Genomic DNA, 57,671 nt, shown 5'->3' on the forward strand with positions numbered 1-57,671 from the left:
GGCCTCCGATGATCAGGGCGTGTCTGACGACGCAGCCTCGGCGGGAGAACTTAGCGAATGAATCTTGCCGAAATCGCGATGAAATATCGCACCGTGGTTTTCACGTTCGTCGCCATGTTGACGGCTTGGGGAACCTACACCTTCACCACGATGCCGCGTCGCGAAGATCCGGCTTTTACGATCCGAACCTGTGTCGTATCGACCAGTTGGCCGGGAACCCCGGCAATCAAGGTCGAAGAACTGGTGACGGACAAGATCGAAGACGAACTCGATTCGATCGAAGAAGTCGACTATCTGAAATCCGAGACCACCACGGGCCAGTCGGTCATCTATGTGAACTTGGAGGACAATGTTCCGCCCAGCCAGGTCCAACAGGTGTGGGACAAGGTTCGCGCGCGAATCGACAAAACGCCCATGCCGGACGAAAATGTGCGGCCGATCGTTAACGACGAATTTGGTGATACGTCGATCATGGTGTTGGGCGTCTACCAAACACCATTAGAAGGCGAAGATTCGGTCGATGAACAGAACCGATACAGCAGTCGAGAATTGGAAGTTTATGCCGACAGGGTTCGCGACGCCCTGCGGGTGTTGCCCGGTGTCGCCAAGGTTGAAAAGTACGGTGTCCAAAACGAAGCGATCTACATCGAAACCGATCTTGGCACATGGTCGCAATTGGAACTGACCAGCAGCCAACTGAAACGTTTGGTCGCCGACCGAAACATCGTCCTGCCAGGCGGCGACTTCAGCACACCCGACGGGAAATTCAACGTCAAACCCAGTGGCGAATTCGATGCGATGAGCGAAATCGAATCGGTCAGCGTCGCGGGAGTCAAAAGTGGGGACTCCTACAACCGGGTCAGCATTACTGATATTGGATTGACCGTCCGGCGCGATGCAGTCGACCCGCCGCAAGTGATTTGCCGTTTCACTGAACCACGCGGCACGTTCCCCGCTGTGATGGTGGGCATGACGATGAAGTCGGGCGAAAATATCGTTCAGATTTGCGACGCTGCCACGGAACGTATCAACCGTCTGATCAACGTCGATCAGGCGCTTCCACGCGACATCACGGTTCGTCCGATTTCGAAGTTGTCCGACAACGTGACCAAGAAGATCAACGAGGTGATCGTCAACGTCGTCGAAGCGATCATCATCGTGGTGATTGTGGTGTTTCTGTTTGTGGGCCTGCGAACATCGATGGTGATGGCTGCAAACATTCCCTTTGTTGTGCTCGGGTCGATCGCCCTGATCCGTTTGTTCGGAGTCGAACTGGAACAGATTTCGTTGGCGTCAATCATCATTGCATTGGGACTGCTGGTCGATAACGCAGTCCAGGTTTGCGATCAGACCCGTGTCAACATCCTTAGCGGGATGACACCTCGGGACGCGGCCGTTCAGGGAGCAAAGTCGTTGGCGATGCCGATGTTGGTGGGGACACTGACAACCGTCGCAGCGTTTTTGCCGATGTTGATCGCATTGACCGGTGGCGGTGCGGAATATGTGTACAGTTTGCCTGTGACGCTGTCGACGACGTTGTTGTTGAGCTGGTTTTATGCAATGACCGTCTGTGTCCTGCTATCAGCGATCTTTATCCGGGCCCCCAAGAATCCGCTGCTGCCAAATGCACCGCTGCCGTGGCTGAACTATCAAGCCGATCGATACTTTTCGGCCTGGATGGCAAAGCGACGACGAAACAAAGACGGTAACCAACAAGGTCAAGCCGTTCAGGACAGCGATACGGCGGGCGAATCGTTGAAGGTTGCGACTGCCGAATCGCCCACGGGCGGCAATGTGTTTCTGGCTATCTATGGGTTGACGGCCCGGATCGCGCTGAAATTTAAATGGATCACCGTGCTGACATCGGTCGTGATGCTAGTGGCCACGTTGCAGTTGCCGGTTAGCAGCGAGTTTTTTCCGGTGGATCGACGAGATCAGTTCTACGTTCAGGTGACGTTGCCCGAAACGTCTACGGTCGAGCAAACGAATCTAGTCGTTGCACAGGCCGAACAAATCTTAAAGAAGCTGAGTCCGTTCACTGACAGCGAAGGCAACGCCATCGAGCGGTTGCGAGCGATGCGCAGCATGACGGCCCAGGGCGGTGCACGCTGGTCGCTAGGCGTTAATCCACCCGCACCGGAAACGAATACGGCAGAGATTCTGATTCGGACGACCGCGGGTGAACTGACCGAAGGAATGATCACCGATTTTCGGGATGCGGTGGAAGCGGGCAACCCCGAACTGGGGATCGAGCCGATTGCCGGTGCCCGAATCACAACGAAGCGAATTCAGATGGGGCCGCCTGCGAACCCCGTTGAAATTCGTGTTTCCGGTGAGGGATTTGCGGACATCCCCGAACTGCGTCGGATCGTTGAAGAGATCAAGCAGATGCTGCGGGATGATCCCGATACTTGGGACGTGGCGGATTCATGGGGCGTCGATGGGTTTCAGTTGAACGTCGACGTGGACGAAGAAAAGGCCAGTCTGTCGGGTGTCACCAGCGCCAATGTTGCCGACACCCTGAACGCCTATTTCACGGGTCTTCAATTGACGACGTTCCGCGAAGGCGACCACTTGGTGCCCGTCTATTTTCGTCTGCGACCGGAAGATCGCGAAGACCTTTCAGGGATCGATAATGCCTTTGTGGAAGGGACCAACGGCAAGCTGCCGCTCGGGTCCATCGCCAAAGTGGTTCAAACTTGGCAGCCCGGCAAGATCGAGCGTCGTGACCAGAATCGAACCGTCGAGGTATCGTCGGAAGTTCGCGATGGTGCGTCCGGGAATGATGTGGTCCAACGCATCTTTAACTCCGACCAGATGAAGGATCTTCGAAAGCGACTGCCGGTCGGATACAAAGTCGAAATCGGCGGTGCCTTAGAAGAAAGTCAGGATGCAGGGGTACAGATGATGACGTCGTTCCTGATTTCGATCCTGTTGATCGTGCTAATCCTGGTCATCCAGTACAACGGTTGGTCCAAGACATTGGTGATTTTGACGACGCTGCCATTGGCGATGATCGGAGCCTGGTTTGGGCTCTGGCTGACGGACAATCCCTTAGGATTTATGCCCCAACTTGGATTGCTGTCGCTGTTCGGAATCGTGTTGAACACCGGAATCATTTTCATGGAGTTCGCGGATATCTTGATCGCAGAGAAGCGAGACGAACTGCAACGCAACCATCAATCCGATGGGCCTATCGTCGGACTTTCGAAGGTCGAATTTCGCGAGTGTTTGATTGCCGCAGGGAAACAGCGAATGCTGCCGATCTTTTTGACCACGGCAACGACAATCGGCGGGTTGTTGCCGTTGGCTTTGACCGGTGGGCCGCTGTGGATTGGCATGGCGTGGTTGATGATCTTTGGGTTGATCGTGGCCACCCTGTTGACGCTCTACATCGTTCCCGCACTCTATGCCATCATCGTCGAGACGTTCGGAATCCGTCCGGTGCCGGCAGTGGATGGTGATGACGTCAGTGGCCCGGTGATCGCGGACGGCGGAGCAGCAGCGGTATGAACTGGACAGCTGAATTGGCATGAGTAAGTCGAATAGAAGCCGAATAGATCCAGACGAATCGCAAGCCGACGCGGATGCCAATTCAGGTGGTGTCAAACAGGTTTGGCTGTTCGTATGTCTTAGCGGAATCTTTTTGGTGTACCCCCACCTATCGTTGGCGGGTATCGATCAGGTCATGCTGAACATCTTTTTTTCAGGATCGATCCTGTTGTCGCTGCTGATGAAAAATTCGCTGTCGCGTCTGGTGCGATTGGCATATTTGGCCATCGGTTCAGCTGCGATCGTTTCGACTTGGTTGGCGCTAGCCGGGCTGAGCGTCGATTTGGCGATGTCCGTTCTGTACAGTCTGTTCTTTGGAAGCAGCGTGCTGCTGCACTTCCATCGGCTGCTGACAGAGAAAGAGGTTGATGCTGATACGCTGCTAGGTGCTGCGTCCAGTTACATCTTGTTGGGGCTGTTTTTCGCCGCCGTTTTCGCGGTGGTTGTGATTGCTGATCCCGACGCGTTCTCGCTGCAGCAAAGCGATGCCAATCCGGTATACCGGCTGATCTACTTTAGTTTCACCACCCTGACGACTGTCGGCTACGGAGACATCACTCCGAGATCCGAGGTCGCACAGATGCTGGCTGTCTACGAATCGATCATCGGCCAACTGTACTTGGCTGGCGTGGTGGGAGTGTTAGTTGGAACTCTGGTGTCCAACAAGCAGTCCAAAAATTCAGGTCACTGAAATCGAACGCTTCCTTGGCGGCGGGACTTGACCGTCCAGCGGGGAAGGCTTTCACGCAAAACCCGCTTCGGTTCCGAGAGGCTCGGCTCTGCCCGACGGCAGAGTAAAAACAGAGGTCCACTGCATCGTGGATCCGCGCCGATTCTAGCTCAACTAGTCAACGCATCGGAAACAATTTGTTTCGCTTCGGTTTGAATCCGTTCAAGGTGTTCGGGGCCTTGGAAGCTTTCTGCATAGATTTTGTAGATATCTTCGGTTCCCGATGGTCTTGCTGCGAACCAGCCATTTTGGGTGACCACTTTCAGCCCGCCAATGGCTGCGTTGTTTCCGGGTGCGTTGGTGAGGCGGGACTCGATCGGGTCGCCCGCCAGTTCGGTCGACCGCACTGATTCGGGGCTCAGCGCCTTCAATGCATTTTTCTGTTCGGGGGTGGCCGGGGCATCAATTCGGGCATACACCGGGTTACCGAATTTTTCCACGAGCGCTTGGTAGTGCTGTCCAGGATCCATTCCCGTCTTGGCCAGAATTTCAGCTGCCAACAGGTCCAAGATGATCCCGTCCTTGTCCGTGGTCCAAGTGGTGCCATCCTTCCGCAAGAAAGAGGCCCCCGCGCTCTCTTCGCCGCCAAATCCTAGCGATCCGTCCGATAGTCCGTCGACGAACCACTTGAAACCAACTGGCACTTCGCAAAGCGTGCGACCGAGACTTTCAGCAACGCGGTCGATCATGGAACTGGAAACCAATGTCTTGCCAACCGCGACGTCTTTGTTCCAGCCGGATCGATTTTGGAACAGGTAATCAATGGCGACAGCCAGGTAGTGATTCGGATTCATCAGTCCCACCGACTTGGTCACGATGCCGTGACGGTCGTAGTCCGGATCATTGCCGAACGCGATGTCAAAGCGGTCCTTCAGGTCGATCAAGCCAGCCATCGCGTAGGGTGACGAACAATCCATTCGAACTTTGCCGTCCCGGTCTACACGCATGAACGCAAAGGTGGGATCGACGCGTCGGTTGACGATTTCGATGTCCAGTCCGTATCGCTTTGCGATCGGTTCCCAATAGGCGATGCCGGCACCGCCCATCGGATCGACTCCGATTTTTAGTTCTGCTTTGCGAATCGCGTCCATGTCGACGACGTTCTGCAGGTCGTCCACATACGGCGTGATGTAGTCATGTTTTTGGACGAACTGTGACGCCATCGCAGACGCTAGCCCGATTCGTTGGACGTCCGCCAACTGATTGCGAAGAATCTCGTTGGCGCGGTCTTGGATCACGGTGGTGGTTTCCGAATCGGCGGGACCACCGTTGGTCGCGTTGTACTTGAATCCACCGTCCGATGGTGGATTGTGCGACGGCGTGATGACCACACCGTCGGCAAGGTCACTGCTGCGACCGCGGTTGTGCCCCAGAATCGCGTGCGAGATGACGGGAGTCGGCGTGTAGCCGCGGTCGGCATCGATCATCGTGGTGACACCGTTGGCCGCAAACACCTCAATTGCGGACACAAAGGCTGGCTCGGACAACGCATGGGTATCCATGCCCAGGAACAATGGTCCAGTGATTCCCTGGGCCTTGCGGTATTCGCAGATCGCATGGGAGATTGCCAGGATGTGATCTTCGTTGAATCGGCCGGTCGTCGAAGTGCCGCGATGTCCCGAAGTTCCAAATTCGACCGATTGCGCGGGATTCGTCGGATCAGGCTTCAGTGAGTAGTAAGACGAGATTAGCCGAGGAATGTTTTCCAGAAGTTCAATGGGAACCGGTTGTCCAGCAAATTGATTCAGCGTCATGATCTTGTCTTATTTTCTTGGTCAAAATGTGTTTCTATCGTTGGCCCGATGCTAGTCAGCGGCGCGGAATCATCCTGCGTTGCCTGCAAGAACCAAACGCCGCGCAGTCCAACGGGCGAGCCATGGAATGGATTGTATCGTCAATCCGTTCGCTGTTGGACCGATAGAACCGCCAATAGATTCCCCCACTCAGGGACGCGGCAGCCGGGACGCGGCACCCAGACGCACTGCACCCATACGCAAGGCAGGTTTCGCTGTTAGTCGACCAGCAAGCGTTGACTGCGATGGCTGAATGGACACCGGCGATGAACGCGAAAGGAGCCACACGGGGCCGAGAATCAAATCTGCACTGCCGCCGGGACGCTCGAAGACCACCACGTGTTGTGGGACCGCGCATCCATCGTCGCCCGTGTGATCAATCGAATTCTTCGTCACTGATCACGGTTGGTTCCTGCGACGCAGTCACCCGAACTGCTTTGCGTCGACTCGGTGTGGAGTCGACTTGTTGATTTTGCAAAGGATCGGAATCCTTTGTCGCTCAGACTGGCGCGGTCGTGTCGGACGCGAATCACCGTTGGCGTTACTGCAGTCGGTCCACACCGGCGGCAAAGACGTGGTCAACTAAATCCGATCGAAGCGGATTTTGGTCCCGGTGGCGGCGTTGTCCACCTTGATCGCGTTCGCGGTCGTTTGGACGCTGGTCATCATCTTCGGTGGTCTCTGCGATGCTGGGGAAATGGATGTTGCGTAGATGCACATCGCCACTCGTGATGGCCACTTCTTGGACCGTCGTGGTTGGGCCATCCTCGGTATCCGAGATCAAGTGGATCTCGTATTGGCCGGTACGCAGACCATCTTGCACGTCGAAGCTGTAACGGCCTTCGGAATCGGTCGTTGTTTCTGCGATGATTTCTCCGTCGCTGACCAGCTGGACCACTTGATCGGGAATACCGACCGGATCGCGTCCGCGGTCACGGTCCCCTTTGGTTTTCGAATCGCTGGCTGTACCAACGCCCGACCTTGCCGTGATCGACGTCACTGCATCGGTCGCGACGGGGTTGGCCGTTACAACGCCTGCTGTCACAACGCCAGAAATCGACGAATCGAAAAAGAAGACGTCCTTTTGTAGATTGGTCAGATCGGTGTTCCGCTGGACGATATCGGCCAAACTGGTTTGTTCGATCTGTCGGAGATCGGATCCCGAGAACGCGTTCTGGTACCAGAATCGATCAGCATCACGAAGTCGTTCGAATTGGTCTGCGATGATCGTCTGGAACGTCTCACCAACGCTTGACTCGTCGGCGTGATCTTCGACCAGTCCGCCGACCCACAGGTCGATGTCATCAACCGTTCCGTACAATTGTTCTAGTTTCGTCTGCATTTGGGGATCAGACGTCATGTCGGCGAAGCTTTCGACCGGATCCAGGCCATAGGCGACCCGCGTCGTGTTGTAGTCCGCCAACCCGTGGTCTCGCCCGCGTTGGATGTTCAAGCTGACCAGGTCGAACCCGCCAGAACCAGGCGCACCAAACAGAAAGTTGCGGACGCTATCGACCACTTCGATGTCTAGTTCGGACGATGGATCGGACGCCAGATATTTGATGATCGAATCGATCCCGTTTTCGGCGACGGCTTCTGGATTGCTAAACGCATAGCTAAGCGGAATTTCATCCGCAATCTCGTTGCCATCGTTATCCAAGAATTCAACATCGTCACCCAACAGGCTATGCCCAAAGCGGAACGCGGCCGTCGAAAACTCATTCGCAATCGTAGGGTCGACGGTCGAATCGTACCCCTCGTAACGGCTGATCGTATCTTCGCCCAAGAACGCTGGCAGCCACTCGTTGTACGTGATGGCCTGAATCTCGGCGACCACGATTGCTCTGGCCTGCTGATAGATTTCTTCGTCGGTGAATGTCGAATCCGAGGCTGCGATTTCTTCGGCCAACCGGTTGTGTTCACGGACGAACAGGGTCTGGATAGCGGTCAGTTCGATATTTTCGTTCGCGCGAACATCGCCCGCAGCGAACAGTTCATTGTCCGGGAAGATGCCTGCATCGTTGTCCATCGAAAGCGTACCGTCGGGGAACGTTTCCGCATTGTTGTAGGGAAATAGGTCGCCGTCGCTGGTCTTTAGCTGCCCGCCGGATAGGGTTCGAAGCGCCGTTGCTGTGGCGTCATCGGATCCGTAGACGGCCGACCCATCCAGCCACGTCGTGATCGTATTGATCTGTTCTCGCGGTGTTTCGGTTCCGGTTTCGGTATCGTAGGCAGACCGGGTTAGCGAAATGGTTTGGGTTCCGGTTCCCAACGGATCAAAGTAGGAATCGCCCGTGGGCACTTCGATGTCAAACGATTCGCCGCCCGACGGAGTACGGGTGATGTCATGGTCGATGAACTGGCCCCAGACGTAAACAAACGCTGACATGTCGCGATCGCTGATGGTGCCGTCATCGGTTGCAAGCACGTTACTGATTTCACGGGCACTCGGTCGATCAGCGCCGGCGGGTTCCGAAATGCCATCGGCATAATCGTTTTCGGCGACGCGCAGCAGTTGCGTGTCGGCGGTGCCAAGTTCGGGAATCTGGAGGTTGTTGTCGCTGCCATCGATCGACCGATATTCAACCGAAAGATCATCGGTCGGATTCTCTGGGGTGGGACTCTGTGTCGGTGACCCTGCCCTGCCCCGTTCACGACTCAATCGGTTGATGATCATCAAGGCGTCCAGCGCGCTATCGCGGCCATCGTTGTTGACGTCGGTCATCCGCCCCGAATCGCGTTGTTGCCGACCGCCTCCGTCAACGACATCGCTGGCCGATTGCCGGTTCATCTGATTGATGACCGTCAACGCGTCCATGGCGGAAACGATCCCGTCTTCGTTCACGTCCTCGGGGATTTGTTCGTTGTGGAAGATGTTCGCGGCTAGCAATTGCCGTGCTTCCAAGGTTTCCGTCCGTAGCCGCCGTCGTGTTTTGCTGCGTGTTCGTTGTTGGTTTGACGGCGTTGCCTTGCGTTTGCCCGATGGATGACGGCCATTCCTGCGGTTCGCCCAGAAGAGTGCCATGGTTTTGCCTGCGGTAGAAAAGAGTGAGAGGAGAGATGCCACCGAGCGCGGCAGGATGACTCTGCCAAACTCGGGATCCACTCTTACAGGCAACAAACGTATCGTGAATGTCACGGTTGGACTCGCAGAAAGTCCAAATCAACCATCGTGAACCGAGGTTCCAGACCGTCTGGCGACGCTGACGCAGACAGCCAGGAGTCGTTCGATTGGTTCGACGTTTTGATGTTGTCGGCAGGCTGGTTTTGTTGCTGGGGATGGTCTGGGGATTCGATAACCGGGGCTATCGCCCAGCGGCTCATTTTGGAAATTGGAAACTGGGGGGCTAACCGATCATTGCTGCTTATCAGCTTGGGTGACTGGTTTGGGGGCACCGGCGGCGTTGGCTTTGGTGTATTCCATTTCAAAGACTTTGAACATCGCGTCGCCCGCTTGCATGTGCATCGTGACGGTATGAGTGCCGTCGTCGCGATACTTGGTGGCAAGGACGTGTTTGGATGGATTTCCATCGGGGCCCGGCGCCGTTCCTTCGTAAGTGATCGTCTTGCTTTCGCTGTCATAGGTGCCGATCAGGTCCATCTTCGTGGCACCCATCGAATCGATCCATGTCCCGACGTACTTCTTTGCATCTGCGTCGTAGCTGTACATGCCATGCCCCTGGAAGTTCAGCCCCATCAAGTTGGCTTGAAAGTTCGAAAGCATCCAGAAGCCACCCAGCATGCGGTTGGTTTCTCTGCCCGTCGATATGGTTGGTTCCCCACCCCCTTCCCAAGTCTTGATCTGGACATCCCAGCTACCGATGTCCGCCTTGAAGACATCGAATTCGGGTCCAGGTTGCGGGAGCTGAGGGGCTTGGCCGGATGACGAACTCGTGATGCAAAACGCGATCGCCAACAGGACCGTCATTGAGATTCTATTTTTCATTGGATGGCTTCCGGAAATGGTGATTCAATCAGGGGGATGTACGGAACCGATGGGATGCCCCAATGGGGTGCGATCCCGGATTCTGGCACATATCGTATCATGGGCGACATCGACGACGCACTGCGAACTTCGATATTGCGACCCGGATCACTCAGGATGCCTGTCCATGAATCACATCATCAAGCGAGCGTGCCTGCTGGTTCGCGTCTTTTTTTTCGCCGTCGCATCGGCGACCGCTGCGATTGCCTTCGCCGCGGAAACGCAGCCTTCGAGCGGTGTTGGTCAGCTGGGGCAGGCGACATCCTGGGTCTCGGTTCCCGGTTCGCCAGACCTGTTCTTTCAGGCCCAGCGATCCCGTGACGGCCGGTTAATACTAACGCCCAACGAAGCTTTTTTTCCAAAGCTAGGGCTTTCGGCAACCGGCATCGGAACGGTGCCGGACCAGAACAACCTCAATGGCAGCAAAACTTTCGCCACGATCCAAGGTTGGGATGCCGGCGATGTTGCCGAGTGGGGGCTGCTGCTTGCGAAGCCGGGAACGGTATCAGTGCAAGTCTTTTTGTCGTCTCAAGATTCGAAAGATCGATTCCGCATGAGTCTTGCTGGGACGGAACAGACGCTGAAACCAAACGGCTCGTTCGGCGAACCAGTGTCAGCGGAAACGATGACGTTTACCGTTCCCAAAGCCGGCCAACACGTTCTTCGATTGGCATGTGACAAGGGATCGGCGGGCAGTCGTCTGCACTGGATCGACGTTTCCGGTGACGCCGTGGTCGGCGGGGCGGTGCTGCGGAAGCGATGGCGACCGGCAGCGGCGCACACCAAATTCTCCAGTTCGCAGATCGACAGACCGGTGCGGATGTGGGTGATGGAGATGGATGCCGTCCCGGGGGAACTTGGTTTCTATGCGCCGATCACGACGCCGTTCGGGTACTACGGACCAACTTGGCAGGCCGATGGTACCGTCAACACAAGTTTCAATTTTTCGTTGTGGTCATTCAAGCGTGGCCAGCCGCAGCCTGCGGTCCAGCAGCTGTCTCATCTGCTTGCGATCGGTAATCGTCACGCAACTTTTGGTGGCTTTGATCACGAAGGCACCGGCGTCAAAATTCGCGATTGGGAACCCCTGGCCGGTCGCCAGGGCCAGCGGCAGGTGTTTGCGCTAAGAGTCCAGCCGGGCGATCGCTACGATACGTACTTCAGCTACTTTTATCAGGCGGACACCCAGCGTTGGCGTCTGTTCGGTGTCGGCAACAAGTTCAACGCTGGCAAGCCGATCGATTCGCTTGTCGTTGGCAGTTTCGTTGAGGTTCCTGGGCCGCCTCACGTTCAACGGACCGGACCCTACCAGCGAGTGATGCGTTACCGCGGATGGGTGATGGATCAGGCCGGTAACTGGCATCCGCTGGATCGAATGTCAAACGGCAATGCGGATCGCAAGACCGGCCTGACGCATACTGATCGTGGCTTGACGGATGACGGTTGGTTTTATCTTCAAACGGGCGGATGGACGTATCGCAAAGCGGCAACCGATCGGTACGTTCAAGTTGACCAGCAGCCCCAACGCCAGATGCCAAGCTACCTCAGCAACGAAGATGTCGCCTATCTGAAAGGCGTGCCGTCCACGATCACCGCGACCATCGTTGAGCGCGTGGCCCATCACTTGCGAGGGACTTTTCGTGTTCGCAACGTTGGTAAGAATGCGTCGGTCAGGATGTTTTGGGGGCCAACGGAAGGGCTGACCTTCGCTGATCGCTGGCAGAACGAAACGTTGCTGACATCGCCGCGCGAAGGTGACAACACGTTTGTCATTGATGCGGTTGATGGAGAGGAAACCGTTCGCGTTCGCATGTTACTTACCAACGACGAAGGTCAGTTCTGGACTACCCAAACGATTGCCGCCGCACCGAATCGCAACTGAGCCCGCGATTGGCAATCCAGTCCATGTCTTCGGTAGTGGGACTAGCCAGATTTCCTTATCGATGGGGGGATTTCGGTGAATCGCACGATGGACTTAGTCTGTGCCGTTGATCTTCAAGTCCGAAAAGACGGCGTGCGTATTGACGACACGCAAACCCACTGTGCCGGATGCGTAGGTGTCGTCGGTGACCGATAGGCAATGACGCCCGTTGTGGGCGACGGTGATCTGGTCACCGATCATCTGGACACGAAGGTTCTGGTGCTTCGCGACATCGATGGGCGATCTCGCTCGAGCGATTTCGGTCCATGAGGTTCCGTTGGTCTTTCCAACCACGACCAAACCGGTCGCTGGAATGATGCCCGCAAAGTAGCCTCGCTGTGCATCGAACCCGACGGACGGGCCAGTACATCGAAACAGGATTCCAGCATCGCGTGCATCCGCGTTGCCATTGAAATCGATGGTAGCGTCGGCGATGAAGTCATCCGGGCATGGGGAATCGAGGACGATCTTTTCGCCGCTGGGGTAATGATTCACAGGGGCCCCAGTGACCACCCCCAGGTGCAGCCCATCGTCTTTTCGATCGACGGATTGGTGGTGAGCATAATACGACCAATCGGAATCGGTATCCTGATCGCCGAACAGGCGGATGGGCAACGTTGCTTGACGCACATGTTCACCCGACGGGCGTTGCGTTGGCTTGCCAGCGCGGATCGGTTTGCCCAGCAACGGAAAACCTTTTTTGCCAACTGACATCGGTTGCACATAGATGGCACGACGCCAACCCGGTTTGCGATCTCGTTTGGCGTGGAAGATATGCCACCACTGTTTGCCGTCGATGGACTTCACAAAGCAAGAATGCCCCACGCCGAACACATCGTGTGTGCCTTGGAAAACGGGCCTGGGCCGTTTGTGCCAGGCGTCTGGATCCAAGGGGTCTTCGCCCGTCAATTCCAGAATCCCAAGCTTGTATGTCGGCAACCACGACGCACCGCAGGAGTACGTCACGAAGGTCTTGCCCTTCGCCTGGAACACTTGCGGGGCTTCGTTCAATCCGCGTCCCGCGTCGCCGTTCTCGGTCAGTTCCCACGGATGGTCGCTATTGTTGGTTAATCGGATTCGCGGACCAGCAAGCTTAGTGGGGGATTCCATTGGGGCGATGTACAGGTACTGTTGGTCTGATCCCGGGACGTCCCAACCTGACCAAATTGCAAATCGCTTGTCTTTGATTGTCAGTACCGTCATGTCGATGGCCCAAGTGTTGGGCGACATGCCATCGTCGCCGTCGCCGGTTGCCAGTGGTCCGTGCAGTGTGTATTGGCCCAATGGATCCTCGGTCAGTGACTCTAGGACGTAGGCCAAATGGTTGGCGTTGTCGCCATCCGAAGCCGCGAAATAGACATACCAACGACCGTCCATGAAATGCAGTTCGGGGGCCCACACCTGCGCTGAAACAGGCCCCAATTGGGGCGCTGTCCATACCGTGTGTGGTTTTCCTAGCGACGTCAGCCGATCGCTACTGTGGATCGAGATCGCTTGATTGCCATGGGAAGTGCACCACAGGTATCGAGGTTGGTTTGGATCGCGAATCACCCATGGGTCGGCGCCTTCACCGATTGGGTTGATGAACAGGTCCGGTGAAATCGATCCGACGTCTTGTGGATCTTGCAGGCGGGGATCGCCGGCATCTGCGGGCATCGCCGCGTTCCAGGCGATCAACGATTGATGCAGACGTTGGGCGACCTGTGGTCGTTGGTCCGCCAGATTCTTGACTTCGGACGGATCGGCCACCAATTCGTAGAGTTGTGGTTCGCTATCGTCGTAGTTGACTAAGTATTTCCACTTCCCGTCACGAACGGCCAAGTCTGGGTTGTCCGCTTCGCTGGTTCCTGGACGGTCGGGTGGTCGACGCCAAAAAATCGGATCATTGCGGCTCTGTGTGGTTTTGCCCAGCAAGGTTTCGGACAAATCTTCGCCGTCAAAGACAACCGATTCGGGGACTGGTGTCCCGGTGATGGAATACAGGGATCGATTCACATCCATCGCGCACAACACGGATTGATCGTTGGTCGTGCCCGCAACTTCATCCGCCAATAAGCCCGGTCCCCATACGATCAGCGGTGATCGTACGCCGCCTTCGTACAACCATGTCTTGGCGCCACGCAGCGGATCCGAAGAACCGGCCCCCTCTTCGTGTCCATTGTCGGACATCACAAGAATCAATGTATTGTCACGCAACTTTTCGTCGTTTCGAATTCGATCGAACAGCTTCGCCAGTTGTTGGTCCATGGCGTCCAGCACCGCGAAATACAACGCTCGTTTGGAACCATCGGTTTCATCCCGCAGAACTTCGGGTGGAAAGAATGGCGAATGGACATCGTCGGGCCAAACGTTGACGAAAAACGGCTTGTTTTGGCCGGCCGCTTCGTTGATGAACCCGATCGCGTCGTCGACGAAGGTGGCGGTGACCACGGATCGGTCTTGCCATTGGATCGGCCCCCGTCCTAGGTCTCCTGATCCAAGGTCGTGTTTTTGCGGTGGCTTGCCATCGAAGGCATCTTTCAGGGGCAAGACTCGTGGTCCCAGTCCTTCGAAATTCGTCAAGCTTCGATCGAATCCGTACTCGGTGATCAGGGGTGCTTCGCCCACATCACGCTGGCCGCCCATGTGCCATTTTCCAAAGTGACCGGTCGCGTATCCGGATTGTTGAAGGCGGCCGGCCAACATCGGCGCCTTCAAGTCCAACCACTGTGCCATTCCCCGTTCACGATTCAGTTTTCGGGACGCTAGATACGAACTGATCTTCCAACGTTGCGGATACTGTCCGGTCGACAGGGCGACTCGCGATGGCGAACAGATGGGCGAGTTGACGTAAAAGTTTGAAAAACGCAATCCTTCCGCGGCCAACGCATCCACATTCTCGGTGGTCGTGCGGGTTCCGCCGAAACACGACAGATCCGACCAACCCATGTCGTCGATAAACACCGTGACGACATTCGGGCGTTTGTCGGCAAAAGAAACATTGGTTGCCGCAGTGAAGCACAAGCCCACCAGCAAAGCCAAAAGCAAGCTAGGGGCAGCAGTGATTCGACTCATTTTGGGAATCCTGATCCGATGAATGGTGTCGCAGTCGGCTTAGTCGCAGACTGCGATGATGGAGGGCCATCGATCAATCTAGACGATGGCTTTCAGATCACAATGAGAGTCGCGTTCCGGTCTCTGAGATAGCTTGTCGTCTAGGCCGGAAAACCGGGTGGCTCGGCGGGGGCAAAGTGTGACGGCGGCTGAAGCAGCCAATGGCCCTGCGGTCGTGCCCGCAGTCCCCATGCCATCGGTTCGGGATTGCAGGCGCTGCGAGTCGTCCGATCCCATCGTGGACGCCAGCGACCATTGACGCCAGTTCAGGCCGCGAGGGGTTCCTTCACACGAAATTCATGTTCGGTGTCGGCCGTCGCCAGGCTCGCATTTTTCGGCTGCCGAGGTTGGGCGCCGTGACGTCGACCTGTTGCACCCGATGTGGATCAAGGGGATGATGTTTCGCTAGACTGGAATCATCGCAAAACCTTTTCGTGATCCGATGGAACCTGCGACGCATTGCCAAGGTGCGACGAGAGGTTGAGTTCGGCCAAACTATGAATGATCAGATCGCGGATTTTTGTCCGCAGAAACGCAACGCTGTTCGGGCCGTGATCCTGCGAGACAACATGTTGCTGGTGCAACGAAAGGTCAACCGCGGCGGCAATGTTCGCCTCACCTTGCCCGGTGGTGGTTCGAAAACTGGCGAAACGTTGCAGCAAAGTTTGCATCGAGAATGCAAAGAAGAAATCGGCGCTGATATCGAAGTGCATCGTCTGATGCATGTGGCCGACTATTTTAAGAAACGCCGCACGAATCCGCCCACGGTGCGGCACCAAATTGAATTTGTGTTTCGTTGTTCGGTCTCCGATACGTACATCGCATCCAATGGGATTCGGCCTGACAAGAATCAGCAAGATGTTCTGTGGTTGGACCTCGATAGCCAAATGGTGGATCTGCTGTGGCCCGATTCTTGGCAACGGATTTTGCAGGACGATTTTGCCAAGGCTCCCGTTTACCTTGGTTTGATTGATTCACGCTGATGCGTCTTTCCCAACCTATCCGCGACAACTTGCAATTCCTGCTGGCAGAGACCAGCACGCAATTGAATAGCCTTGTCGACTTGCTGGCCAATCCATCGGCCGATCTGACTCAGCGTATGCTCGATCGCCGCGGCTACTCGTACAATCTGAAGATGCGCATTCATGATGCTTGTGCCAATGAACTTCGCATGACGGATTCGGCAGCGGATCTGGAAACCTATTCCCTACGCGCCGCCGAATCGATCGCAACACAGCTTGATCGTCTAACCGCACTGATCAACGACTGCGCACGGCAATTGAGCGGTCGGAAACGACGGGGGATTCTAAGGACGCTTTCATCGACCGGATTGTTGGAAGATGTCCAGAAAGGAATCGAATTGATCCGGTTTGGGATCGAAGAGGATGGTACCAAGACGGCGCTAAAGGTCAGTGATCTGGCGAATTTAATGTCGACCAAGCATTCGTCTTTCTTCGAAGGCCAGTCACGCGAACTGGAAAGCATCGAACATCCGGATCGTGTTCTGTGCGCTTTCTTCATTGCGACGCAGTTGAACGAGATGAGTGCGGTGTTGCGGGAAGTGAGCGAGTCGTTGGTGGGAGCCCGGTTGGGGCGTCCGTTGCAGATGGATCGATATCGATTGCTGCAGACGGCGTGTGATGACCTGGGCATCGACGAAGCCACCGTCGCCAAGGCTGCTGAAACCAATTCCGGTACGAACATTTCGCGGATCGGTTGCGGAACTGGCGAAGGCTTTGACGCCATCATCAAGGATGGAGCCAAGGGGAAGTTGAAAGAGGAACAGCGGAGTGTCAAAAACTGGCACGAGATCTACCCGGGCTTGGCTCCGCAGATATTGTCGTTCCGAAAGCGCGGCCAGAACGCGTCGTTGGCGATCGAACACCTACCGGGTGTGACTTTCGATCAGATGCTGATCTCTGGCACTAGCGAACAATTGCGGTCGAACCTGCAACACCTTGCCAAGACCCTGAGATCGGTTTGGCGAGAAACAAAGTCGGACGAACAGGTGCCGTCGTTCCACATGGCACAACTGCGAAAGCGATTGGATAGCGTCCTGGAAATTCACCCCGAATTCGGGCGTGGCGGAGGGCGCATCGGACGGACAAAGATTCACTCGCTGTTGGATTTGATCGAAATGGCAGAAGAAAAAGAGGTTTCGATCACTCCACCGTTTTCGGTCTACATCCACGGCGATTTCAATCTGGACAACATCATTTTTGATCCTGCCACCGAGCGGATCAATTTTATCGATCTGCATCGATCGCGATATTCCGATTACACACAGGACGTATCCGTGTTCATGGTGTCGGGGTACCGGTTGCAGGCGTTGGACAAACAAACGCGTCGCCGAGTCGCGGACGTGGCAGAGTACGTCCATGCCAAGGCACAGAAGTTCGCACGCCAGCAAGGAGATCGAACCTTTGAAATGCGACTGGCCTATGGGTTGGCCAGATCGTTCATCACGTCGACGCGGTTCATCTTGGACAAGTCACTGGCCAAGGCGATGTGTCAGCGCGGCTGCTATATCCTGCAGCGGACGATCGACCAACCAGTCGAATCCGCGGCCGATTTTCGATTGCCGATACGTGAGCTTTTCTCGTGAATGAACTACGAATCGGCGTTGTCGGTATTCCGGGAAAATGGTCAACCGAGGTGTTGGCCGACGCATTGCAGAAACGTACCGGATTCCGGCTAGTCGTCAGCATGGCGGATGTTTGCGCGGATCTGGCATCCGGTAAGTTGATGGCCGGCGGTGTCGATTTGTGTGGTTTGGATGGACTGATCGTGAAAAAGATCAGTCAGCAGTATTCGCCTGCGACTCTCGATCGGATCGAACTGTTGCGACTGGCCGAGTATGCCGGGGTTCGCGTTTTTTCGCGTACCGAGACCATCATCCGAATGATCGACCGACTCGGTTGCACCATGACCCTGCGCGGTGGCGGCATCCCTATGCCGGAAACCGTTGTGACCGAAAGCCGAGTCGAGGCGATGCAGGCGATCCGCCGCTTCGGTACCGCCGTTCTGAAACCGCTGTATTCGACGAAAGCACGCGGGATGGAATTGATTGATGGATCCTTGGCCGATTCGGATTTGTTGGATTCGATCGATCGTTTCCAAGCAACCAATCCGATGATGTATATCCAGCAGAAAGTGGACCTGCCTGGCCAAGATCTCGGGATGGTCTTTTTGGGCGGAAAGTATTTGGGTACCTACGCGCGTGTCAGCCAAGGTCAAGCTTGGAACACAACGATTCAAAGTGGTGGTCGATACGCCGCCCACGATCCGCCCACCAGCACCATTGAATTGGCGACGAGAGCCCAAGCACTTTTTGGGATGGATTTTACAACGGTGGACGTGGCAGATACCAAGGATGGCCCGATCGTTTTTGAAGTGTCGGCTTTTGGAGGATTCCGCGGTGTTCACGAGGGGATGCAGATGGATGCATCGGGCCTGTACGCTGACTACGTGATCGGAGAGTTCAACGCATGCAAAGATTGCTAGAGATCGCGGACCGGATGATGGACGGTGCCGTCATGGACCAACCGTCCGTCGTCTTGGATCTAGATGGTTTTCGTTTAGAAGTCCGATCCAATTCGCGACAATTGCTTGATCGATTGCGTGATTACTTTGCCCACGCAGTGGTAGTCGGCGGAGGCGAAGTGGTGCTTTATGCTATCGAGGGTCCATCAACGGACTTGGGTTTTGCGTACCAGCATTGGCGCCGCGAACCCGGAAAGTCTGGGCGTAAAGATGCGTATCTGGACTTGGTTTCAGCGGATTCGGTCGGGCCAGAGACAACGGGAGATGGCAATTCGAATCGCAGACCTTCGATCGGCCGTTTGGTGTTGAAGGTGCGGACGGGAATGCTGTTTTTGCAGAGTGATTCCCACCGGATCGTCCGTGGCGGTTGTGTGCTGAACGACAATCAGGTCATCAATTTTGTCAATTGCCAATTGATGAATCGGCTACAACTCCGCGGCGCGGTGATCTGCCACGCATCGGCGATTGTGCTTGGGCAGCGGGCTCTGGCGATCGCAGGCTTTTCGGGCGGTGGAAAATCGTCGTTGATGCTTCGAATGTTGACGGAACCGGGAACGAAGTTTTTGACCAACGATCGGTTGTTCCTAGAGCCGGATTCCAGCGGTGGTGTATGCGCCATCGGAGTGCCGAAATTGCCTCGCATCAATCCCGGCACGATCCTTAGTCTCCCCACGCTAAGCCCCATCCTGGATCAGGCCCAACGTGATCAGTTCGCAGCGCTGCCGGCGGATCAATTATGGGACCTGGAACAAAAGTACGACGTCGACATCACGGGGCTGTTCGGTGCGGACCGAATTGCGTCCCGATCGCCTATGACGGATCTGTTGGTACTCAATTGGCGTCGGGATTCGCAGTCCGATTGTCAGATCCAGCGGGTCGATCTGCATCAGCGTCCCGAATTGCTAGAGGCGATTATCAAGTCGCCGGGGCCGTTCTATTCGGATCGCGACGGTGTTTTCCAAACCGATGACAAAAGGATCGACTTGGATCCCTATATCGATCTGCTCGATCGCGTCAACGTTTGGGAAGCGAGCGGCAGAGTTGATTTTGCATTGGCAGCTGACAAATTTCGATCGATTCTGGAAGCAGATCTGTGCACAAAGACCTCCTGATCCTATTCCATCCGGATCCGCCGGACCAGGATTCAGTGGAACCGTCATCGGTAGATCCCGCTGATTCGAGTAAACGCAACGCGCAGCGGTTCGGTGTCTGGATGGCTCGTCAGGAACTGGTGCCGCAACAGGTGATTTGCGATGCTCGTTTGTCGTCGCGAACGATTGCCGAAAAGTCTAGCAAGTCCGTCGGTTTGGACGCGCAGATTGTTCGCGAAGAAGCAATGTTCGCACAGGGTGACGAAGGGGCACCACGCGGCGTTCTGTCAAAATTAGATTCCGACACTCAGTGCGCTCTGCTGGTGATGCCAAGGGCTACCGCGATCGATTTGGCTGGCTACGTGTGCGGGAGCGATGCTGGTTCGATACAAGAATCGATCGGGTCAGGCACGGATGTTTTGCTGCACCTGATGTTGGGCAATGGTTGGGGCGAAGCGGTGGCAGGTGGTGGTGATTGGGTACAAGCCGTCGATGCGGTGACGCTTCCGAAAAAATTTCCCTTTCCTGGGGTGGATGGTCCGCAGCGGCGGGCGCGGCCCGCGTACTACTATCGTCAATCGGCCGTGATCCCGTTTCGCGTTCGTGATGGGAAACCCGAGGTGCTGGTTGTTTCGACTAGCAAACGAAAGCGATGGGGGGTTCCGAAAGGTATCCATGAGCCTGGCAGAACGGCGCAGGAATCCGCAGCGAACGAAGCCTTCGAAGAAGCCGGTGTGCGAGGAAACGTGCTTGATTTCGAAATGGGGCACTACGTTTACGCCAAGTGGGGTGCCACCTGCGAAGTACATGTGTTTCCGATGCAGGTGACCGAAGTGCTGGATCCGAGCGAATGGGCGGAAAGCCATCGAGGCCGAGAATGGTTGTCCCCAGCTGCGGCGGCCGACCGAGTCCACCAAGACGAATTGAAGGCGATGATCCGGCGCCTGCCTGAACGGATCGCCCGATCGATGGACGATGGGGACAACGATGGTTGATCGCATTTGCATCCTGATTCGGCATGGTGACTATCACCAGTTGGCGGACGCGCCGAGCGCGCACCAACCCTTTCGGTTGACCGATCTTGGGCGCCGGCAAGCGATGGACGCAGCGGAGCGAGTGCGCCAGATGGCTGATCAACATGGTTGGTCGCTTGCCGCCGAAATCCATAGCTCGTCGCTGCTTCGTGCTTGGGAAACCGCTCAGATCGCAATGCAGGGATTGCCGGATTGTCAGCGAATCGTCGAAACCGACCGCCTGGCAGAACGTTGCGTTGGAAACGTTGCCAACTTGAATAAATCAGAGATCGCGATCGCGGTGGATCAGGACCCGCGTCTTGACCCGCTGCCGCCGAACTGGAAATCCGATAGTCACTTTCGCCTTCCGTTCCTGGGCGCTGAATCGCTGATGGAATCGGGCCGCCGAGTGGCGGATTACCTGAGCGAAACGATGGCCAGGGTGGTGACGCCTGGTGAGGCTATTCTGTTTTTTGGTCACGGTGCATCGCTGCGTCATGCGGCGCACCTGCTTGGCGTGCTTTCCTTCGAACGCATTTCCAAACTCAGCATGCACCACGCAGTGCCGATCGCATTTTCGGTTTCCAGCGACGGCCTATGGCAACAGGTTGCTGGGGATTGGAAACATCGTTCGACACAATCCCAGCGGATGGATTGAGACTCGCAATATGTCAAGCAATTCCAAACACATCGACGCTGGTCCCCGCTATCAGGGGCAGAAATGGATCGGGGTGGATCTGCCGAAAACCGTCTGTGACTGGTCCGTTGGTGGTGAACAATCCATCGTGACCGACGGAGACGATCACGGTGAATTCATCCGATTGCTGAGCAAGCTGAACAAACAGAATCGGTGGCGTTGGCCTAAACGCGAGCATCATTTCATTTCGGACTTGCACGCAGACCCCGACGCGTTTGCGGCATCGTTGGTCGCGTCGGGAAGCGTCAAGCAAACCGGACCCTGCTGTCGCGATTTCCGGTTGACCAAGGCGGGTGGCAACGCCACGTTTGTGATCGGAGGCGACTGTTTCGACAAAGGACCAAGCAATCTTGAACTGCTGCGTTGCGTACGTCAGATCAAAGACCAGGGTGCGCGAATGCGGATCCTTGCTGGAAATCATGACATCCGATTGCTGTTCGGGATGCGAGTGGTCGGGGAACGGAAAGATGTGCGGAACGAGCATTTCTTCATTCGTTCGGGCCAGAAGATTATTCCGTTGATTCAAGAGGTTTGGGCGACCTACCTTTCCGATCGAAAGCTGAAATCCCTTCCCAATCTTTCGACCTGCCGATCACGGTTGTTTCCTCGGCAATCTTGGTTCGACGATTTTCCGAAGATTTGTGAAGACGCCGTTGTTCCATCCCAAGTGGATCGCGAAATAAGCCGGATCGCAAAGAAGGCTGATCGTTTTGAAGCACTTTGCGGCCAACAAGGACTCGATCTTCGGCAGGTTTACGCGGCGACCCGGCAATGGAAGAAGTTGTTTCTGAAAAAGTCAGGAGAGTTCTACTGGTTCTATCGCAATCTGCGTCTGTGTTACCAAAGTGGATCGTTGCTGTTTGTTCATGCCGGCGTCGACGATACCGTGGCAGAGATGCTGTGGAAGCACGGTGCTGGGCGGCTGAACGATGATTTCCGTCTAGCGATGGCCGGGGATCCGTTTGATTCGTACTATGGTCCGCTTTGCAATTCAATTCGCACAAAGTATCGCGATGTGGATCGCCCCTTTACCGCCAAGGGGGCGAAGCACATGCATCGCGCCGGGATCACTGCAATCCTGCACGGGCATCGCAATCTGCATCATGGTCAACGACTATCGCTGCGTGAATCACAGATCAACTTCGAATGCGATACGAGCTTGGATAGCCATACACGGCGCGTGGAGAATGTGGGTGGGCGCGGTGCTTCGGTCACGATTGTTCAACCGCGCGGCCGCATACTAGGGGTCAGTTCGGACTTTCCTCAGATCAAAGTCTTCGAGCCTGTTCGAACGCTCGCCACGCTGCGGGCCAACATCAAACACGAAGGAAGTAAACGATGAAACAGAGCACTCGATTTCGGCATGAATCGTTGCAAGATTCAGAGTCCGTGCAAACGTTGCTGGGCGCGTTGGTTGACGGAGTATCCAAAGGCAAAATTGTCTTGGAAGACGAAGATGGCACGATGGTGATGAAACCCAAGGGGCTGGCGAACCTGAAGATTTCGGCATCTCAAGATGACAAGAAAAACCGACTGTACATACGGCTGACTTGGTACGAAGACACCGACCCGGTCCGCCAGAAAGACATCAAGATTTCAGCCAAGTGATCGCATCGGATCGGTCGTCGCTTGTTCGCCCGGCGAAGGTCAGCGATGGGGCTGAGAGGCGGTTTAGGCTTGCGCCCGAGCACGAAAAAACGGCCTGCCACAGCACCTTTGTCGGGTGCTGCGACAGACCGTATCGAAGTCCGGTTCGCCAAGTCGATCGAGTGAGACCTAGAATGCCTCGTCGATGACTTCTTTCGAGTTGCGGGTACCGAGCGATCCCCACAATCCGTATGGACTTGCACTGCCGCCTGGCAGGAAAGGTCCACGAGTTTGCACCGGTTGGATCGTTTGGTCTCCCGAATCAATGCTTTCCGTAATGAACCTCACCGCCCCATCACCCATCAAGACATGGCAACCACCTTGGTGGCGACTTCCCGCAGAGAAGAAGCCTTCGGAGTTGTCATTGCTACGTGAGCAGGTGATGCCATTGGGAGGCAGGATCGTTTGGAATCCGCTGTAGTTCATGCGTCCATCGGCCCAGCGGTTCGCACGTGCCTGAACCGTTACCGTCGGATTCGCAAACGAAGGTCGCAGCGGATCGATGTAAGCTGGATCGATGCAATCGGCCGGTGCGGCCTCGGAACCACCACCGAATGAAAGTGTCGTTCGCACAACGACTTCCTTCAGGTCACGGCCACCGCTATCGCTGACGATTTCGCCCATCGCAATCGTATTGGATAGTCCGTCCAAGACATCGCGGAAAGCAAGTTGTTGTCGAGCCCAAAAGAAACCACGATTGGCGGCTCGTGATCGCTCGACAAGCCAGTTGTAGTTGGTTGGGCCGCGTCCGTTGAAGTTCGCGTGGGTCGGGTTGTTTTGGTTGCTGACGTATCCGCCTTCGTTTCGGCCGCCGTTGTTGACCGTGTTCGAAGCGTCGCCAAAACAGGCAGCGTAGTTGATTCGTCCACCGCCGGGAGGCCCAAACGCGGGGTCGCTGGGGCAACGAAGGCCGGGCAACTCGGTCGCCCAGGGCTTGTAGTCAAATCGCCAAGGACACGGGCCCATCGGAGGCCAAGTGTTATTGATCCCAGCCGGGTTGCCGCCGCTAACGGTCTCCGTGCTGGGGTTCGAAATGGCTTCCCACATCCCTTGCTGTTCCATGAACGGCAAGATCCCGACGGCATAGCTGAGATACCAGCGGTTGCTGTTGTTGCTGGCGTCAGTGACCGATCGGGTGGTCCCCATCATCGTCATCGGCGACTTGTTGAACGCTGAATGGTAGTTGTGCATTGCCAAGCCGATTTGCTTGAAGTTGTTGCCGCACGACATCCGTCTAGCGGCTTCACGCGCTGCCTGAACCGCGGGCAGCAATAGCCCGACCAGGACACCAATGATGGCGATTACCACCAATAGCTCCACAAGCGTAAACCCACCATGACTGTGGCTTCGCGTTGTTTGAACCGTCATTTGAAGAGAGCCTCGAAAAGTAAAGAAAAGTCAAATGTCGCAATTCCGACAAAACTTGCGGAAATCCGATAGTCCTGAAGCTATCCCCCGCGGCGGTGTGGGTCAAGGCGATTCGAAACATCGTTAGTCCATATTCAGTGGCGTTTCATGCTCCGTAAGCGCCGAAATTTCTAAACTTGGGAAAATCGCCGGTCTTCATTGAGAGTTTTGGGGTTGGCGGAGCGATCCGGTCGTTGGTTCGCGTTGGCGGCGCAAACGTCCCTGGGGGGGGCGGAATCGGCATCGTGGCTACCGGCAATCGCCAAACCCTTTTGGGAAGTTGCGAACGTTCACCCAGCGCTCGTTTACCCAGCGCTCGTTTACCCAGCGATCGTTCACTCGGCAATCGTTCACCCTGCAATCGAGGATCAGTCCATGGATCAAGCAGGGGGGCGGGCAAAGTGGCGGTCGGATCAACCGATGACTTCCGTGATGCAATGGCAAGCGGCGCGGTTGCCAGATAGCAGGGCGAATCGGCTGTCCATTTGGCTGGCTTGCGATGGACGCCAGGGTGCCTGTCCGCCGAAAGTGAATTCGGCTCAGCTCCATTGGTTCTAAACCGGTGGCGCCGGCGAGAAATGGAGGAAATGGGAGGCTCGCGTTTGCGTCCCATCGCCGCAGCGACATGCACAAAAAAACGGCCTGCCACAACACCTTTTTCGGGGTGCTGCGACAGACCGTATCGAAGTCTGGTTCGCAAAGTCGATCGAGTGAGACCTAGAATGCCTCGTCGATGACTTCTTTCGAGTTACGGGTACCGAGCGATCCCCACAAACCGTATGGACTTGCACTGCCGCCTGGCAGGAACGGTCCACGAGTTTGCACCGGTTGGATCGTTTGGTCTCCGGTGTCGATGCTGTCCGTGATGAACTTCACCGCTCCGTCACCCATCAAGACATGGCAACCACCTTGGTGGCGACTTCCAGCGGAGAAGAATCCTTCGGAGTTGTCATTGCTGCGTGTGCAGGTGATGCCGTTGGGAGGCAGGATCGTTTGGAATCCGCTGTAGTTCATGCGTCCATCGGCCCAGCGGTTTGCACGCGACTGGATGGTTGCCGTCGAACTTGCGAACTGTGGTCGCAAAGGATCAATGAAAGTTGGGTCCTTGCAGTCGGCTGGGGAAGCTTCGGATCCGCCACCAAACTGAAGCGATGTTCGCAGAACAACTTCCTTCAATTCGCGGCCACCACTGTCGCTGACGATTTCGCCCATGGCGATTGTGTTGGACAGACCGTCCAAGACGTCGCGGAAACCCAACTGTTGGCGAGCCCAGAAGAAACCACGGTTGGCTGCACGTGATCGCTCGACAAGCCAGTTGTAGTTGGTTGGACCGCGACCGGAGAAGTCGGCGTGGGTCGCGTTGTTCTGATTGCTGACGTTGCCGCCTTCGTTTCGGCCACCGTTGTTGACCGTGTTCGACGCGTCGCCAAAGCAAGCGGCGTAGTTGATTCGTCCGCCACCGGGAGGTCCGAATGCTGGGTCACTGGGGCAGCGATAGCCGGGCAACTCGGTCGCCCAAGGCTTGTATTCGAAGATCCAAGGGCAGGGGCCCATCGGAGGCCAGACGCCGGCTGTGGCTGGAGGGTTGCCGCCGCTGACGGTTTCCATGCTGGGGTTCGAAATCGCTTCCCACATGCCTTGTTGCTCCAGGAACGGCAGAATGCCGACGGAATAACTGAGGTACCAGCGGTTGCTGTCATTGGAGGAATTCGTGAATGTCTTTGTGGTTCCTCCCATCGTGATCGGCGTCTTGTTGAAAGCCGAGTGGTAGTTGTGCAGCGCCAAGCCGATTTGCTTGAAGTTGTTGCTGCACGACATGCGTCTTGCGGCTTCACGGGCGGCCTGAACGGCGGGCAACAATAGCCCCACCAGCACGCCGATGATGGCGATCACCACCAAAAGCTCGACAAGGGTAAAACCACCACGCTTGCGATGGTTGTGGACTGCATGAACGGTCATAGACGAAAGCCTCAAAAAAGAAAAAGAAAGTAGGTCGTCGGTAATCCGACAAAAATGTCGTATTTCCGACTGCCTGAGGCTACCCCCTCACACAAGGATGGTCAAGGGGATAAAAGGCGACATTGCGGTAGATGCAACGGAGTCTTCGAGAACGCATCGGGTAATTTTCGAAATTCCGAGAAAATCACCGGTCCTTATTGAGATATTCATGGTTGATCGCCAGCCTGCAATCGTCGGATCGCTGCGGCTGCCAAAGCATCGCTAGGGTCAATCCGAAGTGCCTCTGCATAGTGTTTCAGTGCTAGCGAGATTTCGCCTCGCTGTTCCATCAATTCCGCCAATGTGCGATCCACTTCGACGAGATTGGGATCCAGTTGCTTGGCAATCTGCAGTTGCTCGATCGCTTGCTCCGTGCGATTGGTCATCAGATAGGCACCGGCCAGGTTGTAGCGGGGCACCGGGCTATCCGGTTCGCGCTGGATCGACCGAGTCAGCCACTGGATACTGATTTCGAAATCACCGGCCTGGGCAGCCGCCACCCCCATATTGGCAAGGGCATTGGCATCCAGACTCTGTTTTTGGTGGATCGGAGCGTTTGCCAGGACCAGCCCGATCGCGGTTGCGGCCAACGCGGTCCATCGCTTGGGCTGGGGCCAGGTGCCGATGTGGCGAATTTGTGCCAGACCTGCTGCAGCGATCGGCAGCATCAGCGGGACCAACGGCAGACGGTACCGGCCCAGGATAAAGAACATTGCCACCGCCGCGACCATGGACGCGATCAGCATCGCCAACAGGCCAATCTTTTCCCGTCGCCAGGGGATCGTGAAAAGTCCAAAAATCGCAAGCGGGAACAGGGTTCCAAAGTGCCAGAATGTCCCCAGCACGCGCAGCGGGGCGGATGTCGCTTGATGCAACGAATAACTTTCGACATCCGGGACTTCGTAGGCGTTGATCACCATCGCAGTCTTCAGCAGCATCAGCTTGATCCACCGACCAGGCGACTGGCGAATGTCGGCCCAGGCCTTGGCGAACCAGAATCGTGACACCTGACGCGGAGTCAATTCGTGGCCGGTTGCTTGTTCGGCAAGGTTTTCGGCATCGGCGCGTTCGTATTCAGGCGTTTCGTGCCCGGGGATCAACGCCACGTAGATACCGTTGGCGCTGGACGAATTGCCGATATAGAAGTTGGGGCCGGATTGGAATGTCGTCGGCGACCATTCGCCACCTAGCGACGCGTTGCGAGCGGCGACCGGCAGCAAGACCAGGCTGAGCCCGACCAGGTAAGAAAGCAGCACGGGCCATGTTTTAGGCGGCCCGCTATCGGCCGCTGTGTGATCGGTTGGATTGTCGGAATTGCCAAGCCAGCCCTCGGACCTAGGCAACGCAAACAGGATCCAGAGCGGGAACAGTGGGATCCAAAGCAGCGAGTTTTCCCGCGTCAAAACCAGCAGGCCCAAGACAACGCCTAGCAGCAAACTGGTGCCGAGCCGCGGTCGGCGCTGAAGATTGGACGCCAAAAACAGCAGCAGAGTCAGCAGGAATGCCGCCAAGCCCGCCTTTTGGATCAGCAAACAGTAGTAGATCGCCGGTGAATAGATCGCATAACCAAATGCCGCAATCCACCCGGATCGACGTCCAAACCAATTGCGAGTCGCCACGCCAATGAATGCGATGCTGGCGACATCCAGCAGGCATTGCGTGATCTGAAAACTGGCGACCGAAGCCCCCAGCACGACACTGACGATCGCTAAGAAATAGGGGTACAGCGGTGCTTGGTAAAAGGTTTGTTGCCCATACCAATCACCAGCAGCGATCTGCTGTGACCACTGGACGTACCCCAGTGCATCGCCAAGCAATTGCCCGGCGGTAGGCAGCTGGGACGCTTCGACAAAATGCCACAATCGAAGCCCAAACCCAAGCACGCATGCGACCGCGATCCCCGCCCACCAGATCGCGGATAGGTTCCGCGTGGAGCGTCCGGTAGCAAAAACGACGCTATCGGGAGGCGTGTCCTCCGGTCCACCGTTTGATCGTCCTTTGGCGGACCGTTTCGACATCGGGGTGACCGAAGACTAGCGTTCGATCGGTTCAGTGGCGTCCATTTCAGCTTCGTAATCAGCCATTTCTTGTTCCGACATGGCTGCGTTTTCGACAACAGCGGGTTCGCTGGACGAGCAACCGGTCAGAAAACAAGGCGCTGCAGCAGCCATCAAAACAAAGAAGCAAACGTGAGCAAGTTTCATCGATAAAGCCTTTGGATTGGTTCAAATCAGAACCCGGAAGGATGCCATGGCGAGGGAACAATGTACGCCAAGGTTGTTCGACTTCAAGCTTAACACAATCGCAACCGATCGCCACCATCACCGATCGCAGCGATACGTTCCGCACCCACGAACCTCCCTTGCGCGTTGTCCGCAGAGTCCGCAACGTTCGATTTCAGGATGCAGCGTTTTTAAGAATCGGGGCCGAGTTGACGGATCGGAATCGGCCGTCGATCTGGTCGCAGAACATGGATCAGGTTGAAGCGAGCTGAACGGCGGTTGGCATATTACTCAATACTTATACGGTCTGTCTCATTTTTCATTCTCGTGCATTTTGTAGAATATTGGTCGATGGATGACACGTTCGATCGTTTCCCCTTGGATTTCGTGCAGGCTGGATGGCATGACGGATGCCTTGGTTTGCATGACTGCGAATCGGGAAACCTCCGCTGCGGGTTCACGGTTGCCAGTTGAATGACGACGTCTTTGCGTGTCTGACACTTCCGGGATGATCCGTCCCGCGAAATTGGCCCTCCGGCATCCCGTTCAGCCGGCGGTCTGTGTGTGCAGTTTCCTCGGGTGTGCCGATTCGATCGAAGTGCGACTGGCCGTGCGACACACCGTGCAAATGGCCGTTTGCCCACAGGCGACATCCGGCCGGAATCGGTGACCCATCGCTGCTGGTCAAGTGTTGCTGGTGGGTCGATTCGGACCTGACCGGTCGCACATTTCCCCTTTCCTCTCTTCAAACCGCTGGTTGCTATGACCTCGATCCACAAATTTGTCGGTTGCCTCTCGTTGATATTCGCAGTGACTTTGGTCGGTGCTTCGATGGGGGCGGCCCAAGAGATCGTGGATCAGTGGCGATACTCTCTTCGACGGCCCGCCGACGGTTGGCAGAAGCCCGCGTTTGACGACACGCAGTGGACGCAGGGCAGCGGTGGTTTCGGTACTCGCGATACACCGAACGCTCGCGTCGGAACGGTTTGGGCAACCAACACCATTTGGCTGCGCAAGTCACTGAATCTTCCAGTCATTCCTGCCAAGCCGGCGCTGTTGATTCATCATGACGAGGACGTCGACGTTTTCATCAACGGCGTGAACGTCCTTTCGGTCAAAGGGTTCACGACGGACTATGCGGTAATCCCGATCCCGGAACCCAAGCAAGCGGCGCTAAAGATTGGAACCAACGTGATGGCCGTTCGCTGTCGCCAAACCAGCGGTGGCCAATTCATTGATGTGCATCTGGTCGATGCGGACCAGGTGCCAAAGTTGGAACCGGCGAAAAGAAATACGACTCCCTTTCAATCCGAACTGATCACGACGTGGGGCCAAGACGTCACGGCCGAAAACGCGTGGACCGAATATCCGCGTCCACAGTTCCAGCGCAGCCAATGGGTCAATTTGAACGGTGAATGGGACTATGCCGTCACGCCCGAAACACAGACCGACCAACCGGCCCAGTGGAATGGCAAGATTCTGGTTCCGTACTGCTTGGAATCCAAGCTCGGCGGAGTCGAGCGTCTGCTGGATGCCTCGGAAGCCTTGTGGTACCGCCGCACCTTTGACGCCAAGCCCAAAACGGGGCGGCGGACGCTGCTGAACTTCGAAGCCGTCGACTATCGATGTGAAGTCTTCGTCAATGAACAGTCGGTGGGCAAACATCAGGGCGGCAACACGCCGTTTTGGTTCGACATCACCGATTCGCTAACCGACGGAAAGAACCAACTGCTGGTTCGGGTGGAGGATGAAACCGAAAAGTTCCAGCTATGCGGAAAGCAAACTCTGAACGCACGAGGGATCTGGTACACGCAGGTGTCGGGAATCTGGCAAACCGTGTGGTTGGAAGAAGTCGCCGATCAGCACATCGACCAGTGGAAGATCGCAACCGACGCCATGGCTGGCAGCATCACCGTGGATGCCACGGTGAAAGGTGGCGGTAAGCTTCACGTCATCGTGACCGACGGTGACCGGGTCGTGGCCGAAGGCACCAGTGCGGGACGAAAGACGGCGGGACAAACGACGGCTGCCGGGACGACGGATGCCGGGACTCATTCCGAAACCATCGAATTGACTGTGACCGATGCGAAGCTTTGGTCACCTTCATCGCCCCACCTGTATGGCATCGAAGCGAAGCTGCTGGACGCGAAAGGCCAAGTGGTCGACACGGTCCAATCGTATGCCGGTATTCGAACGGTTGGCAAAGTCAAGGATGCCGATGGTCAGTGGCGCTTCACGTTGAATGGCGAGGTCATCTTTCATTGGGGGCCGCTGGATCAGGGATGGTGGCCGGACGGATTGTTGACCCCGCCTTCGGACGAAGCGATGTTGTTCGACATCCAGTGGCTCAAAGATGCGGGTTTCAACATGATTCGCAAACACATCAAGGTCGAACCGCGACGCTACTACTATCACTGTGATCGACTCGGCATGATGGTTTGGCAGGACCATGTCAGCGGTGGGCCAAAACCGAAGTGGACGCGGTTGGCACCGAACCCCGAAGATGCGACTTGGCCGGACCAGGAACATGATCAATTCATGCTGGAACTGGATCGAATGATTCAGACATTGGAAAGTCATCCGTCGATCGTTTGTTGGGTGCCGTTCAACGAAGCCTGGGGACAGCATCGGACGGTGGAAACAGGCCAGTGGACTCTCAAGCGAGATCCATCGCGTCTGGTCAACATCGCCAGCGGAGGAAACTTTTGGCCGATTGGTGACATTGTCGATGCCCACAAGTACCCGCACCCGGAGTTCCCGTTCCAACAAGGGGAAGGCGGCCGATTCGACGGATTCATCAAAGTGATGGGCGAATTTGGCGGTCATGGATTCCCCGTCACCGGACACCTGTGGGATGCCAACCGGCGTAACTGGGGGTACGGCGATTTGCCGAAGTCGTTGGATGAGTACAAGGATCGATACACCACATCGATCCAGATGCTGGACCAGCTTCAACAGCAAGGCATCGCGGCTGGCGTCTACACCCAGACGACGGATGTCGAGGGCGAGATCAATGGACTGATGACTTACGATCGCAAGGTCATCAAAATCCCCGCCAAACAGCTCGCCGAGCTGCACAAGCAGTTGTTCAACCAAGCCGAGTGAAAGACCGCAGCCTCCGGTCGGCCAAGGCCGCCGGCAGGAGGCTTTCGCCACTTCGTGGCTGGGATGCTCGGACTTCTAGCTGGTGTCTGGGTGGGAAGGTTTAACGATTGCGGAGGGTCTGACGAGAAATCCTGTTGAGTGCGTTGATTGGGTGGTGGGGTGTCGATGGATAAAAGGACGTAGCGGAGGCGCGCCGATAGGCGTGCTTTCGTTTTCGAACCGGTTCCACGATCCGCACGACCGAGAACGATGGCACGACTGGCAACGATCCTGGTCCTCGCGATGACATGCCTGCCGGTCTGGTGCGCGCAGGCACAGGATGACTTGTTGGCATCCCCGTCGGACGATCTGCTGGGCAGCGATGACTTGCTGGGCGGCGATGACTTGCTTGGCGGCGGAGACGACTTGCTGGGCGGAGACGATCTGCTGGGCAGTGGGGACGGCATGCAGGGCGGTGATGATCCGCTTCGCGGGCTAGGACCGGATGCTAAATCCGAAAAGCCTGACGCCGCGAAGGAAGATCCACACGAAGCGCTATGGGCCGAAGACCGCTATCCATCGGCCGAATCTTGTCGCAAGTGTCACCCCGGGCAATACGAACAATGGCGCGCCAGCGGTCATGCCTACGCCGCCGTTTCGCCGATGTTCCAACGTTTCGAACAAGCGATGACGGAATACACCCAGGGTACCGTGGGATCGTTCTGTGTCCGCTGTCACTTGCCCGTCGGCACACAGTTGAAGGTGTCGCGAGCGGCAAGCTTGTTGGACGCACCGCAGGTGGTCCGCGAAGGCGTCACCTGTATCGCCTGCCATCGCGTGCGCGAACATTATGGTCGCAGCAACGGTGATCGGCGAATCGAACCCGGTGACATTCACGCCCCGGTCGGTGGTACGACCAACGGTGACGGTGTGGCATCGGCGATCCAGCAATCGGACAAATTGAAACTGAAATACCATTCGGGGCAAACCGGCCCCGGACAAGACATCCACGCGTCCAGCTACTTCTTTGAACCGTTGACCAACAGCGACGTCTGTGTGTCCTGCCATCAGGTGGCGGTGCATCCCGGGATTTGGCTGGAGGTCGTGCATGCTCAGTACCGTCATGGACCTGCAGCGGCTAAGGGCATCACGTGCCAACAATGCCACATGGGCGCCGTGCCCGGCAAACCGGTCGGGTACGACTATGGCCATGTCGCGGAGATCAGCGGCAAGCCATTCGGGGAAGTGAAAAAGCTGTCGAACCATATGATGTGGGGGCCCGGTTATTCGATCGCCCACCCAGGAATCTTTCCGCACCATCCGGACAACAAAAAATTCAGTCCACGCGACTGGCTGGCCTTTGACTATCGGGCCGGATGGGGAACCGACGACTTCGAGCGTTCGGTGGCTGCACACCATCACTTTCCGGCACCATGGGACACCAGCGACGACCGCCGCGATGGCCGGAAAATTGTCGATGCTAACTTGTCCAAAGCACAAGAGAAACGCGGCGCCGCGGTGATGACGATGGAATCCGCCTTGAAGGTTGACGGGCCGAAATTCCATGACCAACCGCGGGCCAATCGCGGCATGACGGTCAGCTATCGGGTCAGCAATGTCAGTGAAGGGCACAACCTGCCGACCGGATCATTGGGCGCGCAGCCGCAACTATGGCTGAACGCTGTGTTGATCGATCCGGATGGCCGACGAGTTTGGGAAAGTGGCTACTTGGATCGCAACGCTGACTTGGCCGACATGAACTCGGTCGAGGTGGCCAAGCATCGGATTCCACGCGACAAAGACTTGTTCAATCTGCAAACCAAATTCCTGATCAACAACGTGCGTGGCACCGATCGTGAAGCCGCACTGCCGTTGAACTTTAGCATTGACCAGTTGGTGTTCTTGCGTCCTGGTGCGGTGCCCGTCAGCGTCCTGAACCACCCGCCATTGATTCGGATGGAAGCGCACTCGATTGCTCCGCTGGATCATCGGACTGCCAAGTATCACATCCCCGCATCGGCTTTGCGGAGACCCGGCACCTACCGTTTAAGCGTTCGGATGCGTAACCGTACCGAGCCGATGTATTTCATGCGTCAAATCAATTCGACACCCGAGATGATTCGACGGATGAACGAGAACATGCTTGATCTTTGCCAAAGCAGTCACACTTTTATCGTTCGATAGTTGCGACACTTGTGAAACCTTCGATCACATCTAACGATCCACTTCCCCGCACGCCTGTGCTTGTTCACAGGGCGTCTGTGCCGATGCATCGATTGGCTGCGGCGGAACCACGACGTAGGACTCGCCGAATTCGGCGTGCCATACTTCGCTGCTGGATCAGTGGGCTAGCGATCGCATCGGTCTTTGGACTGCCAGGGGCGCCAGCCGGCGGCGCCGACGTGCCCAGGCCGACCCGATTGCCCGCGGTTGCACGGTCGATCACGCTCCCGTCGTCGGATGCCGCCGACCTAACGAAACCGTCTGCTGTTTCATCGATCGAAAATGCAGGGCGACCGATCCGGATGCCCTTACCGTCCGGACCGGCTGTCCAAAAATCGGTGCAAGTGGGACCTTCGGGGATCACGTTGCTGGTCCAACCAGCGACAGCATCACTGACGATGCCGGCCGCGACGGCGGAACCGGAATTATCGGCAACGTCATTTGACCCCATCGAATTTCGTCGATCGGTCGAAGCCACCCTATCGTCGGCGATGTTGGATGCTGCGGGATCTTTGCCCGCGGCCGACAAGTCGGATGCGGTCCTCAGCAGCAGCGACCTATCGCTGCCGATTGGTCGTCAACTGGAAACGCCGTACTACAACGACTTCTCTGCCACGCCGATTCCGTCCGCGTCGATGACTTGCGATTCCGGCGGAGAACAATGGATCTACGATGGCAAACACGATGTTCCGACCCAGCATCCGTGGATCGAATGGGGACGGATCTTCTATGGCGACGGGATCACCCCGCGCGGTCGAGATTGGTTCGGCCATACCAATTTGGCTCATCCCAAGTTCTACATGTACGGAGACTTTCGCACGGGCGTTGCGGCCGGTCGGAATGCGGGCGGGCGGACGGACAACTTGGCCAATCGGTTGAATCTGGACTTGGATTTGCAGCTAACCGATACCGAACGGTTCCATGCTTTCGTCGGACCCTTGGATAGCGGTGGAGCGTTTACGCGATGGGAGCGAGTCGCTGGCGATTTTCGTTTTCAAGACGAAATCGACTTCACGCCCGTAACCGGATACTTCGAAGGCGATGTGGGTGCGATGCTTGGCGGTGCGGTGGGCGAATCGTCTCCGTTCGAACTGCCGGTCACGATGGGGTTGGTGCCGTTGCTGTTTCAAAATGGCATCTGGATGGAAGACGCCGTGACGGGTGCTGCGTTTGCAATCCCCGCCTGGCATAGCCGGTTGTTGAATTGGTCCAACGCTGACGCAACCTTCTTTGCCGTCTTTGATCAGTTGAATAGCACCGCATTCGGTGCGGACGAACATGCGGCTCAAGCTTTCGGCACGGCGTGGTTCATCGATGCCTACGGCGGGTACATCGAAACCGGCTATGCCTATGTTCGCGACCGGAACAACGACGCCCGCAGCTACCACAACATGACCGCCAGCTTCACGCGGCGTTACTTGGATCGAATCAGCAACAGTGTCCGAGTGATCGTGAACACGGGGCAGGATTTGAACCAGCGAGATCGCACCGCTGATGGTGCGTTATTGTTGGTCGAAAACAGTTGGATTACGTCGACGCCATTGACGGTGGTTCCCTACGCCAACCTGTTTGTTGGCTGGGATCGACCGCAATCGGTCGCCAGGGCCGGTGCGTCCGGCGGCATCCTACGAAACACCGGTATCAACTTTGACACCGACGGTTTGAATGGCTTTGCCACCCTGGATCCAACCGCCAGCGATACCGCAGGCGGCAGTTTGGGTGTGGACTTGATCGGCGACGATCTGGATCGTCAATTGCTGTTAGAAGTCAGCTACATCACGCCACACGGGAACAAGAATGCCAATGTTCCCGATGACCAATTTGCGACCGGAACGCGTTACCAGTTTCCCGTTTCGAATCGCACGTTGCTGCGTTTTGATGCAATGTATGGGTGGCGACGCGGTTTAGACGACGTTTACGGAACGCGGATGGAGTATCGTTGGAAGTTCTAATCTTGCCATTCCGCGAAGTTTCGACGAACTGATCATGTCCGATTTACCATTCAAACCGACTCGGGCGCGGCAGCGTCGCGATCTGCAGCGACCCGCCGATGCTGGTTGGCGGCAGGAGCTGCACGACATCATTTTCGAGGCCGATTCGCCAGCCGGTCGCTGGTTTGACATCGGTCTATTGATCGCCATCCTGGCCAGCATCTTTCTGGTCGCGGTCGAGACGGTGCCCGAGTACGAAGATTGGAGGAATCTGTTCATCCGGTGTGAACAGATTCTGGCTGGGCTGTTCGCGGTCGAGTATGTGATGCGGCTAATGACGGTCCGCAAGCCGATGAAATATGCCCTCAGTTTTTGGGGCATCATCGACTTGCTTAGTTTTTTGCCAAGCTTCATCACGCCCTTTATCGGTGGATCGTCCGCTTCGTTTGTGACGCTGCGAGCGATTCGGTTGCTGCGAGTCTTTCGAGTTCTGAAGCTGTGGCGGATGATGGACGATGCCGACGAATTGGCATCGGCGGTGTGGCGGTCGCGGAACAAGATCATCGTGTTCCTAGCCGTCGTGCTGGTGGCGGTCACGATCAGCGGTACGTTGATGTATCACATCGAACATGTCAGCGACATGGATGCGGGCGGCCAGTTCACGTCGATCCCGCAAGCGATGTATTGGGCAATCGTGACGATGACCACGGTTGGTTATGGCGATATTGTGCCCAAGACCACATTGGGGAAATTTATCTCGGCAGCACTGATATTGCTGGGATACAGCCTGATCATCGTTCCATCCACATTCGTCAGTGCCGAGATCATTCAGAAAACGCAGACGCCCGATGCGCATCCTTGCCCGCACTGTAACGTCAGTGGGCATCGCGCCGATGCAACCTATTGTTATCGGTGCGGGGATCGGCTGGTTCGCTAGTCAGTGGATAGCAGGTCGCCAATGTTTCCGATCAAGGTACCGTTGGGAAAAGGCACATCGAGCGCCGTTTGTAGTACCGCATTCATGCGGAATCGTTGATGGTTGTGCAGTGGATTCCGGCTGAAGGCGGTACTACGAACGCAGCGGATGATCCATCCTTGTCGGGACTGCGGTATTGGGATTCAGCAGAGCTCCCTTCGGCCCGCCAAGCTGACGGTCAGGAATTCTGGCGAGTCGCCCGACGATGCAGGTTCGGCCGTTGCCAGGGCGGACTCGTTGCCTCGTCAACCAAGACAGATATGTCCCGTACTCTGTTTTCTGCGTCGCCAACTTACAGCGGAAAATCGTCTTCGGCGGCGGCGTCGGCGTACAGCGGCATGTGGCGATAGTAGACTTCTAAGATCATCGTGGCGAACGCGGTTTGCATTAGACGACCGCCCTCTTCCATGCCGTGAACTTTGCTCTTGATGTACCAGCTGCCCTTGGCACCTGAATTTTGGGCCTGGCTGCTGACCAACCAATCACGCAGTTCGACGTTGTACTTGTCCCATTCGGGACCACCATAGTGACGCAACACTTGGGCGGCGTAGTAGTTGAAATAGAGGTCGTCTTTCTTGACGCCAAATTTCAACAGGTTTTGGACGCCTTCGGTAATCCCCGGATGCGTTTTGTCCCATCCGGTGTACATCCGACACAGCAGGCCGATCGCTGTGGTGCCTGAACGAATTTTGGTTGACGGTTTGTCGTATCCGTACATCGAACCATTGTTCGACTGGACCCGGTCCAGGAACATCACGGACCCTTGTATCGTGGCCGGTGGAATCGAAAGGTGCCCCATGTAACCGCTTTTCAGCGCCATGACTTGCCAGCCGACCACGGATGTATCACCACCGCGGGCTTCCTGTGGACGATAGCGCCAGCCGCCATCACGGCACTGGGCCGCGACGATGAAATTGATCGCACCTTGGGCCGGACCGAACAATTGTGGATCTTCGGTCATCGCATAGGCTTCGCACAGTGCGATCGCGGCGAGTCCATGCGAGTACATGTCGCCACCGCTGCGAAGGTCCAGCACAGGCAGACCACCCGCGTTGCCAGGTTTTCCGGACTGCACCAAGAAACGCAGCCCGGCGCCGACCACTTCTTTGAAGTCGCCTTGGATGTGTGTTTGTCCGGCACCCATGAAAGGCAGGAGCGCCATCGCAGTGGCGCCCGAAACTGCTCGAGCACGCGGGGCGTCGCCCGGATTACCGCAGGCGCCGTTGCAGACTAGGTTGTGCGCAAAGGTCCAACCGCCGTTTGGCATTTGATGTCGTGAAAACCATTTCAGTGCTTCGGTGACCGCGGCCTCGCTGGACTCGCTGCCGCCGTAGTCCCGAAGCAGTTTCTTTCGCATGTCTTCCGAACGACTACCCAGTGGTTGGCTGGTCATCGACGCGAGCGATTGAAGACTGGTCATCGAAGGCGCCATTTCGGCGGCAAAGTCGGCCATGTCCATGACGACTGCCGACATCGCAACGGGAGCCACTTCGATCGGCTCGGTCATCTCCATCGGTTCGGTCAGTTCAGCGATCGGATCGGTCATCTCTTGCATCTCGGCAACTTCGCCGGGATCGATGTCTTCGATCGTGAACTCTTCGATCTCGGGCCCCTCTTCCGAGGTTGCGCTGGCGGTCAAAACGTTGACGATTTTGATCGGGTCGGCGATCGTCACCAATCCCAACACCAGCAGGATCAAGACGTGCAACATCATGCTGACCAGCCATGCCGGTGCCGCACGAAGAAATCCGAATCGCCGCTCCGGCAATTCGTATTCCTCCTCCATCGCCTGTTCGTACTCGACGCCCGCCAAAGGAACATCCGCGATCGGTTGTGCGGTGGGAATCGAGTCGGGATTCAAGTCTGTTGCCATAGAAAAATTGGACTCGCGGCAATCCGAGATTGAAAAGACAAGTAGCCGCTGCCGATCCAATCGGTGTGCAGGGCCTAGGGTCTCATTATAGTCGCTGCTGACCCTGTCTTCGGCTGCCGATCTAGACATTGGATCGATGAAACTGCAACCACAACGGCAGAGTCATCCTCCTAAACGGAACAACCGGCGAGATATACCCGCATAAAGTTGCCGGACGGCTGCGTTTTCGACAAAGCATCGCTCGGGAAGCGACCGCCCAAGGGGTGTCGCTGGTCCGGGCAACGCATCCGATCGGATGATCAACGCTGCAAAGAAAGCGAACGTCGCGCCGCGATTGGACGACGACGTAGTCCCGAAAACGAAGACACGCCCCCCAGTGGAACACAGCCCCAAGCGGGTTAATTATTGATGCAACGGGGGGGCCGCAGTTTGGCCGACGATCAATCGCGTAAGTCAAAGCGTTTTTGTTGAACCGACATGATCGTGGCAAAGTAGTTTCTAAGTTTTGGCTGGACCCAATCGGTGGCTTGCACACGTTTCGATCCGTCGCTGGGGCCTACCCACCCCCCGTCGAGTGCGATGTCGATTTCGACGGGCTCGAATCGGTGGCCCGTCGGGTCCGTCAGTCGCAACTGGATGCAAGGAGATTTTGGGTCGTCTTCGGCCGGGCACATATCGGCAACCGAACCGGCGGTTTCCGTCGTCCAATCGAAATGGCGTTCGTCCAACAGTGCCCGTCGCAAATGGCCCAGCCCCGGCGTCGCCGTCAAATCGACCGTTTCGAAGTCGCTATTGCCACGCGAGATCAATTCCATGCGTTCCCCGATTTGCAGCGCCGTGATCACGTCCTGGCCCCAAAACCGGGTCGTCTCTTCCAGCTTTGTCTTGCGGGCTCGGATGCTGGCCCATGTGCCCAAGACCGCCAAAATTGCCACCAGCACACCGATCGCGATCCCGCGGCCGGTGATGACCGCACGGGGATCGTTGTATTTATCGGCGTGCGGATCGACCGGGGACTGGTCAACCGCCCCGTCCTCGTTGGGATTGCCTTGGGTCTCGATGGATCGGTCGGTCATGAGTTAAGTTGTCTGGAGTTTCGAGGACATTCACCGAAGGTTGGGATACACGCATGGTAACGCCGTCGCAAGGGTTTGAGGTCAGCAGCGTCAACGTGCCGCTAGGCGGCCGAAGCTATTCGATCCAGATTTCCAGTGGTGCCAGCGATGGGTTTGCCGCATCGATTCGCAGCGCACTGGGCGATGTGTCGCATGTATTGGTGATCGCTGACGAAGCAGTCGACCAGCCGTGGGCCGAATCGGTTTCGGCGGCTTTGGCTGCAAGTGGCGAAGAAGCGTCGCCCATTCGCGTCAGTCGCACGACCGTCGCATCGGGGGAACCGAGTAAATCGATCGCTGAAATGGATCGGCTGTTGCAATGGGTTTTGCAGAAAGGCGGCGACCGCCGCAGCGTGATCGTGGCGGTCGGGGGCGGTGTGATCGGCGATTTGGCCGGGTTCATCGCTGCGTCGTTCGCCCGTGGAATTCGCTTTGTCCAGGTCCCCACAACGCTGTTGGCAATGGTTGACAGCAGTGTGGGTGGCAAAACGGGCATCAATTTGCCGGGTGCCAAGAACATGGTCGGTGCGTTTTGGCAGCCATCGCTGGTGCTGATCGATACCGACGTCCTGTCAACGCTGTCCCAGCGGAGCTACCTCAGTGGTTTGGCCGAGGTGATCAAGTACGGGGTGATCGACGACGCCGAATTTTTTGCCGAACTGGAAGATCAGGCAACCGCATTGGTGGCGCGAAAGCCCGCAGCGCTGCGTCACGCGATTTCGCGAAGTTGTCAGTCCAAGGCAAGCGTGGTGGGCGAAGACGAACGGGAAACCAGCGGCCGCCGTGCGATTTTGAATTACGGGCATACCTTTGCCCATGCGATCGAAGCGACGGCCGGGTACGGAAAGTTTTTGCATGGCGAAGCGGTGGCGATCGGGATGCAGATGGCAGCCCGCTTGGCCGTCGACCTGGGGATGTGCGACCCGTCGCTATTGGACCGCCAAACACGGCTGATTCAGGCCTGTTGTTTGCCGACGACTTGGGCGGACGCCGATCCGGATGCCATGTTGCCGGTGATGATGCGTGACAAAAAGGTCGCTCACGGAAAGCTGCGTTTCATCCTGCCGACCAAAATCGGGGCGGTCGAAATGGTCGGGGACGTGGACGAGGCGGCTGTTCGCGCAGCGATCGTGAAACTGAAAAGCTGAAAAGTCGTCTACCCACGGTCGACGGCGACTTGATACCAAACGTCAGAGCAAATTCGTTTTTCCGCTCAAGTTCGCTTTGATTCGTGGGAACGGCCATTCGCCGTTGATTGCCTTGTCTGGTTTCACCACCGTGCGTTTGCCCATCATGATCGTGGCACTTTCGGCGTTTTCGTGCGTCGGGTGTGTGCGGCGACGGATGACGGTCCGCACCAGTCCCCCTGGGGCCACGGTCTCGGTCGACAACCAAGTGATCGGGACCACGCCGGCGGCGACCCCGTTTGGTTTCTACGGAACGCGCGAATTCCGCGTTGAAAAAGATGGGTTTCGCACGGAAACGATTCGCCGTCGTATCAACCCACCCTGGTATCAGTATCCTGGAATCGACTTTGTTGCCGAAACCTTGTGGCCTGGCGAACTTCGCGACGAACGAATCATCGATATCGAATTGGTGCCCAAGACGCTGGAACCGATCGACGATGTGGTAGGGCGGGCCGATTCGCTGCGAACTCAGTCTCGTCTCGGCGTGGTGACGGCGCCACCGTAGTGATAGGATGCGTTGATCTCTTAGCAAGCACTTTTCGCCCATGCCAGCCAACCGAACCAGCGTCGTGACCGCACGAAGTTTGGATCGTTGGATTCGATGGCTTGCGGTTCCCATCGTGATTGCCATGATTTTGGCAACCGTGCTGTCGGGGCATGACCGATTGGCGTTCCGGGACGTCAGCCACTTTTACACGCCGCTGTACGAATACGTTGCACTGCGCTGCCAAACGCAGTGGTTGCCGCTTTGGAACCCGCTGGACCAAACCGGCATCCCGCTGATCGGCGAAACCACCACCGCGGTCTTCTATCCGCTGCGGTATTTGCTGTTCGCGTTGCCGATTGCAGCATCGACAGCGATGGCTTGGTACGTCGCGATCCACTTGATGATCGCATCGGCGACGGCTCAATTTGCAGCCCGGTCGATGGGTGTCAATCGGCGATTCGCATTCCTGGCATCGATCGCCTATCCGTTGTCCGGCAGCGTTTGGTTTCTGTACACCAACCCGCCCTATCTGGTTTCGGCCGCTTGGATGCCACTGGCCATTGCGACGTTATTGTCACGACGCCTGCGACCGATAACGCGAGTCGTGGTGACCGCGTTGGCGCTAGCCATGATGATCCTAGCTGGCGATCCGCAGACCGCGTTGCACACCGTTTTGGTTGCCACCCCCGTCATGGCGGTCCGATGCTTTCGCGACGATGTCAATCGCTGGAAACTCTACCGAGTGGATGGATGTGTTTGGTTGCTGGCTCCGATCTTGGCGGCGATGTTGTCGGCGCCCCAGATCGCCGCGTCGGTGGCGTGGAGTCGACAGAGCAACCGTGCCCTGCCGCCTGCGGAAGTCAGTCGTTGGGCTCCGCCTGAGGTCGGCGGAAAGACACATCAGGCGTACCAGTTCTCGCTGCCGCCTTGGCATTTGACCGAATTGGTAACGCCCAATCCGTCCGGATCGCTGCTGCCAATCTATCGCCGGGTTAGTCAGTGGATTCCGGGGGATGGCCGGGTTTGGACGCCAACGATCTACATGGGATTGTTCGTGTTGTTGGCCATCATCGACCGCATCGGTCGATGGCGAACCGATGGGATCAATGCACCGCTTGCGATCCTGATGGTCTCGCTGGCTCTGTCCTGTGGCCACTTCGGGATCCTGTGGTGGGTCCAAGCGTCGACTGGCACGATGTCGCAGTTCGACAGCGCGGTGGGCGGACCATATTGGTGGCTGTATCAGTTCTTGCCAGGATACGACTCGTTCCGATATCCAACGAAGTGGTTGGTCTTTGCATCGTTGGGCGGTTCGGTGATCGCGGCCCAGTGGGGCCAGCGGGTTCATCGCAACCGGCAATCCATGGCCAGCCAGATTCCCGTGATCGCGATCGCCGCCGCGGCGATTCTGTTGGGGTGGGGATTGTGGTGGGCCTTTGGTCGCTGGACCGATTCGGCCGATGGGTTGCGGTCGATCCAGTCTGCCGCTCTGCCTAGCGACTTGTTTTGGGGACCGTTGGATGTGGCAGGTGGTTTGGTCGAAATTCGACAATCGCTGATCCATTCCACGTTGGCATTGACCGCGGTCATCGCCCTGATGATTGGCGCATCACGCGGTGCCCTTGGGCAGCGCCGATTTGCATTCGCGATGGGGGCGATCCTGATTGCCGATCTATGGGGCGTTGCCGCTGGGATGACGTACCGTGTGGACGTCGCGGCGGAAGACGCGATCGTTGAAACTCTGTCGCAAAATGTGCCTGACGACGTGCATCGCTGGATGCGTACCAAGTCCGGCACCGGATGGCCCGACCACTGGCAACAGGAATCCAGTCCCGATCGGTTATTCGAAGTCGAAGCCAGTCAGCGATCGGCTTGGTTCGGACGATGGCATCTGGCCGGTGGCCATCGCATGTTCAACAACATGGTATCGATCGAAAGTCAATCGATGGCCGCGTTCTGGGACCGATTTCACGTCGAGACAGATGGGATGAACGCGGCCCAGATCGATCAATGGTGGGATGCGGCGCGTTCAACCATGGCAATCGACGCAGTCGTCCATTGCACTCAGTCGCAGTCCCCACGCGAAGCGGCGATCATTGGCGACCGCGTCCTGGTCGATATCCATCGGACCAAAATACACTCTGGTCTTAGCGCCCGCCGGGGCGAGGTCATGCTTCGCGACGATGCCAACGTGGTCCAAGTGAATCTCTCGGAACCTGCGGCGGTTGTCCGTCCCGTGCTGCAAGATGGATCCTGGATCGCACGGGCCCGCCGCAGAACCGCGACGGTCGCGTCGTCTAGCGATCCGGAATTGCAGACGGATGAACCGGAGTGGCAGGCGGTGGAAGTCACCGCCATGCGAGGATTGGTCCAGCAGGTGAACTTACCCGCCGGTGATTGGACGATCCAATTCAAGTACGCTCCCGCGTGGGTGACGCAGGCGATTCCGTTGGCTGCAGTCGGCTGGATCGCGATTGGAATCTTCGTGTGTCGCCGATCCGTTGTTGGGCGACACGCGCGTCGATAGCGGATGCGAGTCCCACGACGGTTGCTCGGCGGGTGGGCCGTTTCTGAACCGAACTTATCGGCTAGACGTTCTGTTCCAGGTCTAGAAGCCGCTGTTTGGTTTCCAGGCCACCGGGGGCACTGAATCCGCGTAGGGATCCGTCGGCTGCGATCACTCGGTGACAGGGAATCACCAACAGGATGCGATTGCGCGACATCGCGGCGCCGACGGCGCGACTGGCGCCTGGACGTTCTGCCAACTCTGCTAACTGTTTGTAGGTGACGGTCGTCCCGATCGGGATTTCGCGGCAACGACGGTACACCAGGTGCGTGAAATCCGTCCATCCTGTCGAATCGATTTTGATGTCGTCAAAAGATTCTGGCTGGCCGCGATAAAACGATTGCAGTCGATCGTTGAATTGACGTGCCGCAGATGGTGCCTCGTCGTGCGACGCGTAGGTTTCCGCTGGGGCGTTGGCGTTTGCGGGCTGTGTCCAATCCAACCGAAACAGACCCTGCGGAGTCCAGGTCGACCACATCGATCCCAGCGGTGTTTCGTGCTGCGTGATTTGAAACGTCATGATTTATTTCCCGATGCAGAAACGCCCGAACACTCGATCCAATATATCGTCGGTGTAGACCGCACCGGTGACTTCGCCCAAGCACTGGGCGGCGGTTCGCATCTCTGCCGACACAAACTCGTGACCCTGGCTGTGACGAGTCAATTCGATTGCGGCAAGCACGGACGTATGGGCTTGATCAAGTGATTGACCGCATCGTGCTGCGGTACCGACGACGGATCCGTGTTCCTCGCTGTCGCGGTCAAGCAGTCGCTGCAACACGGTCTGGACGAGCGTTTCGATTCCGTCATCAGACAACGCGCTACAAGTTAGCAGCGCGTCCGATGAATCGGATGCTGGTTCCTGTTTTGGCTTCGAATCCGGGGCGGTCGGAAGACTGGAAATATCGCACTTGGTCGCAACAAACAGGTCGATGACTCCGGTGCGGCCTGATGTGCCGGCTTGATGACGCAGTTGAGTGAGCGCCGTGTCAAAGTCGCTGCGGCTGCTGTCGATGCACCACAGTCGCACGTCTGCTTCGTCGGACGCGCGTCGAGCGTGATCTTGGGATTCACGGCTGATGTCATCGTTTCCGGTTTCGATCCCTGCGGTGTCGACCCAGCGAACCGGATGCCCACAAAGCGTGGTGTCCAACGTGACCACGTCACGAGTCGTTCCAGCGACATCGGCAACGATAGCGGTGTCCGATTCGGACAATCGGTTCAAGAGTCGGCTCTTCCCCGCGTTCGGTTCGCCTCGCAGAATGATGGTGGCGCGAGACGTCGTACCGCCTCGCTGCCGCATCGCTTCGGCGGTCAATCGCAGCGTCTCAGAAATCTCGGTCAACCGTTGGACCACCGTTTCATCGCTGACGAATTCGATGTCTTCGTCCACGAAGTCCAGGCCAGCTTCCACGTCGGCAATCAAATTCAACAGTGTCGACCGCATCTGTTCCAGCGGTTTGGACAGGTTCCCCGAAAGTTGGCGAAGCGCGTGGTCCAACGACCCGCGGCCCTCGGCATCGATGACTCCCAGGACGGCTTCGGCCTGTGTCAGGTCGAGTCTGCCGGCCAGGAAGGCCCGCATCGTGAACTCGCCCGGACGCGCCGCCCGGGCGCCGGCGTGGGCCGCCAGTTCGGTTAACCCCGTCAGCAGCGGCAGCGAACCAAAGGTATGCAGTTCCGCCGATGGTTGTCCGGTGTAACTGCGTGGGGTTGGCCAGACCATCACGTCCACGTCCACCATGCCCAAAGGAACGCCGAGGTCGACGGCCGCGGGATAGCGGCTCGGTCGAACTTGGTTTGCCGGCGAAATCCCCATTCGGTCCAGGATTTCTAGGACGCTGGTTCCCGACAAACGTACGATGCCTCGCGGCGCCGGAGACGTCGGTGAGGCAATCGCAACGATCGTTTCGTCAAAGTCCCACACCCCGATTAACGGCTGGTACTGGATTCGGCGGGCGATACAGCGGGCAGTTCTGCAACCTGCGACGATGCGTCGGGCGTTGGGTCAACACTGCCCCCAGCCTGTTCCAGAGCATCCAGGACGTTCTGTTGAGTCAACAGATCGCGAAGGATGATCGGTTGATCGGGCGACCGACCTGGATAGATCGCCAGCAACGGAATCGACCGGCTTTGCAGTTCTTCCAGTTTCTTCTGGATGCTTTCGTCAAAGTCGGTGTAGTCGGCGTACATCGCAACCGCGTCCAGTTCATCGACCAGTTTGCGAGTCGCTTCGGTATTGATCGCGAACTCGTAGTTATAGATGCAGTTGGTGCACCACTTGGCCGAGAAATCCAGCAGGACCGTCTTGCCCTCGGATTGCAATTGGACCAGCCGAGCTTCGTTGTAGTCTTCCCAAGCCAACACCTTCGGACCGGGCACCAGATATACGAACGACGCATAGCCGATCAGGGCGGCAGCGGCGACGCCGGTGACCCAGGCAGCCAAACGCTTGGGCAGTTCCGACCATCCGGGGACTTGGCCGATAATCCAACATCCGAACCAGACACCGATCAGCGATACGAAGACGGGAAGCTTTTGGTAATCTTGGAACTGAGCAAAGAAGAACGCGACGGTTCCCAGGAACAGGAACGCCATGAACTCTTTGAAAGTCTCCATCCAGTTGCCCGGCTTGGGCAACCATGCGATCAATTTGGGCTGCATGCCGATCAACAGATAAGGCAGCGACATGCCCAAGCCAACGGTCATGAAGATTGCGATGGTTTGGATCGATGATAGCCCCAGAGTCAGGCCCAGGATGTAGCCGAGCATCGGACCGCTGCAGGGGGTCGCCAAGACGGTTGCAAAGACGCCTTTGGAGAACGCACCGGTCAGTCCTTCGCGGCTTTGTAGATCTTGCGACGCTTTCGTCGACGCCATTCCTGGTGCAGGAATTTCCCAAACGCCCAGGTAGCTAAGTGCCAGAGCAAACAGACCAAGGGTCAGTCCTAGTTTGACTGGAAAGTAAGTGAATTGCTGTCCCCAGCCGAACTTGAACACCACTGCCAACATCGCCAACAAAGCGAAGACAAACAGGATGCCAGCTGCGTAGACCAGGTTCAGGATCAACACGCGGCGACGATCTTCGCCGGCTTGGGATACGAAGCCCATGATCTTCAATCCGACCACGGGCAACACGCAGGGCATCACGTTTAGGATCACGCCGCCTAGGAATGCGAAGCCCAAAATGATCGGGAACGCCGTCGCGGCCTGCGGGGATGCGACGGTTGATCCGCCGTTTCCGCCTGACCCGCTGCCGCCATTGCCGCCGGATCCGCTGGTGGGACCGCTGCCGGATGACACGGAACCCAACGGAGCGATCGATGCTTTCTTGTCAGGTTGTGATTCGGTGGCAGATAGTTTGTCGACCCATTTGGTTTCGGCTGCGGCGTCCAATGCCGTCGCTGATTTGGCGGACGTCAAAGTGACGTCGCCGGTCGTGTCACTGCCAGTGGTTTCCGCGACGTTGATCTGTGTTGCGAACTGCAATGCCACCGGGCGATGACAACTGTTGTCCGTACACGCTTGGTAGGCAATCAATCCTTCGATCGATTGGGGGCCGGCAGCGGTTCCGGCCGGCACTTGGATGGGAAGCGACCAGCTAACCTGACCGGCATAGTAATGAACCGGCGGAAGGCTGGGCACGATCGATTTGCTGATGACGGCTTTGCTGGTCGCCGGAGCACCAATTTTCAATCCGGATTTCTTCGTGACCACAAAGTTGGTGGACGATTCGGCGTCATCGGTGGCAAAGCGATAGACGTGAAATCCTTTGTCGGGCTTGGCGGTGAACGTTAGCGTTGCCGTTTCGCCAGCTGCCACTTGGGATGGTGAAACGGTCGCATGCCAGCGAACGACATATTCATTGTCACGAAACCAATCGGCATCCGCGATGGCCACTTCGGCAGCAGATCCTGCGACAGCATTGGTGGTCGATCCGGCAGCCTTGTCAGCCGCACCCGCAGCGACGGTTGAATCCGTCGTCTTTCGCTGTGCGGCACTGACTGGTCCGCCGTAGTCAACGATCAATTGTTCGCGGACAGGCAAACAACGTCCGTCGCTTGAATCGCAGACCAGCGCGTCGACTGCGATGGTGATCGATTGCTCGAACCCGAACGGGACCTTGATCGGTGCGGTCCAGACAACGATGTCCTCGTGTTCTTCGACGGTCAATCCGTTGTAGACCGACGACACACTCTTGGACGGTGGGACGTCGGGTTGGAAGTCGCCCACGATTTGAACGGCATCGGTGGCTTCGCCCGATTGTGGTTTGACGGTGAACTTGGTTCGGACCGGGCCACCTTTTTTCTGAGTCGTCGAATAGATGTGCCAGTGCGTGGCCAGTTCGGCCTCGATCTCTAGCACGCCTTCGCCCGAAGGGTCAGCGAAATAGGTGGCGTTCCAGACGACCGGTTCGGCGCTGGGGTTGCTGGCACCGAATCCGCCTAGCGTAAAGTCGGGAAGCGCCCCGCCACCCACGCCGAAATCACTCTGGGCCGCTGCCTGGCCCCCGCATGCAACGATGCCGGAGAACAGAAAGACGGCGAAGAAAGCGGCCAGCCAGTCCTTGATGGTCGATTTATTTCTATCAGTCATGATTCTTGTGGGTGTGTGTCGAGCCAATGAATTCTACTTGTCGCGGGAGCGTGCAGTCAACGAAGCCGTTTTGCGTTCACCGCTGCGATTGCCTGCGGAGCGAAATTGTTGTGGTTTCACCCGTTCAGTGGATCGCCGTTTGCTTCCTGTGACCCTGGGCAGGGAATCCGAAAAAGGATCCCCGCCATCCGAATGACGTGTTTGGAGTTTCACTTCTTAAGTTTGGGGGAACATGCGATCTCGCACCGCAAGTGTCGTCCAATCGTCGATTCGGCCAGCGATCTGGTCCGGCCCTGCCAAGAACACGCGTTTTTGGGACACGCACCAGATGACCCAGTTTGCCAGGCTGATCCAGGTCGTCGCAAAATGCAGCGTCTGAGCCAATGGGAGTGCATCTTGAGGATTCAATCCCATGCCAAGCCAGTTCGGCGAATGATCGGTAACTTGCGTCGCTGAGTCGCCCCAAACGATCCGTTGTTGTAATACGTCTTTGCGGCCCCAATCCGCCAGAGCGGCTTGCCAAAGTTCGCGTTCTTCGGTCCGGTTTCGCGATGCCAGGAAGCTGCCCACCCAGCGAGCCAGGTCGGCGATAGGCGTGTCCACGCGGACGGCATCGAAATCGATCAACCCCGTGGGCACGGGAACCTGTGTCCCGGCGGCCAGTTGCGACGCCAAAACGAGACCGGGTGGCGATGGCGACAAGGCCGGGACTGGGTTGGCGTTGGCGTTGAGGTTGCTGAACAGAATGTGTTCGCGGTGCACGTCTCGCAAGACGAACTGCGTCGGCACCGGGGTACGGGCAAATGCAGTCAATTGAGCATCCATCTCAGCCGCAACGGAATTCCAGTGCTGGGCCAGTTCCCTGCAGGCCCGCCCGATCGATTCGCCAACCGGTACGGGCATCGCCGTGATGGCGACGCCAGCGTCTCGCAATGCCGCGGGCAATTCGTGACGCAGTTGGTTCAGACGCTGAATTCGGTTCTGGATCGCCGGTGCAGGCTGTTCCATTGAACCCAGGACGGAAACGGCCTGATGGAACTGGCGGATCAGTTCGGCCCCGGCTTGGACGGTCGCCGGTGCTGCGTTGCCGGTGGCCGGATCCCCGGTCATCCAGGTCGACAGTTCCCAAATTCGGCCTGCGACCGTCATTGACGCTTCGATCTTGGGGACCGATTCGATGCCGCCATCGCGAGCCGCCTGTTGCACTTGATGGACCTCGGCGACTCGCGATGGCGAGTTTTCGATGGGCCAATGTTTCAGAGCCCACTGGGTACCGTCGCTCGATTGACACCGGTAAACCGACGCGCCGCTGAATCCGGGGGCGATGTGGGTCACCCGTTCGATCGCCCGCGTGGCCAGCCACTCGGTGCGTATCGGGGTGGGCAGTTGGCAGTCCATGGCGATCAAAAAGTGGTGTAAGCTTGCCGCAGGTCGATCGGCGACAAATGAATCGGTTTAGCCTATCGGCAATCGAGCACCTGGGAAACGTTCGGAATCTACTTCGGCGTTTCCATCTCTGCCGTGACCCAAGTCTTGCTCCCCCACCCCGGTGATTTGCTTCGCCGGTCGATGGGAAACGGACACTATCGACGAAGTCAAAATCGAACGTTCCCGTACGCGAAACAGAAAGTGACATGATGTTCCGATACGCTTGTGTGGCAACCCTGTTGTGGGGCGTCTGTGCCTCGGCTCAGGATTCGGCTCCGTCCATTGACACGGCTGCCCAAAATATCAACGAAGCGGTGTTTCGCGGGCACGTGCGGTTTTTGGCCGACGATCTGTTGGAAGGCCGCGGGCCGGGGTCACGCGGTGATGCGATCACTCAATTGTACCTTTCAGCGCAGTTTCAAGCTCTCGGCTTGCAGCCGGCCGCTGCCGATGGAACCTGGTTCCAACCGGTACCGTTGGTGGGCGTGAAAACCGAGGCACCTGCCGAAATCCAGTTCAAGTCGGGCGACCAAAGTGTGACGGTGCAATCGGGTACCGATTTCATGTCGACGATCGGCAGCCCCAAAACCAAGGCTTCGATCACCGACGCGGAACTCGTGTTCATCGGCTACGGTATCCAAGCACCCGAGTATGACTGGGACGATTTCAAGGACGTCGACCTGACGGGCAAAATCTTGGTCGTGATGAACAACGACCCATCGGACGACCCCGAATTGTTTGCCGGGCGACGCCGATTGTATTACGGACGTTGGGACTACAAGTACGAAAGCGCCGCTCGCCAAGGTGCGGCCGGTGCGATCATCATTCATACGACACCATCCGCCGGCTATCCATGGCAGGTGATCCAGACATCGTGGGCCGGCGAAGAATTCGAACTGCGCGATGCCGGTGGGCCGCGAATGGAGCTAAAGGCCTGGGCGACCGAAGACGCGGCGCGGAAAATCGTTGCCTGCGGTGGTCAAGATCTGGATGCGTTGCGGGCGGCTGCCGAGACGCGAGATTTCCGGCCGGTGCCGTTGGGCGTCACGTTGTCGGTCGACTTGGCTGCGAAGGTTCGCACGCAAGACAGTGCCAACATCTTGGCTCGCTTGCCTGGCAGTGATCCCGAACTGGCCGATGAACACGTGATCTTTATGGCACACCATGACCACCTTGGAATGTCGGCCGAACGTGACATCAACGGCGACAACATTTACAACGGTGCGGTCGACAACGCATCGGGGACCGCAGCCCTGCTTGCGATCGCCAAAGCGTGTGTCGAACTGAACCCGCGGCCAGCCCGATCGGTATTGTTCGCTGCGGTTGCCGCCGAAGAACAAGGGCTGCTGGGGTCCAAGTACTTTGCCGCCGATCCACCCATTCCCCCCGGCAAGTTGGCGGCGGTGATCAATATCGACAGCACCAATGTCTTGGGGCGTACCCATGATGTGAACGTCATCGGAAAGGGAAAGTCGTCGCTGGACGTTCACGTCGAAGCTGTCGCGACATCGCAAGGGCGAGTGGTCACGCCGGACCACTTCCCCGATCGCGGATACTATTACCGATCCGATCAATTCAGTTTGGCCAAAATCGGTGTCCCCGGCGTCTACCTGCACTCGGGCATCAACGTCGTCGGCAAGCCGGACGGTTGGGGCAAGGCTCAGTTGGATGATTGGGTAGAAAAGGTCTACCACCAACCCAGCGACGAGTATCGCGACGACTGGAACCTGTCGGGAACCATCGAAGACACTCGCCTGCTATTCGAAGTCGGTATTCGCGTCGCTAACGATGCCGAAATGCCGTTCTGGAATCCTGGTGATGAATTCGAAGCCGCCCGAAAGGAAGCGATTCGCCAATCTGCTTCGAACCAGGACTAAGCCGAGCATGCGTTTGGTCTAACGATCATCGGATACAAACGGCCGCTCGGAATCGCAACGCCACGTCCTGCATCACGTGGCTATCGGTCCATGCGGTTTTCGGCAGGTTCCTAGTCAGGACTGCAGCGGGCGGAACCGCACGTTCAGCGATTCGTATCCCACCACTCGGGTGAACGTTTCCTGCTGTTCGACTTGCTCGACCGCGTCGACAATCTCGATTCGATCCACTCGATCGCAAAGCACTTCCAGAAACGCCCGAACCAGCAATCGGGCGTGAGCCGCCCCTTGGCACAGGTGGTTGCGGAAACCGAATGAGACGTGAGGATTGGGACGGCGATCAAGACGAACGGATCCCGGATCGTCAAAGACCGTTTCGTCATGGTTGGCCGACGCCCAGCAGAGTCCGATGCGGTGATCGGGAGGGACTTCGACGCCATGGATTTCGGCCCCTTGGGGACACACGCGACCAAGCACAGTAAGCGGCATGAACACGCGAAAGAACTCTTCGCTAGCCAGCGTGATCCGACGCGGGTCCTGGCGAAGATACTCCAGTTCATCGCTGTGTTCGCCTAAATGTGCCAGGATCGATGTCAGGCTGTGAATGATTGTGTCACGCCCGCCGGCAAACGCTAAGTTGCCAAAGCCGAGACATTCGTCGCGAGTCAACTTGCGACCCTGGAAAGTTGCCTGAGTCAACGCACTGAAAAAATCGTCGCTGGGGTTGGATTCGGCTCGATCGAATTGATCATTGAGGTAGTCTTCCAAGACATTTCCCGATTTGAATTCGCCACCGGTGACTTTGAAAACATGGATTCCCCAATCAATCCAAATCTCCGATTCGGATTCGGGCATGTTCAGTAGGTAGGTCAGCCCACGGGACTGAATCGGCAGCGCCAGTTGCGAAACGGCCTCGAACGTTTCGCCCGTCATCACGGATTCGATTGCTGCGTCGATCATTTGTTTGGCTTGCTGAATCACCTCTGGCTTCTTCGCACGCAAAAAAAATGGATCGGTGATGGCGCGATAGGCGGCATGGTCCGGCGGATCCGTCTCGATCGGCAGTTGGCGAATCGTCCGCACGGATTCTTCCGACGGGATCGGCACGCGGAAGGGCGCGTCCGACGAATAGGTCTCGATGTCCGCGGCGGCGGAACGCACATCGGCGTGCCGCAAAATCATTGCAATGTCTTCTCCATGGAACGGGCATTGCATCACGCCCTTTTCCTGTCGCGATCGCTTGAACGGGTCGCGAGCGTCAGGGATCTGCGGGGAATCTTGGGGCGCTTGGGAATCAGGTTGTGGCACGGTTTCGTAACTACCAGAGAGCGGGGTCTAGCCAATCATTCCTGCGTGGCGGTTGCGTCCGCCGTGAAGACCAGCACGCGAGGTTGGCCCGATGATCCGCTGTTGGCTTGCGCGGTTGCTTTGTCCTCGAGCCGATCCTGACCCACGACCTTCCCTGTTCGAGGATCGTAGACCCGATAGGATCGAGGGACATCTTTGCAAAGGATCGCCGAGTTTCCGCCGTTGGGCAGGTACAACACGAACAGCTTTCCTGGCACCAACAGTCCACGCCGCCCGTACGTACAGTCCCAGTTCGGTTCCATGTTGGCAAGCGGCAATCCGTCCAAGATTTTCGCGGCGATGCCGGGATACTTGGATCCTTCGAAGTCGAGTGCTTCACGCCAACCTGCTCCTGGGGCGGTGCACCAACTGGCATGGCCAGCTTCGTTGGCGTCGAGCCGCCATTGCCAGAGACTGCCGGCTCCGTAGACCACTCCCATCGTGCCGCCTGCGGTCAGGTTGCACCACGCTTCGTGCCCCTGCCACCACCCTGCTCCGTTGCCTTTGCGACCGATGTTTTCGTAGGTCGGTTCGCCATTGGCGACGGCTTTGGCGGGTAGGTTCCGCCACATATCGGCGACTCGTTCGGCAATGTGTTCGCCTCCGTGGCCTGTCTGGCACCACTGAAAGTCCAGCCACGCTTTGTCCTGATGCGTACGGTTCTTCGCATGCGGGGAATAGTGAATTCCGGTGGGCTGCTGGTAGGCGTCCCACTTTTCGATCTCGCGTCCCGCCAAATCGAGTTGGTGGACGATCGATTCTTTTTCCGCTGGACCGTCTCCTCCCACCAACCAGATCGCCGGCCGGGCACCGTAGCGAGCGACCAGATAGCGGCAATACCGGGCGTAGTCTTCGGCGCTGATCACGTTGCCTGCCGTACCGCCTCCTTTCCATCCGTACCCGTGAAAGACAGGTTGGTAAACCGGCGTGATGCCGTGCGCGGTCAACACATCCACCAATTGGTCGAAGGTCTGAAAGTATTCCGGATTCAGTTGCTGCAACGATCCCTTCGGCAGATCTTCGAAACCGACATCGAAACCGCCCTCTTCGGTACGAGAACGTGGGCCTTCGGTGCCTATGTCCGGCTGTACCGTCATCAGCAAGGCCGCGTTGTATCCTTTGTCGCGTCGATCCTGCGAATACGTTTTTACCTGCTCGACGGTTGCCCGCCACGGCAACGCCCATGCGGTGTCGGCGCACAATAGACGCGATGTACCGTCGGCATGAATCAGGTTTCGTCCGCCTTTGGGAATGCTCCAAAAACCATGCTGCGTGAACACGGTCGGTGTTGCCGTCTTCGATTCAACCGCGTGGAATGATCCGGTTTTCCCGTGGATGCCCGGATCGTTCTCACGATCGGCCGATTGCCAATGCCAAGTTCCGGAAGCCAGGGGCGATGCAAATCGGACACGAAATGTTTTCCCGCCATCCCAAAACATCGGTCGACGGATGCTCGTCCCATCGTCGTGGGTGAAATCAACCCAGGCCTCCACATCGGTGTAAGGGTTGGCCGTTTCCTGATCAGCGGTGAATTCAAGTTCGACTTCACTCCACTGCTGACACTCCGTCACCGCTTCTGCGGCAGGCGTGCCGGTAGGGCCGACGCAAGCACACCCGAAAAGTAGAACGAATGAAAGAACCAGTTTGTTCGTCATGTAATTTTCCTGAGGGGTTCGTTCAAGACATCAGCCGATTGCCTGTCCGATTCTTGAGTGGCTCCCTTGCAGTGTACAAGATTGCGAGTCCCGCCACGCGGTCTGCTGATTTCGTTAGCCGCGACGCGTACGCGGCCGGGAATCCTCGATTGCCCGTGGCCTCACGGCCAGCGGCTCACCAAATCAGCAGGCCGCTCGTGCCAAAACGGCTAAGCAACGCACGATCAATCAGTGTCGGGACTGCAGTAGTGGGATTCGCCAGAATTCCCCCCGCCAACCCGACGGTCAGGAACTCTGGCGAATCCCACTACGAAAGATATTTCCCGTGCGTTGCTAATCATCCGAAAGACTTCTGGCTAACTGCCTCTTCGTGCGTGTAGATACGAATCTCGTTGGGAGAGTGGACATCGACGTGAACCTCGGAGAGAACCGAACCGTTCGACTGAAACCAATCTCGCAGCAGTGTACCGCCCATGATTCGTGGCGTTGAATTCGTGTTCGCACGACGGTTTAAGGGTAGACTCGCGGCACGACCATTTGGTCGGGGACGGGTTTGCGTTCGTAGTCGTCGTTGTGTTTGCGTGGCGGCAATTCCACTTCGGGCTGCGGGACCTCTTGATACGGGATCTGTTGCAGCAGGTGGTGGATGCAGTTCAGCCGAGCACTCTTCTTGTCCACCGCTTCGATGATCCACCAGGGCGCGTGTTCGACGTGCGTCCGTTCCAGCATGATCTCTTTGGCGATCGTGTACTGTTCCCACCGACGACGAGATTCTAAGTCCATCGGACTCAGCTTCCACTGTTTCAGCGGATCGTTGATCCGACATCGAAATCGAAACTGTTGTTCTTCGTCGGTGATAGAAAACCAGTATTTCAGCAAATAGATGCCGGATCCGATCAGCATGTTTTCGAACACTGGGACGGTATGCAAGAACTCTTCGTATTCTTTGTCGGTGCAGAATCCCATCACTCGTTCAACACCAGCGCGGTTGTACCAGCTTCGGTCGAACAGCACCATTTCGCCGGCGGCGGGTAGGTGAGCCACATAGCGTTGGAAGTACCACTGAGTCTTTTCACGTTCGGTGGGAGCCGGCAGTGCTGCGACCCGGCACACTCGCGGGTTCAAGCGTTGAGTGATTCGCTTGATCGCACCGCCCTTGCCCGCCGCATCGCGACCTTCAAACAGGACCACGATCTTGGCACCGGTTTCCTCGACCCAGTTTTGAAGCTTGACCAATTCGCGTTGCAATTCCAGCAGCTCGCGAAAGTAAGCCTTTCGATCGATTCCCGATCCGCCGTCTGTCCGCTCGTCGTCTCGCGAAAAACGAATGTCGTCGAGTTCCAGTTCCAGTTCCTCGTCGATCGAGTCGAGGAGCTCGTCGCGGAGGCGGTGGATGTCGAATCCTTGTTCGTCGTTCATAGGGCGAATGCCGCAATGTGAATGGATGCAAAATGAGGTCGATGTCTGAAAGGCGATCACCGCATCGGCGTCTTCGGTTGACCGCGCCTTCGGTCAACAGGTTACGGAGCGAATCGGGGATCCAACAGGGGAGAGTGTGCCCCCGGTCCGTGCCAGCCGTGCGCCCGCACACCAGCACAGCGGATCCGCGACGTCACGGGATCCGTCACGTCACGCGATCCGTCACGTCACGCGATCACAGGCGCGTTGACGGGCTGGGCCTGCCTGCAAGATGATTTCATGCCCATGTGGTCGCGATGTGGTCGCGAAAGATTCTCGCGGACTTCTTGGAAAATTCATGACGCCATCGGATGCAGCCGCAGGCCCAGTGGATCGCGTCGCTGATCTGCATTCGAAGATTCGGGCGAATGGTGTTCGCTAGATTGCTGTCCGCTAGATTGCTGTTCGCTAGATCGCTGTTCGGCGGAACCCACGAATCAACCGTCGGTCGGGGGGCGGTGATTCAGAACGGACTGCTGTTATCCGCTGGGTCGAGTGTCGACGGATCGAATGTTGGCGGCGGTGTTTCTGGCTGCTGATTTTTTAGCTGATGGGGTGTTGAGTCGGTTGTCGCCCCACCTGACTTGCTTGATCCGCTTTCGATGGTGTCGGGCTGGTTTCGATTTCGATGATGATCGCGGTAGGATCCGCTAGTCCAGCGATCTTCTTTGCCGTCGCCGGTTTCAACGATGATGGCCGATTCTGACAGCAGTCCTTTGTCTTTGACGTTGATCGCGACGCATCGGGTTTGGCAGAGCCCGCACCCCACACAGGCATCGCTTCGCACGACGGGCGCCAGCATCCCCGTGCCTTCGATCGGCAGGCCCTGTTCGTCGGCCTCGGTGCCTACCTGTGCATACTCGATTGCATGATAGCCCGCGGCATCACATTCCTGGACACACAGGTCACAGGCTTCGCGGCCGGCCCAGGGCAAGCAAGTCGATTCGTTGACCACGGCCAATCCCATTCGCGCGTATCGCTTTTCCTCCAGCGGCAATGGCCGGATCGCGCCGGTCGGGCAAACCTGACCACAGGCATTGCAGCTTGATTCGCAGCCAGCCCAGTCCGCGTTGACCAGTGGCGTCCAAAGGCCTTCGAATCCTTGCTGAAACCCCTCCGGTTGCAACACGTTGTTCGGGCACGCTTTGAAACACTCACCACATCGGATGCACATCTCCA

General features: G+C 57.2%; 38 protein-coding genes (2 of these 38 running past the window's edge). 20 read left to right on the plus strand and 18 right to left on the minus strand.

Features of this window, described 5'->3' with window-relative positions:
• The 3 genes in view from K227x_RS11055 to K227x_RS11065 are tightly spaced (at most 19 nt apart) and all read left to right on the plus strand, a layout consistent with a single transcriptional unit that may run on beyond the window.
• A protein-coding gene (locus K227x_RS11055) for an efflux RND transporter periplasmic adaptor subunit (protein ID WP_145169546.1) crosses the window boundary here: on the plus strand, positions 1-61 show its 3' end. The gene continues 1,670 nt to the left of window position 1, outside the view; only the last 61 of its 1,731 coding nucleotides appear in the window; its start codon lies beyond the left edge, outside the window; the stop codon is at positions 59-61.
• Positions 58-3,513 (plus strand): efflux RND transporter permease subunit, encoded by a 3,456-nt coding sequence (locus tag K227x_RS11060; RefSeq protein WP_145169547.1) that lies wholly within the window; start codon positions 58-60, stop codon positions 3,511-3,513. Before K227x_RS11055 ends, K227x_RS11060 begins: the two co-directional genes overlap by 4 nt.
• 19 nt (positions 3,514-3,532) lie before the next feature.
• Entirely contained in the window at positions 3,533-4,243 is a 711-nt protein-coding gene (locus K227x_RS11065; RefSeq protein WP_145169548.1) for a potassium channel family protein, read from the plus strand.
• A gap of 149 nt (positions 4,244-4,392) precedes the next feature.
• On the opposite strand, the gene pgm is transcribed toward K227x_RS11065, so the two are convergent.
• From pgm to K227x_RS11080, 3 genes are all read right to left on the minus strand, one after another.
• Positions 4,393-6,036, minus strand: coding sequence for a phosphoglucomutase (alpha-D-glucose-1,6-bisphosphate-dependent) (gene pgm, locus K227x_RS11070; RefSeq protein ID WP_145169549.1), 1,644 nt, complete (start codon positions 6,034-6,036; stop codon positions 4,393-4,395).
• Between the two features lie 580 nt (positions 6,037-6,616).
• Positions 6,617-9,100, minus strand: coding sequence for a peroxidase family protein (locus tag K227x_RS11075; RefSeq protein WP_218933933.1), 2,484 nt, complete (start codon positions 9,098-9,100; stop codon positions 6,617-6,619).
• 330 nt (positions 9,101-9,430) lie between these two features.
• A complete protein-coding gene (locus tag K227x_RS11080) occupies positions 9,431-10,021 on the minus strand; it encodes a DUF1579 domain-containing protein (protein ID WP_145169550.1) in 591 nt (196 codons plus the stop codon).
• A 166-nt stretch (positions 10,022-10,187) separates the two neighbouring features.
• Between K227x_RS11080 and K227x_RS11085 the strand changes: the two genes are divergently transcribed.
• Entirely contained in the window at positions 10,188-11,942 is a 1,755-nt protein-coding gene (locus tag K227x_RS11085; protein ID WP_218933934.1) for a DUF3472 domain-containing protein, read from the plus strand.
• A gap of 93 nt (positions 11,943-12,035) precedes the next feature.
• On the opposite strand, the gene K227x_RS11090 is transcribed toward K227x_RS11085, so the two are convergent.
• Positions 12,036-15,035 carry a sulfatase-like hydrolase/transferase gene (locus K227x_RS11090; protein WP_145169552.1) on the minus strand — a complete coding sequence of 1,000 codons (3,000 nt, stop codon included), beginning with the start codon at positions 15,033-15,035 and terminating at the stop codon, positions 12,036-12,038.
• Positions 15,036-15,571: 536 nt separating this feature from the next.
• On the opposite strand from K227x_RS11090, the gene K227x_RS11095 reads away from it, so the two are divergent.
• The 8 genes from K227x_RS11095 to K227x_RS11130 are packed head-to-tail and all read left to right on the plus strand — an operon-like array spanning position 15,572 to position 23,026.
• Complete coding sequence (locus tag K227x_RS11095) at positions 15,572-16,057, plus strand: NUDIX domain-containing protein (RefSeq protein WP_145169553.1); 486 nt, start codon at positions 15,572-15,574, stop codon at positions 16,055-16,057.
• Positions 16,057-17,679: a phosphotransferase gene (locus K227x_RS11100; protein WP_145169554.1), complete on the plus strand. Its 1,623-nt coding sequence runs from the start codon at positions 16,057-16,059 to the stop codon at positions 17,677-17,679. Before K227x_RS11095 ends, K227x_RS11100 begins: the two co-directional genes overlap by 1 nt.
• Positions 17,676-18,578, plus strand: coding sequence for a GAK system ATP-grasp enzyme (locus K227x_RS11105; protein ID WP_145169555.1), 903 nt, complete (start codon positions 17,676-17,678; stop codon positions 18,576-18,578). Before K227x_RS11100 ends, K227x_RS11105 begins: the two co-directional genes overlap by 4 nt.
• Positions 18,563-19,729, plus strand: a complete 1,167-nt coding sequence (locus K227x_RS11110) for an HprK-related kinase B (protein ID WP_145169556.1) — start codon at positions 18,563-18,565, stop codon at positions 19,727-19,729. Before K227x_RS11105 ends, K227x_RS11110 begins: the two co-directional genes overlap by 16 nt.
• Positions 19,711-20,703: an NUDIX hydrolase gene (locus tag K227x_RS30465; protein ID WP_218933935.1), complete on the plus strand. Its 993-nt coding sequence runs from the start codon at positions 19,711-19,713 to the stop codon at positions 20,701-20,703. Before K227x_RS11110 ends, K227x_RS30465 begins: the two co-directional genes overlap by 19 nt.
• The gene (locus K227x_RS11120) at positions 20,696-21,379 is read left to right on the plus strand and encodes a histidine phosphatase family protein (protein ID WP_145169557.1); all 684 of its coding nucleotides are present in this window, start codon (positions 20,696-20,698) and stop codon (positions 21,377-21,379) included. The genes K227x_RS30465 and K227x_RS11120 overlap by 8 nt, the downstream gene beginning before the upstream one ends.
• A 10-nt stretch (positions 21,380-21,389) precedes the next feature.
• Positions 21,390-22,760, plus strand: a complete 1,371-nt coding sequence (locus K227x_RS11125) for a metallophosphoesterase (protein WP_145169558.1) — start codon at positions 21,390-21,392, stop codon at positions 22,758-22,760.
• The gene (locus K227x_RS11130) at positions 22,757-23,026 is read left to right on the plus strand and encodes an amphi-Trp domain-containing protein (RefSeq protein ID WP_145169559.1); all 270 of its coding nucleotides are present in this window, start codon (positions 22,757-22,759) and stop codon (positions 23,024-23,026) included. The genes K227x_RS11125 and K227x_RS11130 overlap by 4 nt, the downstream gene beginning before the upstream one ends.
• Positions 23,027-23,194: 168 nt before the next feature.
• Here the strand turns inward: K227x_RS11130 and K227x_RS11135 are convergent, their stop codons facing one another.
• The 4 genes from K227x_RS11135 to K227x_RS30470 all read right to left on the minus strand — a co-directional run bounded on the left by K227x_RS11135 (position 23,195) and on the right by K227x_RS30470 (position 28,674).
• The gene (locus K227x_RS11135) at positions 23,195-24,433 is read right to left on the minus strand and encodes a DUF1559 domain-containing protein (protein WP_145169560.1); all 1,239 of its coding nucleotides are present in this window, start codon (positions 24,431-24,433) and stop codon (positions 23,195-23,197) included.
• A 756-nt stretch (positions 24,434-25,189) separates the two neighbouring features.
• Complete coding sequence (locus K227x_RS11140) at positions 25,190-26,431, minus strand: DUF1559 domain-containing protein (RefSeq protein WP_145169561.1); 1,242 nt, start codon at positions 26,429-26,431, stop codon at positions 25,190-25,192.
• Positions 26,432-26,637: 206 nt separating this feature from the next.
• The gene (locus tag K227x_RS11145) at positions 26,638-28,488 is read right to left on the minus strand and encodes a tetratricopeptide repeat protein (protein ID WP_145169562.1); all 1,851 of its coding nucleotides are present in this window, start codon (positions 28,486-28,488) and stop codon (positions 26,638-26,640) included.
• Between the two features lie 15 nt (positions 28,489-28,503).
• Entirely contained in the window at positions 28,504-28,674 is a 171-nt protein-coding gene (locus K227x_RS30470; RefSeq protein WP_218933936.1) for a hypothetical protein, read from the minus strand.
• 780 nt (positions 28,675-29,454) lie between these two features.
• Between K227x_RS30470 and K227x_RS11150 the strand changes: the two genes are divergently transcribed.
• The 4 genes from K227x_RS11150 (at position 29,455) to K227x_RS11165 (ending at position 36,867) form a co-directional block, all read left to right on the plus strand.
• Positions 29,455-31,797 carry a glycoside hydrolase family 2 protein gene (locus K227x_RS11150; RefSeq protein ID WP_145169563.1) on the plus strand — a complete coding sequence of 781 codons (2,343 nt, stop codon included), beginning with the start codon at positions 29,455-29,457 and terminating at the stop codon, positions 31,795-31,797.
• Positions 31,798-32,046: 249 nt separating this feature from the next.
• A complete protein-coding gene (locus tag K227x_RS11155) occupies positions 32,047-33,960 on the plus strand; it encodes a multiheme c-type cytochrome (protein WP_145169564.1) in 1,914 nt (637 codons plus the stop codon).
• 341 nt (positions 33,961-34,301) lie between these two features.
• On the plus strand, positions 34,302-35,951 hold the full coding sequence (locus tag K227x_RS11160; RefSeq protein ID WP_218933937.1) for a hypothetical protein: 1,650 nt from the start codon (positions 34,302-34,304) through the stop codon (positions 35,949-35,951).
• Positions 35,952-35,985: 34 nt separating this feature from the next.
• Positions 35,986-36,867, plus strand: coding sequence for an ion transporter (locus tag K227x_RS11165; protein WP_145169565.1), 882 nt, complete (start codon positions 35,986-35,988; stop codon positions 36,865-36,867).
• A 331-nt stretch (positions 36,868-37,198) separates the two neighbouring features.
• On the opposite strand, the gene K227x_RS11170 is transcribed toward K227x_RS11165, so the two are convergent.
• Positions 37,199-38,779 carry a prenyltransferase/squalene oxidase repeat-containing protein gene (locus K227x_RS11170; RefSeq protein WP_145169566.1) on the minus strand — a complete coding sequence of 527 codons (1,581 nt, stop codon included), beginning with the start codon at positions 38,777-38,779 and terminating at the stop codon, positions 37,199-37,201.
• Between the two features lie 440 nt (positions 38,780-39,219).
• Complete coding sequence (locus K227x_RS11175) at positions 39,220-39,855, minus strand: hypothetical protein (RefSeq protein WP_145169567.1); 636 nt, start codon at positions 39,853-39,855, stop codon at positions 39,220-39,222.
• A gap of 53 nt (positions 39,856-39,908) precedes the next feature.
• Here K227x_RS11175 and aroB point away from each other — a divergent pair, with 53 nt between their 5' ends.
• The 3 genes from aroB (at position 39,909) to K227x_RS11190 (ending at position 44,095) form a co-directional block, all read left to right on the plus strand.
• A complete protein-coding gene (gene aroB / locus K227x_RS11180; protein WP_145169568.1) occupies positions 39,909-41,042 on the plus strand; it encodes a 3-dehydroquinate synthase in 1,134 nt (377 codons plus the stop codon).
• Positions 41,043-41,172: 130 nt separating this feature from the next.
• Positions 41,173-41,586, plus strand: a complete 414-nt coding sequence (locus tag K227x_RS11185; RefSeq protein WP_246146739.1) for a PEGA domain-containing protein — start codon at positions 41,173-41,175, stop codon at positions 41,584-41,586.
• Between the two features lie 40 nt (positions 41,587-41,626).
• Positions 41,627-44,095, plus strand: coding sequence for a YfhO family protein (locus K227x_RS11190; protein ID WP_145169570.1), 2,469 nt, complete (start codon positions 41,627-41,629; stop codon positions 44,093-44,095).
• 61 nt (positions 44,096-44,156) lie between these two features.
• Here K227x_RS11190 and K227x_RS11195 read toward each other — a convergent pair whose 3' ends face one another.
• From K227x_RS11195 to K227x_RS11210, 4 genes are all read right to left on the minus strand, one after another.
• Positions 44,157-44,654 (minus strand): methylated-DNA--[protein]-cysteine S-methyltransferase, encoded by a 498-nt coding sequence (locus K227x_RS11195; protein WP_145169571.1) that lies wholly within the window; start codon positions 44,652-44,654, stop codon positions 44,157-44,159.
• 3 nt (positions 44,655-44,657) lie between these two features.
• Positions 44,658-46,061: a tRNA modification GTPase gene (locus tag K227x_RS11200; protein ID WP_145169572.1), complete on the minus strand. Its 1,404-nt coding sequence runs from the start codon at positions 46,059-46,061 to the stop codon at positions 44,658-44,660.
• Positions 46,062-46,066: 5 nt separating this feature from the next.
• The gene (locus K227x_RS11205; RefSeq protein ID WP_145169573.1) at positions 46,067-48,730 is read right to left on the minus strand and encodes a cytochrome c biogenesis protein CcdA; all 2,664 of its coding nucleotides are present in this window, start codon (positions 48,728-48,730) and stop codon (positions 46,067-46,069) included.
• A 216-nt stretch (positions 48,731-48,946) separates the two neighbouring features.
• Complete coding sequence (locus K227x_RS11210) at positions 48,947-50,128, minus strand: aminoglycoside phosphotransferase family protein (RefSeq protein ID WP_145169574.1); 1,182 nt, start codon at positions 50,126-50,128, stop codon at positions 48,947-48,949.
• A 236-nt stretch (positions 50,129-50,364) separates the two neighbouring features.
• Between K227x_RS11210 and K227x_RS11215 the strand changes: the two genes are divergently transcribed.
• The gene (locus K227x_RS11215; protein WP_145169575.1) at positions 50,365-52,035 is read left to right on the plus strand and encodes a M28 family peptidase; all 1,671 of its coding nucleotides are present in this window, start codon (positions 50,365-50,367) and stop codon (positions 52,033-52,035) included.
• Positions 52,036-52,149: 114 nt separating this feature from the next.
• Here K227x_RS11215 and K227x_RS11220 read toward each other — a convergent pair whose 3' ends face one another.
• The 4 genes from K227x_RS11220 to K227x_RS11235 all read right to left on the minus strand — a co-directional run.
• Positions 52,150-53,340 (minus strand): cytochrome P450, encoded by a 1,191-nt coding sequence (locus tag K227x_RS11220; protein ID WP_218933938.1) that lies wholly within the window; start codon positions 53,338-53,340, stop codon positions 52,150-52,152.
• 35 nt (positions 53,341-53,375) lie between these two features.
• Entirely contained in the window at positions 53,376-55,034 is a 1,659-nt protein-coding gene (locus K227x_RS11225) for an apiosidase-like domain-containing protein (RefSeq protein ID WP_145169576.1), read from the minus strand.
• A gap of 510 nt (positions 55,035-55,544) precedes the next feature.
• Positions 55,545-56,453, minus strand: a complete 909-nt coding sequence (gene ppk2, locus K227x_RS11230) for a polyphosphate kinase 2 (protein ID WP_145169577.1) — start codon at positions 56,451-56,453, stop codon at positions 55,545-55,547.
• A 502-nt stretch (positions 56,454-56,955) separates the two neighbouring features.
• Positions 56,956-57,671 carry the final stretch of a 4Fe-4S binding protein gene (locus tag K227x_RS11235; protein WP_145169578.1) on the minus strand. It continues 1,654 nt past the right edge of the window, so the window shows 716 of its 2,370 coding nt (coding positions 1,655-2,370); the start codon falls outside the window, past its right edge — the gene reads right to left on this strand; its stop codon occupies positions 56,956-56,958.

This window comes from Rubripirellula lacrimiformis (assembly GCF_007741535.1).
GTDB classification, from domain to species: domain Bacteria; phylum Planctomycetota; class Planctomycetia; order Pirellulales; family Pirellulaceae; genus Rubripirellula; species Rubripirellula lacrimiformis.

Coding starts and splice junctions, on each gene's coding strand:
- K227x_RS11165 (WP_145169565.1), top strand. CDS start 35,986: ATGTCCGATTTACCATTCAAACCGACTCGGGCGCGGCAGCGTCGCGAT.
- K227x_RS11205 (WP_145169573.1), bottom strand. CDS start 48,730: ATGACTGATAGAAATAAATCGACCATCAAGGACTGGCTGGCCGCTTTC.
- K227x_RS11175 (WP_145169567.1), bottom strand. CDS start 39,855: ATGACCGACCGATCCATCGAGACCCAAGGCAATCCCAACGAGGACGGG.
- K227x_RS11065 (WP_145169548.1), top strand. CDS start 3,533: ATGAGTAAGTCGAATAGAAGCCGAATAGATCCAGACGAATCGCAAGCC.
- K227x_RS11075 (WP_218933933.1), bottom strand. CDS start 9,100: ATGGCACTCTTCTGGGCGAACCGCAGGAATGGCCGTCATCCATCGGGC.
- K227x_RS11210 (WP_145169574.1), bottom strand. CDS start 50,128: ATGGACTGCCAACTGCCCACCCCGATACGCACCGAGTGGCTGGCCACG.
- pgm (WP_145169549.1), bottom strand. CDS start 6,036: ATGACGCTGAATCAATTTGCTGGACAACCGGTTCCCATTGAACTTCTG.
- K227x_RS11130 (WP_145169559.1), top strand. CDS start 22,757: ATGAAACAGAGCACTCGATTTCGGCATGAATCGTTGCAAGATTCAGAG.
- K227x_RS11120 (WP_145169557.1), top strand. CDS start 20,696: ATGGTTGATCGCATTTGCATCCTGATTCGGCATGGTGACTATCACCAG.
- aroB (WP_145169568.1), top strand. CDS start 39,909: ATGGTAACGCCGTCGCAAGGGTTTGAGGTCAGCAGCGTCAACGTGCCG.
- K227x_RS11145 (WP_145169562.1), bottom strand. CDS start 28,488: ATGTCGAAACGGTCCGCCAAAGGACGATCAAACGGTGGACCGGAGGAC.
- K227x_RS11195 (WP_145169571.1), bottom strand. CDS start 44,654: ATGACGTTTCAAATCACGCAGCACGAAACACCGCTGGGATCGATGTGG.
- K227x_RS11060 (WP_145169547.1), top strand. CDS start 58: ATGAATCTTGCCGAAATCGCGATGAAATATCGCACCGTGGTTTTCACG.
- K227x_RS11170 (WP_145169566.1), bottom strand. CDS start 38,779: ATGGCAACAGACTTGAATCCCGACTCGATTCCCACCGCACAACCGATC.
- K227x_RS11080 (WP_145169550.1), bottom strand. CDS start 10,021: ATGAAAAATAGAATCTCAATGACGGTCCTGTTGGCGATCGCGTTTTGC.
- K227x_RS30470 (WP_218933936.1), bottom strand. CDS start 28,674: ATGAAACTTGCTCACGTTTGCTTCTTTGTTTTGATGGCTGCTGCAGCG.
- K227x_RS11190 (WP_145169570.1), top strand. CDS start 41,627: ATGCCAGCCAACCGAACCAGCGTCGTGACCGCACGAAGTTTGGATCGT.
- K227x_RS11110 (WP_145169556.1), top strand. CDS start 18,563: ATGCAAAGATTGCTAGAGATCGCGGACCGGATGATGGACGGTGCCGTC.
- K227x_RS11215 (WP_145169575.1), top strand. CDS start 50,365: ATGATGTTCCGATACGCTTGTGTGGCAACCCTGTTGTGGGGCGTCTGT.
- K227x_RS11100 (WP_145169554.1), top strand. CDS start 16,057: ATGCGTCTTTCCCAACCTATCCGCGACAACTTGCAATTCCTGCTGGCA.
- K227x_RS11155 (WP_145169564.1), top strand. CDS start 32,047: ATGGCACGACTGGCAACGATCCTGGTCCTCGCGATGACATGCCTGCCG.
- K227x_RS11135 (WP_145169560.1), bottom strand. CDS start 24,433: ATGACGGTTCAAACAACGCGAAGCCACAGTCATGGTGGGTTTACGCTT.
- K227x_RS11095 (WP_145169553.1), top strand. CDS start 15,572: ATGAATGATCAGATCGCGGATTTTTGTCCGCAGAAACGCAACGCTGTT.
- K227x_RS11090 (WP_145169552.1), bottom strand. CDS start 15,035: ATGAGTCGAATCACTGCTGCCCCTAGCTTGCTTTTGGCTTTGCTGGTG.
- K227x_RS11160 (WP_218933937.1), top strand. CDS start 34,302: ATGCCCTTACCGTCCGGACCGGCTGTCCAAAAATCGGTGCAAGTGGGA.
- K227x_RS11125 (WP_145169558.1), top strand. CDS start 21,390: ATGTCAAGCAATTCCAAACACATCGACGCTGGTCCCCGCTATCAGGGG.
- ppk2 (WP_145169577.1), bottom strand. CDS start 56,453: ATGAACGACGAACAAGGATTCGACATCCACCGCCTCCGCGACGAGCTC.
- K227x_RS11085 (WP_218933934.1), top strand. CDS start 10,188: ATGAATCACATCATCAAGCGAGCGTGCCTGCTGGTTCGCGTCTTTTTT.
- K227x_RS11150 (WP_145169563.1), top strand. CDS start 29,455: ATGACCTCGATCCACAAATTTGTCGGTTGCCTCTCGTTGATATTCGCA.
- K227x_RS11225 (WP_145169576.1), bottom strand. CDS start 55,034: ATGACGAACAAACTGGTTCTTTCATTCGTTCTACTTTTCGGGTGTGCT.
- K227x_RS11140 (WP_145169561.1), bottom strand. CDS start 26,431: ATGACCGTTCATGCAGTCCACAACCATCGCAAGCGTGGTGGTTTTACC.